Below are 53,425 nucleotides of genomic sequence, written 5' to 3'. Positions count from 1 at the left end.
AGCCCGCGCGCAGGCGGATGGAATCGAGGAAACCGCCGCCGGTCGACACTTCGCCGCGCAGGTCGGCGCGGGTCTGCTTCATCGAGAGCGTCACATCCTCATGGGTGTGGCCCGGCTCGTCGTCATGATCATGGTCGTGATCATGATCTTCGGCCACGTCGATCCGCGACGGCACGCCATAGCGATTTTCGCTGTGCGACACCGACACGCCCAGATTGCCACCGGTGCCGACATAGGCGAAGCCGCCGGCCACTTCCCATGTTTCGGCAGCGGTGTTGGGCAGTTTACCCTTCCACTGACCGTCCTCGCGGATTTCCGCATCGTCCGACTGGGCGGCCAGTGCCCGCATCGGCTTGGACAATATATAGCCGCCGGTGCGCAGGTCGTCGGTCTTGGTCCAGCTGCCATCGACATGGACGACGAAATTCTCCGCGATCGGTGCTTCGACTTCGCCGCTCAGCGTGCGCTCATTGGCGGCGCTGCCATAGGTGGCGATGCCATCGACATGGATCGCCTCGTCCGGCACGCGGCGCGGAATGCGGCTGTCGATCACATTGACCACGCCGCCGATCGCCGACGATCCGTACAGCAAAGCGGCAGGGCCACGCAGCACTTCGATCCGGTCGGCGGTCAGCGGGTTGATCGCGACGGCATGGTCTACCGATGTGTTGGACACGTCGAAGCTGCCGATGCCGTCGGTCAGGATGCGCACGCGCTCACCTTGGAAGCCGCGCAGGATCGGCCGCGACGCGTTGGGACCAAAGCTGGTGGACGACACGCCCGGCTGGCGCGCCAGCGTCTCGCCGATGCTGGGGCGCAGGTCGCGGGTCAGCTTGTCGCCGGTCAGGACCGACGTACCCGAAAGAATGTCGCCCTGCCGGCGGGGGATCAGCGCGGTGACGACGATGTCGGACTTGGCACCGTCATGATAGGCCTGGTCGGGGGCGTCGGCCTCCTCGGCAAGGGCGGGGAGGGCAAGGCACAGCGCGGACAAAGCGCAGCCGGCGCGCAGCAGGGGAAAGCGGGACATGAAGATCAACCCTTTTGGTTCTGGTCTGATGTGACCCTGTATCTAGGATGATACATCATATCAAGTTCAACCTGCCGTATTTTCGCTGCGGCGCGGCATTAAATCTTCGTCATGTTTCAGAGGAATAGAAATTCCGCCAAGGCCTCGACCGCCGGCTTGTCGGTCGATCGCGGCGCGATCGCCTGGCGAATCTCGATCGAGGGCAGGGGCATGTCGAGCGCCAGCCGTTGCACGCCGCTCATCCGCCCGATGTCGCGCGCCAGCGGACCGAACGCCGCGAAACAGCCTGCGCCCTCGCGCAGCGCGGCGATGATCTCGAACATATTGTCGCTTTCCAGCAGCGGCATCATGTTGCGGAACCGCCCCTTGGCCAGCGCTGCCTCGATAATGTCGCGCATGCCGCTGCGCGTCTCCAGCGCCAGCATCGGCGTCAGCGCCAGATCGTCGCGGCTGACGCTGTCGGCGCGCGCCAACGCATGGTCGCTGCCGGCGTAGAGGTTCAACTGCTCCGACCAGCCATAGCGCGAACCGAAACCGCCCGGCTCCTCCAGCGCATAGAAATAGGCGATGTCCGCCCGCCCATTGGCCAGCGCGCTCGCGGCGTCCTGCGCCGTATGGACATGCAGGTCCAGCGTGATGGCGATATCCTCGTTCGCGGCCTCGAACGCGGTCAGGCCATCCTGAATCTGGCCGAACACCGGCGCCGGGGCGGCCAGCGTGATGACCTGTCGCGGTGGGCCGGCCGGGGCAACCGGCACTGGCGAAACGAGCGGGACGAACACCGGCGCGACGGGCTGGACTGGCGCTGCTTCCGGCACAGGCTCGGGGGCGGGGGCGGGCGGCGCTTCCTCCACCGGCGCGGGCGCGTCCTGCGTCAGCAGCGTCATCGCCTGCGCCGTCTTGCGCCCTGCCGGCGTCAGCCGCGCCATGCCATCCAGATTGTCGAACAATCGATAGCCCAGCCGCATCTCCAGCGACGCCAGATCCTGCAAGACCTGTTCGACGCCGACGCCCAGATCGGCGGCGCAGCGCGTCACGCTCCCCACCGCCACCATCTGCGCGAATATATCCAACTGGCGCAGGGAAGGACTGTTCATGTCCGGGATGTAGAACAAATGATGCAGGGGGTTAAGGGGCGATCTGCGCTTTATGGCGCAATCATGGTTGACGAGCGCCATCCGATAATGGCAGGGCGCTCTCCTGCCGGGCGGGTATAGCTCAATGGTAGAGCACTAGCCTTCCAAGCTTGTGATGCGGGTTCGATCCCCGCTACCCGCTCCACGGTTTTCGGCCATTTTCTGGTTGAGGAAGCTCCCGGCCGGATTTTCGGATAAGCACTGGATAAGCACACCGTTTGCGCCGTTTTCGGCGCGAATCTGTGGTATTGTGATCCCATGCTTCGGGGGGAATAGGCATGAGAATCAGCGTCGTCGTAATTCTGGCGGCAGGTATTGCCTTCGGCTCTGGCCTGACTGCGGCGCCGCTGATGGGGCCAAAGGGCGGATTTTCCACACTGTTATTCCGGCTGGAATACGACCCATCGAAAAATTGCTCCAAGCCTATACGGCCGTATGGCAACGATCGATACGCGTGGGACAGCTATAAGTCTGACGCGGCCCATTATATCCGTTGCATGCAAGAAGCGGCTGAGGCCGACATGAGCTACGCGTCCGAAGTGATCGCCGATGGCTACAAGGAAAAGGTGGCCGAATTCCGCCGCGAGGTAGAAAGAGGCTATTAAGCCTGGCGACGCACACCTTCTCCGCCAGCCGCAGTGTTTTCGCCAGCCGCAATGAATATTAGCCCCGCTTCCTCCAGCGCGGCCCTGATGGCGCCGACGCTGGTATCTCGCACGCTGTCACCTGCCTCGAACCGTTTCACCGTCGCCTGACCGACACTGGCGGCTTCGGCTAGCTGCGCCGACGTCCAGCCGAGGAGGGCGCGGGCGGCGCTGCATTGCTTTCCTGAAATAGACATTGATCCATTTAGTATCAATTTCAGGTTGATGCCAATCCCATGAATTGATACCAATTGGATCAGTTCCATAATGGAACAGCCGAGGCGGAAGCTCGCAACAACCGCCCCGGCCTGACCAATATCGTCATGAGGAGACGATCATGGCTGAAGCCACGATACCCCACCGCAAAATTACCGCCAATCCTTCACAGCTCGTTGACTGTCCTCCGGCAAGTGAGCGCACCCGCCTAGCGGCACCTCACAAAATTGAAGAAGGGCAGTCAGATATGCAGATGATGCAACCCAGCCAATTCCAGCCGGCATATGAGGTTGATGCAGCAGACGCGCTGTCACTGATCGTTCCAAAACGTCGGCTGGCACCGACTCAGGCATGGGATGATGCAGTCGAAGCATGGCGGCAGACGGACGCGGCGCGCAGGGCTTACGGCGATGAGATTTTCGATCCGGCGTGGGATGCAGCGCAACAGCAGCGCCAATTGGAGGAGCGCGAACTGCAGCGTCAGATTGACGAGATCCCGCACTACACCACCCAGCTATCTTATGAAGCCGATTCTGGCATACGGCACATGACGACTAGCAGTTCGGTGGATGTGCAGGCTGCTATGGTGTTTCATGTATATGACGACGAAGAGGATTTCACTCTGTGCTGTCGTGAGCTGGTGCGCGGCATCGGGCATAGGTTCGCAGCAGAGCAGGAAATTCGCGACAGTTTCGAATTCAGCTATGACGGCCCATATGATCCCGCGATTGAAGCTGAAATGAAGCGGCTGGAGCAACTCGATCAACCGGCCTGGGATGCAGTCATGAGATTTCCAGCTGCCACCCTCGGGGATTTGGTCGCGAAGGTCGAATTCTTGCGATCGCAGGAATGCGACGTTGACCATGCTGAACTGCTGACCGATCTCACGCGCATTTGGAATGTCAGCCAACCTGTCAAAGACATCAACGATGTAGCAAATTGGCAGGAAGCAATGGGGGCCTACGCGGCCGCAAAAGAGGCCTATGAACGAGATCGTTCGGATGAGCTTTGTAACGCGATGATCGATTCCGAATATCGCCTTCGCCGATTGCGGGCGCCTGACCTTGGCGCAATCGAATGGAAAATCCTTTCGCTGCAGTCGGAGGCGGAAGACGCCACGCTCGGCCAAGCTGAATTTGATGTCATTTTGGGTGACCTGCGGAAACTTCGCAAGGCCGAAGCGCTTGGCGCTGCCGCGTCGGAGATTTCGGTGGCGGCGTTGGACGATACGCCATTCATGTCCGCCTGCCGGCAGTTCATGGCAGCGTACGAGGAGCTCAATGCGGCTGATGGCGATGATGAAGACCGTCTTGGAGAGGCGTACCGTGCAGTCTTTCGCGGACTGATAGAAACCCGGCCGTCAAACGATCGAGAATTTCGGTTGAAATTTCTCGCCCTTTGGGGGGACGGCGGTGCGCCAAGTGAGGAAATCGCCGCAAGAATGGTCAGGGAAGCTAGTGAGATTTCCATACCATAATGAATATCGCCCCGGCCGCGGGTCGGGGCTTTATTCTGATGGCTGGACGATCTCTTCGGCGCTCTTCATCTGTTCATCCAGAAGGCGAGAAACCAACCCGTGTAGTAGCGATAGATCGAGCTCGCCTTGTTGGAGTGAGGCGTCTGCAGCTTTTAGTGCAGCCACATATTCCGGTCGAACTTCAACTATCCGTTCTGGTAACAGTTTTTGGCCTGGCAACCAGCCTCCAGACCTAAGACAAAGAACAAAGTAAGCCGAAACGCGCGCAGTTCTACCGTTGCCATTGACGAAGGGATGTATGTGGTTGAGCCGCCACAAGACATACGTTGCCAAGGTAACAGCATCATTTTCTTGCCAACTGCGATTCACGAGATTCGTGAACATTTGCATCATTGCAGGAACTTGGAAATGCGCAGGGGGCGAATACGCTGTCTCGCCTTGGCCTACGTACACAGGGCAGGGACGAAACTCTCCTGCGCTCACATGCAGGCACGATATGGCGTGATAGTTCAGCGCCTTTATGACCTCGATCGACAGCATAGGCTGACCGAGCGCCAGAGAGGCGTCCACCACCGATTGCAAAAAGCTGTATTGGCGATCGAGATTTTCGAGTGCCAATTTCTGATAGACTGGATTGTGCTCGCTTCCGACGAGCTCGAAAACGAACATGCAGGCTTAGCTGCGGCCGTCCTGGGAATCTAACCGGTCGAGCGCCTTCTCCACCTCGTGGCGGCTCATGTCGCTACCCTTGGGCATATTCCCGTAGACAAAGGAAACGCGTTGCTGGCGGCGTTCAGCCACAGAAACACCGCGCTGAGCCGCAGCGGACAAGCGATCGAGCAGGCTACGGTCGGTCATCAAGTTCGTCGGCATATCAAACTCCCATAGCGGCATAATCAGATCGAAATCTGATGATCCCGTTAACGCCATTCCCGCTGTTATGTTGCGCCCCTCTCGGCGATACGCCGTGTGACACAACGGTACACAGGGTGGAGCGATCGATCAACGAAATATAGAGATCAAACCAGCCGTTCCAAGCATGAAGCAGGAAAAATGCGACGAACTACGGAGCGGGCTCTCCTGGCCGCCACCAATATTCCTGATCCATCTCGCGCCTGGCGCGCGCCTCCATCGTCCTGAAGCGCTCCTGGTAATCCGGATCGACTTCCTTTTGCAGCTGGTCGAGAAGGATGCGTTCATAAGCCAGCCGCGCATACCAAAGAGATCCGCCAGGCGTGTAGCTGCGCGCGAACTGGACTGCCTCCCTGCCGACCTTAGTGTCTTTCGTCGGCCTTCCGCGCGCAGCTTCCCATGCATTGGACGCTCCCTCTATCGCGTTGCCGATCGTCAGCTTCCGCACGTCGTTGGCTGCTGCGACAGTTGGGCCGGCGAGCGTTTCCGCCATTCCGCGATCATAGCGGTTGACGTCGGAGAAGAGGAAATCGCCATAAATGCCAAGGCCGCCGCCCTGGAGGATCGCTGCGCCCCAAAATTCGCCAGCATGTTCGCCCGTCATGCCGATCGGTTCTTTGCCTTTAGCGATCTGCTTCAGCTGGTAGGCGAGGGCACCCATTGCCGTTGCGCCTATGAATAGATTCGCAGCGTATCCGGCCTTGGCCATTTTTCCCTTTTGCATAAGCGTCCGCTGCCCATGGGTGAACATCATCGTCACGCCGAAATTCTTATATTGCGCCACCGACCGGACCAGCTCGCCAACGAACGTGCCGGGCGGCGCGTCGGAGAAAAGCAGGGCCCGGCCGCGGACGCTCGCACCAGGCACGGCAAATTCGGTTTCGGTCTGGACCATTTCGAGCAGCCGCGTGGCCAGATCGTTCGCTATGCCTTCGGGAATGTCCCGGCGGCTGGCCAAGTCTTCGGGCCGGAGGAATGTTGCCCGCTGATGAGAATAGACGGGTGTCTTACGGACAATGTCCCATTCTTCCGCGCTAATGCCGTATCGGCTCAGCGTGTTTCGCAGCGGCTTGGGCAATGCCGCGAAACCGTTTGCGCGGTTATCAGCCATGAAGCCCATGAACTCCATGCCGAACGCCCATCGCCCTGCCTGCGTCCAGGGTGAAAGCATCGATGCGCGCATGGTGAAGTCGGAAAGCCGGCGCGCTATCTCCGGGCCTGCCACTTCGTCGGTGTAGCGCTGCTGGGCAGAGGCGATCGTCGACCAGTTTTCGGCGATCAGGCCCAGCCGTACTGCAAGCTTTTGATCTTCGGTGACCGTTGGGCGGAACAGCTTCACATAATTGCGAAGGATGCCGGTGAGTGGCAACCCACTGAACTTCGCTGCCATACGCTGAAAAGCAATGTCAGATACCGCAGTTAGAGACGCGCTCCCCAGCTGCGCAGATACGAGGAGTGACCGAGCGCCAGCGAGGGCGTTACCCCAGTTGCTATTGATCGGGGCATTGGCGCGTCCCGATAGGCCGGCCCACATATCGCGCATTTGCTTCACAGCCGATCGAGCTTTCTGGCTGCGCGTTCCCTTTCCTGTTTTCGCGTCTGCCTCCGCGGCCTGCTTCGTGATCATCTGTTCCATCCAGCGCATCGTCGCGCTGGGGTTTGGGCCGAGCACCTCCAGCGCCGCGACGTCGCGCGTCATGCCATCGATGTAGCCGAGCATGACGTCGAAGGGCGTGCCTTTGGAGAACCGGCCCTGATATTCGAGCCAGCCGTCGGCGTCTTTGAAGGCAAGATATCGCGGGTCGGCGCGCCGGTTACCCATCTTGCCGTTGATTGGCACCCCTGACGGCTCGACGCTGTTCCACCCTTGGGTCGATATGGTGTCGAACACTTGCCGCATCGTGCGCTCCACCTGCGCCGGCGTCATGGGCCGGCCGGTGAGCTCGTCATACATGCGGGACGGGTCGAGGCGTGGTGATACGAACGCGCGCCACTCGTCGAAACCGGCCTTGCGCACGGCAACCATGTCATGGGTTTGCGGCAGCCCCCAGTCCGCACGCTTGGCGACATGCCCGCCGGCCTGGTTAAACCGCTGGCGCAGATATTCCGCCGTTTCGCCCCATGCCTTGGCCAGCTCGCGCGCGCTGGCATTGTCCACCTTCTGGCCGAAAGACGCGCGGACGAGATCATCCATCTCAGCGTCGTTTCTGACCCGGCCGAGGAGATCGCGCCGGAAAGTGGCGAGCACCTCCGTCATGCGTCCATGGGCTTGGCCGAGGATCGATTTGCGACGGGCTTCCATATTCGAGAAGGTGGCCGCTTCGTCGCGATCGAAATGCGCAGTCGCAGCGGCTGCCCAGTCCTCCCGGCCCTTGGCGTCGCGATAGCTGCGGAGATTGCCCATGATCTCTCGCTGGCGGGACGCTTGCAGAAGGGTCTGCCTCCGCTTTTCCGCCGCCTCCCGCTTCATGCGCTCCAGCGCCCGATGCGTGGCCTGTGCCGCTGCCTCGTCGGCGCCCAGCTCATCGCCGATCGCGGCCCGGATCTCCTCGAAAATCTTGCGGGCTTGCTCTTCCCGGCCGGGATCGATCGCGCCGGTGGCCGCGAGGGTCGATAGGCATTTGTCGAGGCTCATAGCAGACAGGCTTCCACGGCTGAAATAAAGGCGTCGTCCGCATCATGCTCGGCGAACAGTTCCTGGAGCGGGCGCATGACCGGCACGGCCTGGCCGTCGGTCACGGCTTCCTCAATGGCGATCGCAGGCATGTCGTCCGCCACGACGCCGGCGCGCTCCAGCACGCTCGGCACATATTCGCGGGTTTCTTTGATCGGGATGCGTCGTGCCCATTCGGCATCGGTAATAGCCCCGGTGCGCGGGTCGCCGATCTTTTTGACCCACTGGTCTACACGGCCTGGTCCGGCGTTGTAGGCCGCGAGTGCCATCGAGACGTTGCCGTCATAGCGGGTCATCATGGCGTCGAGATAATCACGGCCGACGCGCGCGCGCTCCGCCTCGCTGCTATCGGCCGCCGGCCGGACGCCGAAACCGGGATCGGCATTCGTGCCCGGCATTACCTGCATTCGGCCCCGCGCGCCTTTGGGGCTGACCGCATTGGGATTGCCACGAGATTCCTGTCCTATCACGGCGCTGATGAGCCGGTCGCGGGGAATCGCTTGCGCCGGCGCGGCGCCAGCCTGCGGAGCAGCGGAAGCTGGGAGCCCGGGCGGCGGCGCTGCCATCGCTGCGCGGATGTCGTGGGTCAAGGCCGCAATCTGTTCCGCCTGACCAGGTCCGGCCGGGTCCGAGAAGGTGGCGAGCCGCTCCTGCACCGAAGGAGTCACAGGCGGGAGCGGCTCGCGGCCGGTAAACCCGTCATCAAGAGCTTGAGCCGTGGCAGCCTCAAGCGCTTCACGATGGCGGATCTGCCCGGATGGCGTATCTTCAAATGGATTCAGGCGATCGATCTCCAGATTTTCGGCCACAACATCGCGTGCAGCCTGAATTTCGGGATCGGGCATATCCTTGGTGGCAGCCAACAATTCCTCGTCGGAAAGGGTGCGGACGCGGCCGGGACGAAATTCTTGCCCCAGCCGCCGAAACCCTTCCACGCTGCCACCGACCACGCCCCCCAATACCCCCGCGGCTGTTACCGAAATGGCGGCCTCCTTTGCTGTCATGGGCACACCGATCTCTTCCCGACGCTGCGCTATGATGGGAAGCGTGACGGCTTCGGTTGCGGCATTTATCCCGGCCTCACGAAGGGCGGTGTTCAGGATTGAGCGAGAAGGCCCCCCGCCAAGCACCAGCGTCGCAAGGTTGACCGGGTCGGAGAAGCCGCCAGACAATGCGCCGGCGAACCCCCCGATGGTCCCCATTGTCGTGGCGCGGTCGCCGACGTCACCCTCTCGCTCCAGCTGCGCTTTCGCCCGCGCATTGATTTGCTGGATGAAAGCCGCGCGATCGGCGCCCAGTTCGGCGAGAAACTTCGGGTCGGAGCGGCGACGGCGCCCGATCTCGTCCCAGATCCGTTGCTCCTGGGCCGGGATCCCTCTGTCCCCTACGACCCATGCGCTGTTGCTCTCCCCGCGATAGGGGTTGGTGAACATCCGGTCGCGATCGGGGGAAACCAGCGTCCAGCCGCCAGCTTTGCGGAAGCCCTGATTCAGGCTTTCGATAACCGGCTCGTAAGCATCGGCCAATGTGAGATCCCGGCTGTCGGTGCGTCCAGCAACGCGGGTGGATCGATACGCCTCCCGAAAGTTGTCAAGGAAACCGGTGGCGGGACCGCTGGCGAAATCGGCTGGAGCTTGGCCTGTCTCGCCATCCTCCCCGAAGAAATAATCCTGCGGCATCTCAGAACCCCAGCCAATCGCCGACCTGTTGAAGGACGCCCTGCGGTGCCCGGCCGCGAAGGCGTGGGACCAAGGCATTCATATCAAGAATGAATTGCCCCTTTGGACCGCGCAGAAATTGCGTCCCGCGCTTGTCGAGCGCCACGGAGTAGCGGCCGCTGCCGGCATCAAAGAGGTAGCCGGAGCGCAGTGTTTCCAAATCTACAGGCTTGCCATTGCCGTACGTCGGCTTCGCGCCGATCGCCTTCAAATCATCGCCATTGATCCTGCCCATGAGGGTGCCGAATTCTTCAGGCGCGACGCCGGGCGGGAGGATGATATTGTTTCCACGGTAGCTGCCTAGGCCGCCGACGCGGCTTCCATCCCGTCCATAGGTTGCCCCAGCCGCGCGATTGAGCGCCTTACCCCATGTGTCGGGATCTACGAATTTGGGGTCGAGGCCGGCAGCGACTGCTTCGCTCGCATATATGGCCTGCGCAGATTTGAAGAGCGCTCCCCGCGTTTTGGGCGTGAATGCGAGTGCCGAGCCAAGCCCGGGCGCCGCCTGGAAAGCGTCCAGTGAAGGGATGGCGACGGCCTTATCTTTCCACGCCTGCTGCCCCGCGAAGATCCGTTCGGCAGTATCCTTGCCCCCCGGCACGGTCGCCGCCAGTCCGCCGGCATGGGCGAAGATCGGATCTGCACCGGAAATGCTGCCCAGCACGTCCCGGCCATAGCGACCGAAGCCCGTGACAATGTTCTCGGCGATCTTGCTCTTCTGCTGAGGGTTGGCCTTGGCAATCTGCCCCGCCATCAGCGTCGCTTCTTCGTCAGTCAGGAAAGTCGGTTGCGTTCCATATCGCTCCGACACAGCCAGGCTCGTCTTGATCCGGGCCTGCATACTGCGCGCATCCCGATAATCCACCGGCGCCAGCTGAGCCACACCGGCTTCCGCCGCCCACGATAGCGGATCAGATTTCAACCGCGCGCGCATCTTGCCTAGCAGCTGCTCACCTGCGTCGATGCGGGCGGCCTGCACCGGCGTCCGCTGGCCTTTTTCTCCACGCTGCTGGTTGAGCCAGCCCTGCAATTGATCCGGTCGCCACTGGCGGGCCTCGCTGGTAAAGGTCTGGACCTCTCCCGCCGAACGAAGACGCAATGCCAGGACCGGCTTGTCCAGCTGGTCTAGGCGAGAGGCGAGCTTGCCCAGTGAGGTGGCGTCGACTTCATGGCCGTTATCGATCATGTCGAGCACATCGCGGGCTTGCTCGGACACAAGCGCGGCCTCTTCTCGCTGTTCCTGCCGTGCCTGTGCCTGCATCCGGCGAGTTTCGGCAGCTTCAGCTGTCCGGCGGGTACGTATCTGATCCTGCACCGCGTCGACGTCTCCCGGCTCCATGCGTGCGCCGTAGACCTTCAGATACTGCTCACCTAGATCAGGGGCGACGTCCGAGAGGCGATTACCCGCCAGCCGCCGGGCGGCCGATTCGGTCTTCAGGCTCTCGATCGCTACCATCTCGGGCGACCATCCCTTGCGCTCACCCATCTTCCGGATTTCGCCCAAAGCCGTTGCGATATGCTTGTCGGCAACAGCCATGTCATCATACGCAGTGCCCGCGTCCGACACCGATAGGGCGATGCGCGCCGCCTGGGTATCGTCCTGCCAGCTATCGAACTCCTGTGCGACGTGGCGCGACACGAGAGACTGGGCTGATAGCATCCGCTGGTCGGCCACGCTGTCGAAGGCACGCTGCGCGATCGGCGTGCCGAGCGTGCCGCGCAGTTCGGACCGCCGACGGTCGATTTCCTTCATCGTTGGCTCAAATGCGTCCTTGGCATCCTTGCCTCGCTTGTTTCGCAGCCCGGTTTCCGGATCATCCATCGCACTTTGGATGAACGAGGCCAGTTGGTTGTCGGCCTCCTTAGCGCTGGTTTCCTCTTCCTCCGCGACGATGCGCGCACGCACCTGGGCATAGTCGCCGATCGCTGCCCCGGTTTTAATGAGCCCGGTGGCGACGGCGCCGAACAGGCCGCCGCTATTGTCGGCTGGACGGAAGCGAGCCTGCACCGGTTGGGCCGGGCCGACGGTGGGGCTGCCATATTGAGGAATGCGGGGCATCAGTGTTTCCCGTATTTGATTTTCAGTTCCCGATGCTGTTGCGCACCTCCGAGCGCGGTGGTGGCAACGCCGAAGACGCCGTCAACCAGTGCTCCGGATGCTGCCTGCCGGGATGCTTGGGCCTGAGAGCGATAATTGCTGCCCTCGATGTCAAACCCCTTCACGGCATTGGCGCCTTGGTCGATGATCCGCTGGGCATCTTCGCGGCCGAGCATCGCCGTATCCGCGGATAGATCCGCAGCGTTGCCGAATCCCAAATCGAGCCCGCCGGCCGCCATGGCGACACGCTGCTGCCCCTGGAGTTGAGCCTGCCGTCGCCAATGTGTCTGCAATTCCTGGCGTGTAGCGTCCTGCTGCGTGCGTGCGGCTTCGGCCGACAAGCGGGCGTTCTGATCTGCGACGTTTGCAGCGTAGCGGGATTGCGCGCTGGATTGAACGGCAGCGAAGCCGGTCCCAGCCGCAGAAATCGCGGTTCCGATTAGCGCGAGGGTTGCGACTGGGGCGCACATGGTCAGCGGGTCCACTTCATATCAGGTGTCCATCCGCTGGTCGGACGACGGATCGCCTCCGGTGGCGTGTAGACCCCAGCCGGTGGCGGCACGTCGGGCAACTGGCCAGTTCGCCGACATTCATTTGCAACACGCTCATCGTCGCGATGGCCCGTATTCCATGCCGCCCACTCTATCGGGTCGATCGGCTCAAACTTCCAGTCCAGCCCCTCTCGCTCGACGGCCTCGCCAACTTCGGCAATTCGATCTTCGGGCTGTGGCAGCTGGACGCGAACAAGGGCGCGCTGCTGGCTCATGATAGCTTCTCCCCGTGAGGGCAGAGGGAAACTGCGCGGGTTCGTATCTTCGCATTGACGTTTGCGACGAACGACGGGAGCCCGCCAACCCGATCATACTCAGCGCGCGCATTGGCGCTCGGCACAGTGGAGAAGGTGACGCCTTCCTTCGCGAGCAGGCCGGAAATCAACGCCACATCGCGGCCGTCGAATAGATCTTCCTGCAACGAAGCCAGAGATTGCAGGTGCCGCGCCTTGTCACCAGGCGCCACCGATGCCATCGAGTATAGTTGCTTGGCGCTGTCTTTGATGGTGGCCCCTGCTGCGTCATATTCCAAGACCAGACGGGCAAGCAGCTTGGCGGCATCCTGGATTTTTGCGATTATCGCCAGCCGGTTAACAAGCTGTCGGTCAATTTCGGCGATACAGGCAGCCTGCCCAGCCTGCGACCGGCTCGCTGCATCGCCAGCCGCACGCCGCCGTGCTTCCTGCCATGCAGCCTCCAGGCTGCGACGCCGGTTCTTCAGCGCGTCAAGTGCCACCAGCGCTTTGTCGACGTCATCCTGTGTCGTCTCGCCAAGAACCTGCTGATAGCCGGCACGGTGATGATAATCCTCGGCGACACGGATCTGCTGATCCAGCGCATCCCGCTGCGAGATATAGTCCTGCTCGGTGAAAGTCGTTTTGTCTGCCACGGTCGAAACTCCTCCTTGTCGATCGTCGCAGCGACGATAGGGTAGGGCTCAAACCTGTTGAATCGACGGAGGGAATTTGAAACGGATATTAGGAAAGCTGTGGCGCCTGACACATAGCGAGGACCAAGCAATACAGAGCGGGTTTCCAGAGCTACCCAAATCTGCGTACAGGCGTGGACCAGATGGGGATGGGATAGTCTACCGCATAGAGTCGGATAACGAAGCGATGATCCTGAAAGCGTCATTCCCGCTCGACCTGTGACGAGTTGCGCGGCGGCGTCTTACCTCCATGCAAGTGGCACCGGCCGTTTTGCATAGGTAGCTTCCGGCAAGCTTCCCCATTTCGCCTTTTGGCAGCGCAGATCGGCCGATCAGGCGACATTGCTACTGATCGCGCCGATGCTGTTGCGGAAATGCTCGAATGTACGGCCGTCGCCTCGCCGGGCTAATTCTGCTTCTATCAGCGTTCGATGATCCATCCCGTCAGCCCGTAAAGCATCAGAAGCTGCTTCGACTCGCCTGTTCCCTGCCTCGATCGCTGAGGCAATTGTCCGTTGCTCAGGCGTTTCCATCTGGCTGCGCGTCATGGAGATAAAGGCTTTCCACTTGGCGTCCCGCGGCTGGTCGGCCAGCTCAAGCAAAAGGTTTCCCAGGTCGCGACACTGTTCTTGCGTTGTCGTTTCTACCATGCCCACCAAGTCCCACGAATTCATTGGATCACTCCTTGTTTTGTGATGCCGCCAAGGCAGCAAGCCGTATTGCGATCTCGGTTGGAGAGAGCTCCTTGCGCGGCGCGCTGTCCAGCTCACCAATTTTCAGCATCGAGGAATCGCCGTATCTCTTCGGTGACAGACGGGCGGCTAGCCATTTGCGACTATCCACCCGGAGCCTCGAACGCTGGACATGTTCGTAATCGAGAACACGATCGTTCGTGCCGTCTTCACGCTGGCGGTCCATCCAGTCGTTCGTCGCGTCGTCGCTGATTTCGATGATCTCATCGGCAAGCGTCTCGGCATACAGCGCTTTCGACGCGATATAACCGGCCCGGAAATCAGGATCGGAAGCCAGCCAGCGCATAACTGTGGACTTGCTCGGCATTCCCTCCCGCGCGCAGATGCTGCGGACGCTTTCACCCTCCATGATGAGAATGAAAATCTCCTGTTTTGCGGCGGCGGGACGCTTCGCGCGCGTGCGCGTGCGTGCTGGTCCCAATGTTGGGGGCGGGGCGTCGCCATCAGGCATTAGTCGAGCTCGTCATATCGGTCGGATGAAAGAACAGGCGGCGCGGCAGGCGGGCAAAAGATAGGAGCCTCCCTCCCATAGGCCTTTGTGAGCAACCCATAATTGCGGCGTACCCAGTCCCAGTCTGGTTCCTGTCCGCCGTTGCGATATTTGAGCCAGGCCCGAAACTCGGCAGCCTCAATGTTCATCTGCGCGTGCTGGGCACTCATGATAGCTGCGGGTCTTTCCACGTATCGGCCTTTTCCATCGCCATGATTTCCGCAATTTTCGCGATACCCTTGGGCGTGAGCAGAACCTGTTCAACAAACTTCGCCGGTTGGCTCGGTCGCTCGATCCGCGTGACTTTGTGGGTAATAAGGCCAGCGGAGATCTTTGCTTGGTAGCCCAGCCACCGCGAACCACCCGATCGACGGTAGATCCACAGTCGTTGCCCCATCCAGCCGAACAGCGCGCGCGGGCCGGTATTAAGAGCTTTCGCTGCATCGGTAATGGATAGCGCGCCCTCTGCATGAGTTAGCTGTGCGAGTGCCGCCGCCTGGGTGGCCAACTCGTTGTTGCGATTTTCAAGCGCAAGGGCCCGGCCGGTATGTTCGAGCAATAGTCGCTGAAGGACAGCCGGGTCGCTTAGGTTTAATGGCGCGGCTGCACCGCCGTAATGCCCGGAGCGCCGGATCGATGGTAGAACTTCCGACGTCACCCACTTCGTGAAGCGCTTCGCGGCTGGCTTCCTGCTCCTCAACATGAGTTTGAACAGCCCGCTTTCATTGACGACGAGCAGGTCCGGGTTGCCGCGTCCACGATTAACATCCGGATTGCGGATGCTATCGCGCTCGTCGTCATCCAGCCGGGCAGCGGCATTGCCGACGTTCTGGATGTCCAGGACAGAGCAGACGTCCGCGAGAGCGAACCACGGCTGGCCATCCCGATCGCTGATCCGAACAGGGCGGCTCTCGAAATTGAAAGGGGTGAGGTCAGACATGAGCACCTCCAGTCTCAGCGCATGCCAGCCGCATGGAGGCGCGGATCGCCGCCACATCTTCCGGCGTGGCGAATTCATTGGCCGGAGCCCGCCACTCACGCTCATGTTTAAGAATTAGCGATTTGGCGCGGTTCACCCGCACCATCCGCTTGGCCCGGATCGGCGCGATCAATGCTTCGATCTCCGCGATCGTCGGGAAAAAGCGGCAGCTGCGCAGGATGGCATCAAACACAGCGTGAAGGTCCGGCAGCGCGTGGTGACGCAAAGCTTGTCGAAACGTCGCCATCCGCTCCTCGCTCTCGTCATCCGTGATGTCTCGGGGGGAGGGCATCATATTGGCAACGCGGGTTATCATGCGATTGATCTGCACGGGCGTTGCTGATGGCGGGATGCAAGCGTCGACATAGTCTCGAAACGCCCTGGCGCTTTTCGGGCCGACGATAGGCAGATCATTGAAGGTCAGCTTCTGATCGAGCAGCCTGCTCAGCCTCGAAGGCAAGGCCGGCTCTGACCAGCGGATTACTTGGCCCTCGGTTTGCGGAGTGATGGCGGTTATTGCGTTCATTGTCGCGTCGTCCGTATCGTCTGCTGTTGAGCACCCAAGTCGACCAGGCATCCTGCCAGTCTTTGAACCGCGAGCCCTTGGCCCGATGGTGCGCCGTGAAATGTTCAAGCTGGGCTTCGAGTTCGCCAGGCGGCCAGCCGTTCACTACATCGAGGCTCTTGGTGCCGACGCCAAACGTGACTGGGTGCCAATTATCAGGAAGCTCGCGCGCAGCCTGTGTTTGTCTACTTGGATGGTTCAAGGAGGGTTTGGGTCCAGCAGGTTGACCGGTCCCCCGGACCTCCTTGACCGGTCCAGTAGGTTGACCGGTCAGCCCTCTTGACCGGCGTGCGGCATGGCACGCCACCAATGGCAAAGCTTCCAGCGCACTCAGATTGATCCCATATTCAACCGTGTATCCGCGCAGATTGCCGCGCCGGCCGACCTCGCTGACCAATCCCTCCTCCAAAAAGCTCTTAATGGTGTCGATTACCGTCTGCTTGGAGCAGCACAGTTCATCCGCCATTGTCTGCTTCGAGGCGTAGACGCCGGAGCCATCGTCACTCGCTTTGTCGGCGAGCAGCACCATCACCGATTTGCGCATGGCGGTGCGAAGGTCGCGTTTATAGGCCATCGATATGATGTGATTGCTCATGGCTCCAGCCCTGACCGATCGACAATCCGCCAGCCGCGCGTCTGGCGAAGACCATCTGCCCAAGCGCGCGCCCTGCGATAGCCCGGAAACTCGGCGTCGAGCGGCTCGTCCGGCACCGGCGGCTGGACTATCACGTTGTAGCCATCGCAACCGGGCAGGGGCGTGATCTCAATACTGCGCGCAATCATGCGGCCCCTCCGAGAACCGTCGCCAAAGGATTGACGATTATCGGCAAGCCCATACGCACGTCATGCTCGCGCATGATCGACATGATGCAGTCGAGGGCGACTAAGGCGTCAGCTGGCGGATACGCTGCTGCTTCCTCGCCAAAGCCGATCTTCCGAGCGCCCCACAATTCTCCATCCGGGAACACGAGCCAGCCACGGAGCGGTTTGCTGGGAAATGCGATTACCTCACCCATGGCTTGGCTCAGCGCTTGCGATGGCGATTCGGCTGGGGTAGGATCTGGCGTTGTCGAAAATCATGATGGAGATGGCCCCTTGCTTGCCGGCGGGGGCCATTTCTTTTGGCGAGGCCCGCGCGATCACTGGGGCGCCTCTTGAAAGGTCGACAGGCGCGCCCGTTCGACCATCCAATCGTCGATATCGCTGCGCCGGTACCGGACTACTCGCGCTGAGATTTTGAAGTAACGGGGGCCGCCTCCGTCGCAACGCAGTTTGTTCCAGAAGTCAGGCGTGAGCGAGGTGTACGCCGCCACGTCTTGCACAGACATGTATTCAGCGAGGCTTGATGTATCCATCAGGCATCTCCCCGATCCGCAATCCGCCCTTCCACCCAGGCGTCGATCTCTCGATTGATCCAGCCGGTGGCCCGTTCGCCGATCTTGACAGGCTGCGGGAACTTGCCTGCGGAAATCATTCGGTACAGGGTGGGACGCGAAATGCCGGCGCGGTCGAGAACCTCCGGCATCCGCAATAGCTTAACAACATTTCCGTCCATGCTTTGACCACTCCGTCTCAAGGGTGCTCATGCTGTCTAGCAATGCCTCATAGACGGTTGAATCGACGTAAATAATCTTATTATATCAATGAGTTAAATGACAAAAATATTCACTTCCTAGCGTGTCAACAAATAAATTCAGACGCCACGGAAGCCTCGGTTATGGAATCTGGCGTAGCCTGAATTCCACCTTGCGCACCTGGTCGACGTACCTCGGGTCATCGTCCAGCACACCGCAAAGATATTCACCGTAGCGTTCTGCGGCTTCGCACTTCTCTTCGAAGAAATCCCAGTGCTGATAGTGGAGCGCCGTTTTCGACAAGTCCCTGTCTCTGTGGTCCTGAAGCCGGTCAATGATGCTGGATGCAATGCCCAGTGCCTGCATCACAGTCGCCATCGTCCGACGGAAATCATGGCTGGTCCAATGGGGCAGGGGCGAACCGTGAACTTCCTCGACCATGGCATCCAAATCGGCCTTTGCCGCGCTAAACCCGGCGACAGGCTTAACGCCTTTCGATGTGAACATCGGCCGATCATCTTCCGCGATCACGGTGCCGGCGGGAGGGGCGATACGGGGAAGGATTTCCACGACCCTCATTGCATACTCATTCAAAGGAACGAGAAAATCGCCGCGCTTGTCTGACTTCGGCCGCTTCATCTCGGCAGCGGGAATAAGGATCGCCTCGTTGTCTAGCTGAAACTGGCCCCACTTGCGGTTGGCCACGTCGCGAATTCGCAATCCAGTAGCGAGCTGCAGCTGAAACATGGTGCCGAAGGGGTAGCCCATTGCCAGTGCGGCTCGCCAGATGATTTTCAACTCTGGCCCGCTCAGGACCCGGTCGCGTACAGTCGTCTCCGCCGGGGCGGGCATGTCCTTCATTGGGTTCCAGGTGAAAATCGTCTCAGCGTTGGCCCAGTTGTACAGCTTCCGGAGCGCCTTATGGGCTGCGATCCCCGCCGATGGACTTCGCTCTACAAGTTTGGCGAGCGCAATGCGGATCTCATCGCGCTTCAGCTCGTCGATACGGCGATTGCTAAACAACCTACCAATGTCGCGTAGCGCTCTCTCAGTTCCTTCCCAACTGCGCGGCTGGTGCGGTTTCGCATATTCCGCGATGAATCGCTCTGAAAACTGATTGTAGGCTCGATCGTTTGCGATCTTCTTGGCGACGCCAGCTTCATCTTGCGCTTGCTGTTCTGCCAGCCTTTGCCTGGCGCGTTCCTCGAAGGGATCTATGCCCTTGCGCCGCATCCGAAGGATTTCCGCCGCCTCCTCGCGCGCCGCTTTTGGTTGCCATTCTGGACCATGCCGTCCAATTGTGACCCGTCTCGTTTTCGCGCTACCACCGGGTCGATACTGGACTATATAAGACTTCACTCCACCGCCTCGGACGCCGGGTGGAGTAACGGTGACACCGAAGCCCGCGAGCTCGGTATCCCAGACGGTAAGGCGCTTCTTGGGGTCCGGATCAGGCTCCAGCCTGTCAACGAATTCCTTGGTCAACTTCGCTTTCATCACACCTTCCAGATAAGCACTGGATAAGCACGCCATGGCCTATACCGTCATTTCCATTCCAACCATAGGCGGTGAAGGCATCGTAAAACAAACGGATTTCTCAAGCTTGTAGAATTATGGCCGATCATGCAGGGGGAATATTTCAAACCTTCCAAGCTTGTGATGCGGGTTCGATCCCCGCTACCCGCTCCAGCACTCTTCAAACCCCTGAAAATCAACGAAAACCTGCTCAAAAGCGGGTCACTTCGCGTGTTTGGGACACACAGGTGGGTTACATTGACCCGTCGAAAATCGATTTAACATCATAAAAAACGAGATATTCCTCGCAGCCGTGGGTCACAAACGATGGCCGCGCGGACTGTCGCTACGAGGATCGACCTTCCAGTTTTGGGTGCGCGTCCCGGTGGATCTAAGGGAGGATTTTGGGTGCAGCCATGTGAAGAGATCGCTGCGCAAGGACAGTCCCTCTATAGCGATCAGGCAGAGTCGACGCGTCGCGGCTGAGATCGATGTAATGTTTGAAGAACGACGTCGCGTAGCCGGGTTGCGATACGAGAAGAGTCTGCTCGCTTCGAATGATAATACCTGCTTCGTGGCACAGACGGGGCTGTCATCCATTGCATCCGTGAGTAGTGAGCCTGCGATGTCGTCATCGAGAGAGGAATAGCGTCCTGCTGCGCCTAAATTTTCTGCTATTTACCAGCGATATATCGATGATCCGACGCGCCGAAGGTACGCGCGAACAATGCTGGCTCATCAAACAAAGTGCCGGTTCGTCGAGGATGTCATCGGTGCCTCAACCTCGATCTCTGATATTATTCGGGAAACTTGTCGTGATCCGTTCGAAACGCTTCGTTGGCTGCCCGTGAAATTTAGCAAAATTTATGGCCATCTCGCCGAACGGGAAACAGCGGCGCTTGGGAAATCCGACGCGAAAGTCAAAACGATTAACCCAACGAATATCAATGGCTACATGGCTCGCTTCGCCAGGATGCTCAACTGGGCTGTTGCCGAAGAATATCTAAGCTGAAATCCGTCCAAAGGCTTGCGACTGGCACATGTCGTTCATCCTCAAGATCGGCGGCGGCCGCTTTCTCTCCAGCAACTTCAATGGATTTCCTCAGCCCCGGTATATTCCGGCTGCAAGGATGAGCAGGCCGGTTGTGCGGTATCGGGTTCGACCATCGCGACCGGCGCACGATATTGGATAGCGCTGTTGGGGCTGCTATCTGGCGCGCGATTGAATGAAATATGTCAACTCGACGTAGCTGATTCAGGCTTTATCGGCAACAGCCCTCTAGAATGCTCTACTCCGCTTCTATAAGATCGCCCCCGCTCAAGCCACCCTCCGAAAAGCAGTCTTGAATCGATGCTTTCGTGCCGCGCCAATCGTATTCTGTGCGCGGTTCCCAATATTGACTAACAATTCAAGATGTAGTTAGATTGCAACCCTTCAATCTATATTCTCAATACGTTAAACGAGGGTGCGTACTCGTTTTTCTAACTCAGCTAAATAGTGCCGCGCTATGACTGAAGGATGTTAATCAAAAGCTTGCTATTTATCACCGAGAGTCAACTCAACGAACTTTCGACAGGAAGCGACTCCTTGATCCCCATTCCCAAGAACAGATGGCTACAACCGTTGTGCAATGTATTCGGCACCAAGGACGCCGGGCCATCGCTTATTACGGACATAGCCATTTACCTCACCGAGAATGGTGAGAATGTCTCGCACCTCCTTGGCATTGGGAATCTCTAGTGAATTTGCCCACGCCACCTAATGCTAGGATTTTTTATCGCCTGCCTGTTGATTTTTCGGAGGCCAATCTGCGGAATGAATACACATGCAACGTGGCAATTCCAGATATTTTACCGTTGTTGCACAACGTATTTTAAATGGAACTGGTTAAAATTTACTACAAGTGCCAACTTTCATCCGATCGCCGTCGCAGATGCGAAATGATCAGCACGCCAATGAGATATGGGGTCGGCTGGGTTGATTACGGAGAGCACCCCACTGACCATCAGAGGCAATGATATTCGAGATCATCGCTGTGCCAGGTGTTTCGGCCCATAAAAATTCTGATAGTAATGGCCAGGAAAAAGCCGATCACCGCAATGGTAACACGATCCCACCAACCAAGCCGCTGACGCAAATCAGTCATCCAATCTCTCCTGCCGTTATATATTATCAATCTTTCTTGATTCCATTAAGTTCCCAATATGAGGCCAAAAAGTCAACGATGAATGAACGGGCTTTGCTCAACCGGACTGAACCGCGCCGGGTTTGCCGGAGGCTCCAACTCTTGAGAAGGTGGAGCCTGTATGAACAAGACGACGAACAAATTTGCGCCTGAGGTCCGCGAGCGGGGGGGCGGATGGTGTTGGACCACGAAGCTGATCATTTCTTACGCTGGGCTGCCATCGTTTCGATCTCAGAGAAGATCGGCTGTGTTCCGCAGACGTTATTTGAGTGGGTGAAAAAGGCCGAGGTCGATAGCGGCAAGCGTGCTGGTGTCCCGACCGAAGTTGCGGACAAGGTGAAGGCGCTGGAGCGCGAAGTCCGCGAGTTGCGGCAGGCCAACGAGATTCTCTGCAAGGCGTCGGCATATTTTGCGCAGGCGGAGCTCGACCGCCCGTTCCGGCGATGGTCGCCTTCATCGACGATCACCGCGATGCCTATGGGGTCGAGCCGATCTGCCGTGTTCTGCCGATCGCCCCATCCACCTACCACGAGCGCGTCGCGAAGCAGCAGGATCCAACACGCCTGTCGACGCAGGCACGACAGGATGCGGCTCTCAAGCCCGAGATTGCACGCGTGTTCGCCGAGAACTTCGCGGTCTACGGCGTACGCAAGGTCTGACGGCAGATGATGCGGGAGGGCTTTACGGTCGCCTGCTGTACGGTCGCGCGGTTGATGCGCGAGATGGGCTTGGCGGGTGTAATCCGGGGCAAGCCGGTTCGCACGACGGTCAGCGACAAGGCTGCGCCGTGCCCGCTCGATCACGTCAATCGCAGGTTCTATGCGCCAGCGCCGAACATGCTGTGGGTGTCGGACTTCACCTACGTCGCGACCTGGGCGGGGTTCGTCTACGTCGCCTTCGTCATCGACACTTACGCAAGGCGGATCGTGGGGTGGCGGGCGAGCAGAACGGCCCATGCCAGCTTCGTCCTCGATGCTCTCGAACAGGCGCTGCATGATCGCCGGCCGGCCCATCGTGGCGACCTCATCCATCATAGCGACCGTGGGTCTCAATACGTGTCCATCAAGTACACCGAGCGCCTCGCCGAAGCCGGGATCGAGCCGTCGGTCGGCAGCGTCGGAGATAGCTACGACAACGCTTTGGCCGAGACGATCAACGGCCTTCACAAGGCCGAGGTGATCCAGAGGCGCGGGCCGTGGCGCAGCTTTGAGGCCGTCGAATACGCCACGCTCGAATGGGTCGACTGGTTCAACCATCGCCGGCTGCTGGAGCCTATCAGCAACATCCCGCCTGCCGAAGCTGAAGATCAATATTATGCTGCCGCAAACGACCTCGATATGGCAGCGTGACTCACAACCCAACGCCTCCGGCAGACCCCGCGAGGTTCAGTTGGCGTTGCTCCACTCATCGACGGTGACGGGTTTGGCGCACTGCTCGCTGACAAGGCTTTCGACGACACGATATTTCACCGATCTCAACAAGTGGGATCCAAAAGTCGCCATCTCACAGTACCCGCGATGCGCCAAACCCATTCCAATCGATGTTGACACGTACAGGCGGCGCCACCTCATCAAGAGTTTCTTCTGCGATCCCAAGGAATTCAAACGCATCGCTTTGCGCGCCTGCCAAATAAACCGAAGCTTCGAGGCCGTGTTTTACCTCGCCCGCACCCGTCATCAATTCTCGATGAGCCCCCACACGCCTTAAAGCTTCACCAGAAATAATGTCCATGTTTGAAGGCAGCGCAAAACGCTGTCGGTGGTAAGAATGATTAAAGCCCTTGACCTGATTTCAGTCGCAATAGACTATTGTGTAATGATACCAATCGAACGCGCCGCTCGCGCTCTAAGCAAACTCGACAGCAACTCCGAGGACGGATGGCAAGATTGTATACCGCAGACTCTCGCAGTGCTAGAGGCTTTTCACGAGCCGAGCCAGCCAATGCGAGAGGCCGGAGCCGAAATCTTCCGCGTAGTGCAACCCGATCATTCCGAAGCTGCTGCGGAAGACGATGCCGCCACAGTGTGGCGACTAATGATTGATGCGATGCGTACTGGCGTCGACAAAGATTAGATTGTCCTGTCACCACCCATGCAATGATGCAGATTGCTGCCACAGGCGTGGCCCAATTTCTCCACTGATCCAGCTTGGGCTAAGCGCGCAGATCAAGCGCAACCCCTAATTAAGGCTATTCCCGCGTCGGACCGCGCCGTAGCGCTCGAATCTAGCGACATTCGGCGTGCGCGATTTCAGATAGGATGATCCTACAGTGTAGGCCATCCACCAACTAGCAGGCAGTCAGGCGACATGAGTCTAGGCGAAGAGCGTCATGATAGCGTGCTAAAATACTTCACGCCTAACGCATGTTTTGCGAAGGTGAGTTATGCAAGGCCTTAATAGGCAGGAGGCGACAATTGAAGATGACGATATTAAGCGGATCAGACCATATCCGATTTCCGACCATGATAAATCATAAGGCCTATGCAGATAGGCACGGATATCGATATTTCTTCGATGTCTCGCCTCGTCGTGACAGGATTAATATATATTATCACAAGTTGGCGGCGGTTGCGGATGCTCTACCATATACAGAATGGCTATTCTGGATCGACGACGATGCCGCCTTTACACAGCTAGATATTTCCTTATGTACGATCGTTCCTGAATTGATGTGTCAAGACCTAAGTGCGATATTTTGCGCAAGTCCGGTGAATCCTGCTGGTGGCTGGACATTCCTTTCTTCGGGTAACTTCTTCATCAGAAATGACGCGCATGGCCGTAGGCTCATCCAACTTGCGTTGCAGACAGACCTTCATGAAGTCCAATCTTGGTGGGATCAAGAAACCTTGGGAATTTTCACGCATGGTGATCAAGATGCGCTTGTATATAACATCAATGAAAATGAAGAGATAGGGTCACGCGTAGCCATTTTAGATTATCAAAGGTTTAACACAAGGCCTTACCATTTCGATAGCGCGTCGCAGCACTTTCTCGTGCATTTTACGAATCTCCCGAAAACAACCAAAGAGGCTCAGATGGCGGATTTTTGTTTCAGGTACAATCTAACTCCGCATCTCTTGACGAACGAAGATTTTGCACCTTACGCATCTTATGATGACGCGCAGAGGAAGTCCGTGCCCTGGCTTGGGTAAAAGCGGATCATCTCGCCTAATACCATTCGACGCGCGAGTGGTAGTAGGGGTTACGGCCATGAGTAATCCCAACAAATCGGACCTGTAATTACTCCTTTTATCTGCGCTGGTCGGATCATTTATCACGTTTATAGCCATGTTTGCTTATTGAACGACCGCTAGACGGTATAGTCAAATTTGAGGCAGTACTGGCTATGGGAATATGGACCATTCCGATAAAGCTGTTGGCCAATTGATCTTAGCGGGTGGCAACGGCCCGATTGATTTTGAGGTAGCCGAACTTGCGCTCGATGCGGCTCCGCTGCTCGTAGAGCCCCGGCCATACTCGATCTTCAAGCCGCGGTTTGATCTGCCGGGTATGACGGGTTCAATCTTTCGCTCTGCGAGATCGGCGTGAATGGTACCGGGTTCGTAGCCCTTTTCAGTGCGCTGCCCAAGCATGTGCGCCGATTGAGGTGCCGTAGATGCTATATTGCCGCTGTCGGCCGCGACCTCGTCGAGCGTCAATCGCCACGGCCTCCCATCCCGCCTTTTTCCCAGCGGAGGAATCGCCGATTAATAGTCTTACAACTGCCGTATGTGGGCGGAACGTCACACCACGGAGCCCGCATCGAAGCTGCCAGAGGATGCCGTTGATGATATAGCGGTTCTGCTCGGGATGTCTGCCTCGGCCTCGGCCACGGTTCTCGGGCTCGATTGGCAGCAAGCCCTTCAGAATGCGCCATTCCACCATCGGTGAGATCGCCTCTGCTCAAGCTTGCCTCCAAAAAGCAGCCTTGAATGAAGCCATATGTTCCACGTCAATCATCTCAACGCAAGTGGTTGTCGAAGCCGGCTGACATTGCAATCATGTTCGCCTGGAGGATTCGATGGCGTTAGTCGAAGTATTTGAGGGCTAGGATTTGGAAAAGCTGCTGTTCGTGGCTGAGTTCGACTTCCTGCAGCGTGTTGGCGAACATCTGGTCCGAGATATAGATGGCTATTTTCGCTATTGTCACATCGTCAAAATCTGGCACCGGCAAAACGCACCGGACGGTGAGTTTCGGGCGTGTCTACTCGTCACGATCGACGATTGATGATCCCGAATTTGTCCACGCCGCCTAGACTTCATGAGAATCTGTGTCACGTGGGTAAAATCACGCGGGATATCTCAACCCCCTGGGATCTCCCTATCAATAGACCCTGATTTCATTTTCAGACCCGGCCCCATGGTAACGGTCTAGGATCAAACGAGACTAGAGGCCCCATGATCATCGGATATGCCCGCGTCAGTTCGACGTCGCAGTCGCTCGATATCCAGCATGAAGCGCTGGCCGCCGCCGGGGCCGAGAAGATTTTCTTCGAGAAGGTGTCGGCACGATCGACCACCGATCGTGAGCAACTTATGCTGGCTATGTCCTTCGCACGTGAAGGCGACGCCCTGATCGTGACCCGCCTTGATCGTCTGGCCTGCAGCGTCGGCGACCTTCACCGGATCATTGAAGTGCTGACCAAGAAGGGCGTGGGCTTCAAATGTCTGAACCAGCCCGGCGTCGATACCGACACCAGCACCAGTCACCTTATGCTCGCTATGCTTGCCGCCGTGTCCAGCTTTGAGGCAGGCATCTGGCGTGAGCGCGAGGTGGAGGGCGTTTGGATGGCGCGGGCCGCCGGAAAATATCGCGGGCGCCCTGCCAGTATTGATCCCATGAAGATCAAGGAACTCAAGGCTGGTGGCATGGGTGCCGCCGCGATCGCCAAGCAGATGAGGATCTGCCGAGCATCGGTCTATCGGGCACTGGCTGCCTGATAGGTGTTCAATCGGGACTCCACCTCCACACCCACGGTTATCACCAGCATCGGGCCGGTACCATGGCGCCAATCGTCGGCTCGGTATCGTCCAGCCACGTCGTGATCAACCATGGCCGCTCATGCTTCGGGGGACCGTCGATCCACATCACGGAGAACAGCATATGACATCACGCTCGAAGAGGCCGAAGGCCGTCTTGGTACCCAATGCTTGCCCAATGATCAGGGGGAGAGCGTTGCCGGTATCGTCAATCATATCGGCTGCAAAGCTGGTTACGATGCTGAGGAAATGATGGGGGAGGACGCTGGTTCAGGAAAGCCCGCCAAAGCCACCCAACAGTTCCCCGCTACCCGCTCCAGCCTTAACCGACATCCCCCGCAGGCGGTCCCGAACTGCCTCGCTCGACCAGCGTGAACAGGAATTCCGGTGCGTCGCTCGGGCCGTTGGCCAGCGCGTCGATGACGGATCGGCCCATATCCTCCAACGGTTGGCGCACGGTGGTCAGCGGCGGCCAGGATGTCAGGCTCGCCGTCGTGTCGTCGAAACCCGTCACCGACAGATCCTCCGGCACGCGCAGGCCGATGCGATGCGCCAGCGTCAGCACGCCCAGCGCCATTTCGTCATTGGTGGCAAAGACTGCACTGGGCGGCCGGGGCAGGGCCAGCAACGCTTCGCCTGCCTCGATGCCCGACGCGAAATCGAACCGCCCCTCCACGAACAGGCTTTCATCGACGGCGATGCCCGCCGCCGCCAGCCCGTCGCGAAATCCCTCGACCCGGCGCAGCGCCGCGCGGTGGCTGGGGGGCGGGGTGATGACGCCGATGCGGCGATGGCCCAGGCCAATCAGATGGTCGGCCACCATCCGCCCCGCCGCGCGCTCGGGCGTGTGGATGGTGAAGCTGGCCGCCGTCACCGACCCCGCGATCCGGGCGCAGGGCAGCTTCATCTCCGCCAGTCGCGCCAGCAGCCCTTCATCGTCCGATAGCGGCGGGACCAGCAGCACGCCGTCCGGGCGCAGTGCCCCGACCAGCCGCTCCAGCACCTCATAGCGCTCCTCGCCACCGATCGAGATCGGCTCCACCACCAGATGATAGCCCAACTCGCGGCAGCGCCAGGCCGCGCCGATCTGGATGCGGCTGACATAGCCGGGGGCGGGGTTGTTGTAGAGGAAGGCGATCATGAACGATTTGCCCCCGGCCAGCCGCCGCGCCGACTGGTTGGGGCGATAGCCCAGTTGCGCGATCGCCGCGTCCACACGCGCTTGCAAGGCGGGGCTGACATTGGGCGCCTTGTTGACGACGCGCGATACCGTCTTGATCGAAACCTGGGCGAGCGCGGCGACGTCGTGGATGCTGGTCATGGATAAACCATGGCGACAGCCGATGGCGGTTGGCAAGAGGCGGGGCGGAAGTTTATGGTCGCGCCGCGATGGCCAAGGGATGGCACGCGACGAAGGACCAGCCATGACCAACATCGTCAACCTCCGCCAGGCGCGCAAGGCCAAGGCGCGAGTGGACAAGGCGAAGACCGCCGAGGAAAATCGCGCCCGCTTCGGTCGGACCAAGGCGCAGCGGCAGGCGGACAGTGCGGAAGAACACCGCCGCGCAGCTTTACTGGATGGCGTAAAGCTGGATCGAGACGGTGCGAAGTAAATATCCATCTATAGTATATGGGTGCAAAGTTATAATGCATGTCGTTCTGTAAATGTGCCGTTCATATTGAAATGAACATCTGTTCATATGGATCGTCCTGACGCTGAACTATAACAATTCATCGCGATTCCGTTGGATGTCTTGTGTTGAATCGCGTGGTCAGTCGTTGACCTCCTGCTATGACTAGAAATATTCGCACCACCCGCCCCGCCAGGGCCGCGATTGCCGCTGTTCTGGCTTTGACTGCCACCCCGTTGCTGGCCCAGACCGTCGACGTGCCTGCCGCCGCGCCGGCCGCGCCGCTCACGGTACCGGAAGCGGCGCCGGCGGCCGCGCCAGCCATGACGGCGCCCGCCGCACCGGCCGCTACGCCGGAATTCACGCCTAGCCAGCCGGTGGTTCAGGCTACCCCGCCGATCGACGAGCGCATCGCCGCCGCGACTGCCGCTGTCGAAGCGGAAAAGGCTGCGGCGCCTGCCGTTGCGCCCCGCACCGCACAACGTGCTGCGCCGGCCCGCGCCGTCGAACGCCAGACTGCTGCCACGCTGGCCACGCCAGCCCCGGTCGCGCCTGCCGTTGCGCCTGAGCCAACTCCTGCAGCGCCGCCAGTAACGCCGATGGCGCAGCAAGAGCCGCAGGCCGCGCCGACCCCGGCGGCTGCCCCGGCTGAGCCGACCACCGCGCGCACCGATCAGGCGCTGCTTTGGGCGCTGGGTGGCGGCGCGCTGCTCCTTCTGGGGCTGGGCGGTGCCGCGCTGGTCCGCCGTCGTCGCCCGGATGAGGAAGACGCGATCGCGCCGACTTATGCGCCGGAGCCTGTCCCTGTGGCCCCGATGCCGGCTACGGTCGCACCGGTCGCCTCGCGTCCCGCCATGGCCAGCCCGCGTCTTGCCGAAGACGCCAAGCTGGAAGCAATGGTCGCTGCTGCACCTAGTGCGGAAAACCCTTTCCGCACCCGCACCAAGCGTGTGCGTCGTGCGCAATATCTGATCGCGCAGCGTGAAGCCGCTTCGGTCACCGCGCCCGCGCCGCAGACGACGCACGCGGAACCCACGCCGGTTGCGGCTGCCGATCGCAGCCAGACCGTCTATCGTTTCGGCGGCCAGCAGGCCTCTTCGGGCTTCCTGCGTCCGCGCCCCGCCAAGTAAGGCATACCCCCATCTGAAAAAAGGGACGGAGGACCAATCGGTCTTCCGTCCCTTTTCCTGTGCGGCTTATGTTGCGCTTTTGGCGATCGGCTGTTACCGGCGCGCCGGTCTTTACCGCGCCTTTTTAACGGAAGAATCGCCAGCCCATGTCCGACAAGATCAACCGCATCGTCCTCGCCTTTTCCGGTGGTCTCGACACCAGCGTGATCCTGAAATGGCTGCAACAAACCTATCAGTGCGAAGTCGTCACCTTCACCGCCGATCTCGGTCAGGGTGAAGAGCTGGAACCGGCTCGCGCCAAGGCCCGCCTGATGGGCGTGAAGGAAGAGCATATCTTCATCGACGACCTGCGCGAGGAATTCGTGAAGGACTATGTCTTCCCGATGATGCGCTCCAACGCGCTCTATGAAGGCCTCTACCTGCTCGGCACCTCGATCGCCCGTCCGCTGATCGCCAAGCGCCAGATCGAAATCGCCAAGCAGCTGGGCGCCGATGCGGTGTCGCATGGCGCGACCGGCAAGGGCAACGACCAGGTCCGCTTCGAACTGGGCTATTATGGCTTGGCCCCCGACATCAAGGTGATCGCCCCGTGGCGCGAATGGGATCTGACCAGCCGCACCAAGCTGATCGAATTCGCCGAAAAGCATCAGATCCCGATCCCGCGCGACAAGCGTGGTGAAAGCCCCTTCTCGACCGACGCGAACATGCTGCACACCTCGTCGGAAGGTAAGGTTCTGGAAGATCCGTGGGAAGAAACCCCGGACTATGTCTATTCGCGCACGGTAAATCCGGAAGACGCGCCCGACGCGCCCGAATATATCACCATCGATTTCGAACGGGGCGATGGCGTCGCGATCAACGGCGTGGGCATGTCGCCCGCGACCCTGCTCGAAACGCTGAACGAATATGGCCGCAAGCATGGCATCGGCCGGCTCGACCTCGTCGAAAACCGCTTCGTCGGCATGAAGTCGCGCGGCATGTATGAAACGCCGGGCGGCACCATCTATCACCTCGCCCATCGCGGCATCGAGCAGCTGACGCTCGACCGTGGCGCCGCGCATCTGAAGGATGAACTTGCGCCCAAATATGCCGAGCTGATCTATAACGGCTTCTGGTTCTCGCCGGAGCGTGAAATGCTTCAGGCCGCAATCGACTATAGCCAGGAAAAGGTGACCGGCACCGTTCGCCTCAAGCTCTACAAGGGCGGCGTCTATGTCGTGGGCCGCAAGTCGCCTTATTCGCTCTACAGCGAGAAGGTCGTGACGTTCGAGGATGATGCGGGCGCCTATGACCAGCGCGACGCGGCCGGCTTCATCAAGCTGAACGCCCTGCGTTTGCGTCTGCTGGGCCGCCGCGACCGCTGATTGCTATCGGCGTTGCCGGCCATTGGGTTAGCAACGCCTTAACCTTTGCACGGCATATGGTTCAGAATGGAGATATGCTGTGCACGGGCTTGATCTTGAAGCCGCTTCTGTCTGGCGCGCGATCGATCGCTCGACGGCGATCATAACCTTCGATCGCGATTGCCGGGTCACTGGTGCCAACGACAATTTTCTTGCCCTGTTCGGCTATCGCTTCGATCAGGTGGAGGGGCGGCATCACAGCATCTTCTGCGATGCCGACTATGCCCGGTCGCGCGACTATGCGCTCTTCTGGCAGCATCTCCTGTCCGGCCATTTCGACACCGGCGCCTATTGCCGCCTCGATGCGCGCGGCCAGCATGTCTGGATTCGTGGCAGCTACAACCCCATCATCGGCCCGGACGGCACCCAGACGGGCGTCATCAAATTCGCCAACGACATCAGCGCCGAACATCGCGCCATCGCCGCACGCGAAGAGGCGGAACAGCGGATGCGACAGCAGGAAAGGGATCGCCGCAGCGTGGTCGAACATGTGCTGGGCGAAGTCAGCAGCATCGTCGATGCGATCGACGGCATCGCCCGCCAGACCAATCTTCTCGCCCTCAACGCCTCGATCGAGGCGGCCCGCGCGGGTGACGCAGGCCGTGGCTTCTCCGTCGTCGCGTCGGAAGTGAAGAAACTCGCGGTCGATACCCAGGCCGCGACCGGCCGTGCCCGCGCGATTATAGCGGGCTAAAACGATACAAATTGCGACACTTCACCCGCTGACCTGACATATCTTCGGGACAACTGGCCTTCATAAACGGTTTCAAGGACGGCGAACCGCCGTTCAGCAAGACCCTTTAAGAAGGAAGACACAGATGCTTCGCAAATTCTTCACCACGGTCGCGGTCGGATCGCTGTTCGTCGGCGGCCTTGCGGCTACCCATGTCGTTTACGCCCAGCCCGGCGCCGATGGTGGCCCCGGTCCGCGCGGCGGCCTGATGGCGATGGCCGACACCAACAAGGACGGCAAGATCAGCAAGGCGGAACTGACCGCCGCGCTCGAAGCCCGCTTCGCAAAAATGGACGTCGACCGTGACGGCCAGCTGACGCAGAAGGATCGCGATCTGCGCCGCCAGCAGCGTACGGACGAACGCTTCGCCGCGCTCGATACCGACAAGAATGGCCAGATCAGCAAGGCCGAATTTACCGCCGGGCATCGGGCCCGCGCCGACAAGCGGGAAGACCGCCGTGAGCAAGCCGGCAAGCCCGACGGACGCGGCTGGGGCAAGGGCGGGCATCGCGGTCCGGGCCGTCGCGGTCCGCACGGCTTTGGCCCCGGTGGCCCCGGCTTCGGCGACGCGAACAAGGACGGCACCGTGACCAAGGCGGAATTCATGGCTGGCCCGCTCGCCATGTTCGACAAGGCTGACACCAACAAGGACGGCTTCGTCACCGCCGACGAACTGAAGGCAGCCCGCCCGCAGATGCGCGGTCCCATGGGGCACCGTGGTCCGGGTGAGGGCGGTCCGGGTCATGACGCCCCGCCGCCGCCGCCGGCCAACTGACATGCTGCATATCGGTACGGCGTTCCTCCCCTGGCGCCGTGCCGATGACCGGGAAGGGCGGGGGCTTTTTCCCCTGCCTTCGCCCTTCCAACCATCCTCCACCCATGACAGACAGGCAAGATGAGCGAACGACCCCATCTCCTGCTCGTCGATGACGAGCGTTCGATCCGCGAACCGCTGGCGCAATATTTGTCGCGCAACGGGTTTCGCGTCACCGCCGTGGAAAGCGCGTCCGAAGCGCGCGTGCGGCTCAACGCCAACGCCATCGACCTCGTCATCCTCGACATCATGATGCCGGGGGAGGACGGCCTGTCGCTCTGCCGCCATATCCGCGAGACGAGCGAGATTCCCGTCATCCTGCTGACCGCCCGGACCGAAGAGACGGACCGCATCGTCGGCCTGGAAATGGGCGCCGACGATTATGTGCTAAAGCCCTTCTCGCCGCGCGAACTGGTCGCCCGTATCAAGGTGATCTTCCGCCGCGTCGCCACCGGTGGTCAGCGTGTCACCGCGCCCGATGGCGCCAATTACAGCTTCGCCGGCTGGTTGCTGAAAACGCAGGAACGCACGCTGGTGGACAGCGAAGGCGTGTCGCTGCCGCTTTCCACCGCCGAATATAATCTGATGCTGGCTTTCGCCACACGTCCCAACAGCGTGCTCAGCCGCGACCAGTTGCTCGACATCACCCAGGGCCGCGAAGCCAATGCCTTCGACCGCGCGATCGACAATCAGATCAGCCGCCTGCGCAAGAAGATCGAGCCGGATCCCAAAAACCCTACGCTGATCAAGACCGTATGGGGCGGGGGCTACACCCTCTCGGCGGAGGTCCGCAAACTGTGAAGCGGCTTCGTTTGTGGCCGCAAAGCCTGGTCGGCCAGATCATCATCCTGGTGGCGATCGCGCTGTTCGTGGCGCAGGCGATCAATTTTGGCCTGCTGCTGCGCGAACGCAACCGCGTCGATCTGACCAGCCAGACCGCGCCGGTCGTCTATCGCGTCATCAACGCGCTGGATGTGCGGCCGGATCGTCGCCCCGATCGCCCGGATCTGCCGCCCAACCCGGACCGGCGCGAGGAGGGTCGCGAGCGCCCAGACCGGCGCAACGTCGAATTTTCCACGACCCGCCCCGTGCTGGAGGGCAGACCGCGCCCGGATGTGCAGGCTCGGGCGGAGGCGATGTTCGACGATATCGGCCTTACCGTGCACTCGGTCGTCGCGGCGGAGGACAGCCGCATCATGCCGATGCGCCGTTGGGAACAGATACGCAGTCGCGCCACCGGCGAAACGCCGCGCGACCGGCGCGTCGGTCGGTTGCGCCTGGCGGTCGAATATGAACCGGGCAAATGGGTGACGACCGAAGCGCGCATCGGCAATCGCCCGGCGCGCTTTGGCGGCTGGCTGATCGGGCAGACGCTGATCCTCTACGTCATCGTCCTGCTGCCTCTGCTCTGGATCGGCAGCCGTCTCGCCCGGCCGCTCAAGCAACTCACCGGCTCCGCGCAGCAATTCGCCCGCACCGGCCTCGCCGATGCGGTGGACGAGCGCGGCCCCGGCGACGTGCGCGACCTTACCATGGCGTTCAACGCCATGCGGTCGCGCATCATCGCCATGCTGGATGAAAAGGACCGGATGCTGGGCGCGATCGGCCATGATCTGCGCACGCCGCTGGCATCGTTACGGGTTCGTACCGAGTCGGTGGAGGATGAAGGCGAGCGCGCCCGCATGTCCGAAACGATCGATGAAATGAACCGCATGCTGGAAGATATTCTGTCCCTTGCCCGCGCCGGCCGCAGTACGGAGGCCGCGCAGAAGGTCGATCTTGCCGCACTGGCCGACGCCGTGGTGGAGGATTTCATCGAACTGGGATCGCCCGTCGACATGGCCGACAGCGACCGTGCCGTCGCCTTCGTGCGCCCGCAGCAAATCCGCCGCGCGGTGCGCAACCTCATCGAAAATGCGATCGTCTATGGCGACCGCGCCCATGTGACGGTGCTGCACGAAGCGGGCATGATCCGCATCGCCGTCGCCGACGAAGGGCCGGGCATCGCGCAGGACCGCATGGCCGAAATGCTGGAGCCGTTCACCCGTCTGGAAGGATCGCGCAACCGCGAAACCGGCGGCGCCGGCCTCGGCCTCGCCCTCGTCCGCGCGATCATGGCCGAACATCAGGGCGAACTGCGCCTGGAAAACAGGCCGGAAGGCGGTCTGGAAGCAAGTTTGGTGCTGCCGGCCTGAAGGCCGGGTTTCGAACGGAAGCAGGTGTTCCTTCTCCCTCGGAGGGAGAAGGATATGAAGCCTTGGCGACGAAGAAGCCTAGGCGAAGTTGGATGAGGGGGGCTGGCGCAAGATTGGCGTACTGCCATGAGGTTGACACCCCCTCACCCAGCTTCGACTAGGCAGCAAGCTGCCAAGTCTGCGCAGACCTCTCCCTCAAGGGAGAGGGATAAGGCAAATCTGTCCTATCCACCCACCCTCAGCTATGCTGCACCACGCCTCTCGCAACATAATGTCCGTCCTGCGACCGAAAATTACGCATTTGGCGGGAAAAGTGCGAAGTTAAGGCGGCGATGTCGCCATCGCCGCCTTGGTAGGATCAATGCTTGCCCGGCTTGTTCGACGTGCCCGGCGCAGCGGGGTTGATCAGCGCCGCGCCGCTGGGCAGGCCGGTGCCGCCCATGTCCAGCTTCTGCGCCTGTTCCTTCGCCACGCGCATCGGATTGTCGCGTTCCTTGATCGCTGCCTGGGTTTCGGGATCCTGCGTCTCGGCATCGTCGTCCTTGCCGCCGCCACGGGTCCACCCCAGGATGATCGACATGCGCCGGTTGCGCGGGTCATAGGCATCATTCTTGATGAACGGCTCGCGGTCGGCCACGCCTTCGATCCGGGCGAAGCGGTCGTTGCCGATGCCCGACTGGTTGAGCACCTGACGTGTGGATTCCGCGCGGCTGGACGACAGCATCCAATTGTTCATCGTCCGGCCCGACGCATAGGGCAGGCCATCGGTATGGCCGCGCACGATCACCGGGTTGGGCATGGTCTTCAATACGCTCGCCACTTCGCCGATCAGCGAACGGGCCTGCGGCACCAGCCGGTCGGTCCCCATGGCGAACATCGCAAAATCGGCCTCGTCGATCAGGTCGATGCGCAAACCTTCGCGCGTTTCAGTGAAACGCACATTCTTGCGCAGCTTGCCCAGCCCGTTGCGCATCATGCGCTCTTCCAGGCTCTTCTTGATCGATTCGAATTTCTGCCGGTCCTGCGCGCGCGTCGCCTTGCCACCCTGATCCTTGGTGCCGCTGGCGTCGCGCGGGATGGTGATGGCCAGATTGCCCTGACCACCGGTGGTCGGGTAATTTTCCTTCGCCATCATGCTGTCGCCGCCGAACAGGCCGTTCGATCCGGCCGAATTTTCCTTCATCTGCACCAAAGTCGGCGTGAAATAGTCGGCCAGCCCCTTGCGCTGCTTTTCGGTGGTCGCGCCCAGCAGCCACATCAGCAGGAAGAAGGCCATCATCGCCGTCACGAAGTCGGCATAGGCCACTTTCCAGGCGCCGCCATGATGGCCGCCATGTCCTTCGACGATGATTTTCTTGACGATGATTGGCCGGGGTTCCGGCTCGTTCGCCCCGCGCTTCTTTTCCGCCATGGCTTATTTGCCCCGCATACCGTCGAACACCTCGGCAAAGCCGGGCTGGTTGGCATGGGTCAGGCCCGAACGGGCGGCTTCGATCACCAGCGGCTGCGGATGACCGTGGAGCGATGCGATGATGATCTGCTTGACGACATGGTAAATGGCGCCGTCCGCTTCGATCACGCTGCGGCAGCGGTTGGCGAACGGATTGACCATGCCATAGGCGAGCAAAATACCCAGGAACGTGCCGACCAGTGCCGAACCGATCATCGCGCCCAGGATGGCAGGCGGCTGGTCGATCGACCCCATGGTCTTCACCACGCCCAGAACCGCCGCGACGATGCCCAGCGCGGGCAGGGCGTCCGCCAGCCCTTGCAGATTGTCGGCCGGCTTGATCGCTTCATGATGATGGGTCTTGAGCGCGTTATCCATCACATCCTCGACCGCATGCGGGTCGAGCGTGCCGGACGAAATGACGACCAGACGCAGCGTATCGCTGATCAGGTGGACCAGCGCCTTGTCCTTCATCAGCTTGGGATATTCGGTGAAGATGGTGGAGCTGGACGGATCTTCGATATGCGGTTCCAGCGCGACGGGCCCTTCGACCCGCAGCGTCTTCATCAGCTTGCTGACGAGAAAGATGCAGTCCAGAAAGTCCTGCTTCTTGTACTTGGCGCCCTTGAACACCTTGCCCAGGCCACCGCCGAGCGCCTTCAGGTCCGCGCCGCTATTGCCGATGACGAGCGCGCCGACGGCCGCGCCGCCGATGATCAGCATTTCGTGGGGCAGGGCATGGAGCACCGGGCCAAGGTCGCCACCGGTGAAGGCGAATCCGCCGAACACCATGACGAGCAGAATGACAAGGCCGATGGCTGCGAACATGATTATCCCCGATTGAAACGCCCCACAGGCGGTCGTCCGATGGCGTCTTTGGTGGTGACGCCGTTCTTAAGGTTAATACGGACTGGTTATCATCCGGTTTAGGACCATCGCGCCTTTTTGCGGCGGATCACTTGATCAGGTCGAACAGCGTCTGCTGGTTGATCCGCGCAAAGGTCGTTTGCGCCGCATCGAGCTGCAACAGGCCTGCCTTCACCCTGGCGATGACATCTTCCAATTTGGTCGATTCCAGGTTGGTGCGCTTCTCGGTGAGGCTCAGATCCACGTCGGTCAGGCGCGTGCCCACCACTTCCAATCGGTCGCTGCGCACACCCTGTTTGGCTTGCTCGACCGTGATGTGGCCTTGCGCGGACTGAACGGCCGTGACCGAAGACGCCATGGCCGTATCGTCGCCGCTCTGCACGGCGGCGATACCCTGCGCCAATATGTCGTCGATCGACATCGACGTGCCACCGACGTTGACCGTCGATACATCCTGCCTCGTCCCCACCACCTCCAGATTGAGGCCACGGCTGACGGGCACCAGCACGCTCTGTCCATCGTCGAAGACGGATATGCCCTGATAATCCTTCTGGTTCAGCAGTTCACTGATGGTGGTGCGGATGGTCGACATCTGCTCCACGATCGCGGTGCGGTTCGTCTCGCTCAGCGATCCGTTCCGGGCCGACGTCACCAATTCCTGCGCTCGCGTCAGCAGATTGTCGATTTCCGACAGATTCGCTTCGGCGCTGCCGGAACGGGCCGTGCCATAGCTGACATTGGTTTTCCAGGCGGCTTGCTGCGCCTGCGCGCGGCCGACGTCCGATACCTGTACCCAGGCAAGCGCATCGTCGGACGGCTTGTTCAGCGTGATCCCGGTGGAGATCGCGGTTTGCCCGTCGACCAGTTCCTGGGACAGTTTCTGTTGCCGGCGGACCTCGGCCAGCATGATCTTGTTGGTGATGCCTACCATGACTCAGTCCTTCCGCGTCAGATGATGTTCATGATGGAATCGAGCGTTTCCTTGGCGACCTGCAAGATCTTCGCGGACGCCGAATAGGCTTGCTGGATGCGCAACAGGTCGGCAGCTTCCAGGTCCAGGTCGACGCCGCTCACCGCTTCGCGCGCGGCGACCGCCTGATCGTTGCGGCTGGTGGCGGTGTCGAACTCGGCCTTGGTGGACGACAGCAATGTCGCCTGTTGCGCGATGATCGACGTCCAATTCTGTTCGACGCTGCCATTGCCGCGCAGAACGGAACTGACCGTCAACAGATTGCCGTTGAGCGTGCCGTCCGAAGATCGGGTTGCCAATTGTGCCGGATCGGTCACCAGCGCGGCCAGGCTGGCTGCCGTCGTGCCGGACAACAGCGCCGCGCCGGCGGTGCCGCCATCGGTCACGCCCTGCGCATGCCAGGCATTGACGTCTGTGGCGAATTGCGCGGCCAGCGTGTCCAGGCTGGTGCGCCGCTGCGTCACGGTGTTCGCTGCGGAAAATAATCCGCCCAGCGTCCCGTTCGCCGGCGCGCCCAGCGCCGTACCATCGGCCAGCCCGAACGAGAGCGTGCCATTGCTGTTGGCGGTTAGCGCCACATTGGTCGCCGCGTTGCCGCTCACCAGCGTCTGGTCGCCGAAGCTGACGATGGCGCTGTCATTGGTGCCAAAGCTGACGGTGATGTTCATATTCTGCGACAGCGTCTGCAACGCGGAATCGCGGCTGTCGAGCAACTGGGCATAAGCGGACGTGCCCGGCTGCGCACGCAGCAGGCTATTGTTGATGTCGGCCAGCGCGTCGAGCGACTGGTTGATGGTCGCGACCGATGCCTTGGCTTCGGTAGCGATCCCTTCGGACACGGTCTTGAGGTCGGTGGCAGTCTGGTTGAACGCCTGCGCAACCCGGCTGATGCTGTCCAGCGTGGTGACGCGCAGCGACGTGTCGGTCGGGCTGGCCGCCAGCTTTTCCATATTCTGGAACATGCCGATCATCAGCTGGCCGACGCCGGTGCTGCTGTCGTTCATGGCATTTTCGGCATCGGACAGCCAGCGCAGCCGCGATGTCGCGCTGCCCAGCGCCATGCCGGTATTGCGGACCGATGCGTCCAGATAGGGATCGGACGCGCGATTGACGCCGGCCACCTGCGTGCCGCCGAAATTGGCGCGTGAAATATAGAGCGACATGGTCGCAGTCGACGCACCGGATTCGATGGTCGTCACCGATCGACGGGCATAGCCCTCGGTGCTGGCGTTGGAGATATTTTCCGCGATTGCGGCCATCGCCGACCGATAGGCGCGGGTGCCCGATGCGCCGATGATGAACAGATCGCTCATGCGCCGGTCGCCTTGCCGGCGGCCGTTGCATCAGGCGCGACCGGGGTATCGCTCACGCGGGCGCCAAATTGCTTCATCAGCAATTCGGCGATGCCCATCGCGCCCTTGCCCGCCATCGCGTCTGCGGTGCGGGCATCGGCCATGTCCTGAAACTGCTGGGTCGCGCTGGAATCGCTGATGCCCTCGGCCAGGCTGGCCGATCGCATCGCGCCGATCATCTGGCGCAGGAAAACCGCCTCGAACTGCTGAGCAGCCTTTTGCAGCTGCGCCTTTTGCGAAGGCGTTGCGCCGGTCGCGGCGGTACTGTTCGTCGTCGTTACCTGCATCACAGCACCACCAGTTCCGCTTTCATCGCGCCCGCCTGTTTCAAGGCTTCGAGGATCGCGACCATATCCGCCGGGGAAGCCCCGATCGCATTGACCGCCTTCACTATATCGGCCAGCGACGCTCCACCTTTAAAATTAATCATCGGTTTCTTTTCCTGGTCGATGCTGATGCTGCTCGATTGCTCGACCGCGGTCTGGCCCTGGCTGAAGGGGGCGGGCTGCGAAATGCGCGGGCTTTCATTGACGCTGACGGTCAATTTGCCGTGCGCCACGGCGGCTGGATGGATCTTCACCGCGCCGTTGATGACGACCGTGCCGGTGCGGGCGTTGACGATCACCTTGGCCGGCGCATCGGCAGGCGAAATCTCGATATTCTCGATCATGCCCATCATCAGGATGCGGTCTTCGGCGCCCGGCGTGGCGTCGATCGATACCGAAACGGCATCGGTCGCGCGGGCGCGGCGATCGCCAAAGGCATGGTTGATTCCGTCCGCCACGCGCAGCGCCGTGGTCAGGTCTGCTTCGGCCAGGTTGAACGTCAGAGAAGGCGCGGTGTCGAACCCGGTCGCGACCGCCCGTTCCACCGTCGCGCCGCCGGGAATGCGGCCGGCCGACGGTACGTTGACCGACACCTGGCTGCCATCCGCGCCGGTCACGCCCAGGCCGCCGACGGCCAGGTTGCCCTGCGCCATGCCGTAAATCTCGTTATCCGCACCACGCAGGGGCGTCATGATCAGCGTGCCGCCGCGCAGCGACTTGGCCTTGCCCAGCGCGGACACGGTCACGTCCAGCCGCTGGCCGGGCTTGGCGAAAGCGGGCAGGTCGGCAGTCACCAGCACGGCCGCCGCATTCTTCAGCGCGGGGTTCACACCCTGCGGCAAAGTCAGGCCAAAGCGCGAGACGACGCCCTTCATGCCCTCGGTCGCATATTGGATGCTGTCGTCGCCGGTGCCGGCCAGACCCACCACGATGCCATATCCGGTCAACTGGTTGGGACGGACGCCCTGGAACGTGCCCAGATCCTTGATTCGTTCGGCATGGGCCGGCACGGCAAGGAGCGCGAAGATCGGCAGGATCAGGCGAAGCAGGCGGATCATGGCTGTTCCGGTTTCCATCAGAAGGGGCTGATCGCGGAGAAGAAGCGCTGGAACCAGCCCTGACGGCTGGCATTGGCGATCTCGCCCTTGCCTTTGTAAATGATCTTTGCGTCGGCGACGCGGGTCGATGCGATGCGATTGTCCGGCGCGATATCGGCCTGGCGGACGAGGCCGCTGATCTGGATGAATTCGTCGCCGCGATTGAGCGTCAGCGCCTTCTCACCCTTCACCAGCATCGTGCCGTTGGGGTAGACCGCCGCGATCGTCACGGTGATCTCACCGGTCAGCGCGTTCGACTGGCTGGCATTGCCCTTGCCCGTGAAGGTGTTCTGGCCGCTGGCGCCGATGTCGCTGGGCGAAATCAGCTTGGACAGGATGCCGGTGGTCGGCGGCGTCAGCCCGACATTGCCGTTGCGGGCGGTGTCCGCGCTGGTCGTCTTGCTCGCCTGCGTCCGTTCGACCAGTACGATGGTGATGATGTCGCCGACCGTGGTGGCGCGCGCGCCGCTGGTCAGCGGCGTATAGCCCACCGACGCCTGGAATATGGAGCCGTTCGCCGCCGGAGCGACCGGCTGGGCGATGGTCGGCATGTAATAGTCGCGCTCGACCTCGCGCTTCTTCTTGGCGGCTTCCAGCGGGGAAGCGGTCAGAGCGATCAGCGAGACGGCTGCGATGGCGGCGTAGGACAGGCGCATCATTCAGCCTTAGATATTCTGGTTGACGTACTGGAGCATCTCGTCGGTCGCCTTGATCATCTTGCTGTTGACCTCATAGGCGCGCTGCGTCTCGATCATGTCGACCAGCTCCTCGACGATGTTGACGTTCGACGTTTCCAGATAGCCCGACCGCATCAGGCCACGGCCTTCAAGGCCCGCAACGCCGACCTGCGGCACGCCGCTGGCGGCGCTTTCGGTCAGCAAATTGCCGCCGATCGACGTCAGGCCCGACGGATTCATGAAGCTGGCGATTTCGATCTGGCCAAGGTTGCTCGGTTCGCTTTCACCCTGCAACGTGGCGGTGACGGTACCGTCATTGCCGATCGCGACCGACGTCGCGCCCTGCGGCACGGTAATCTGCGGGATCAGGGGCAGGCCGTCGCTTGTGACCACGGTGCCTTCGGCGGTAACGCTGAAATTGCCGGCGCGGGTATAGGCGATGGAACCATCAGGCTGCTGCACCTGGAAATAGCCCGAACCCTCGATTGCGATGTCCAGCACATTGTTGGTCTGGTTCAGCGTGCCCTGGGTGTTGATCTTGCTGGTGCCCTGGAGCGCCACACCGGAGCCGAGGTTCAACCCGTTGGCGAATTTGTTCTCGCTGTCCGAATTGGAACCGGCCTGAATGATCTGCTGATAGGCCAGCGTTTCGAAATCGGCGCGGTCCTTCTTAAAACCGGTCGTGTTGACGTTCGCCAGGTTGTTGGCGATCACGCGCATCTTCGTGTTCTGCGCGTCAAGGCCGGTGCGGGCGACATGAAGGGCTGCGTTCGTCATCGTTGTATCTCCGTGGCGGCATCCCAAAGGATGCTCATGCAGTCATCAAAGCAAGATGCGTGCCAATATTAACCAACTATTTTAGCTGTCGAGGCGCATCAGCGAAGCGCCGCCATCGTCCAGCTGTTTGGCGGTATCGATCATCTTCACCTGGGTTTCCCAGGCACGGCTGGCCTCGATCATCTGAATAAGGGCCTGGGTCGCATTGACGTTGGACCCTTCCAGCGCGCCCGATGTCACGCTCGCCAGCGGATCGCCGGGCAGGGTGCCGCCATTCACTTCGCGGAACAGCCCGTCGGTGCCCTTGGCGATGCTGGATCCGGCGGCATTGACCAGCTTCAACTTGTCGACCTGCGCCGGGTTGGCGGGATCGCCGCCCTGCGGCACGCCCCAGATGCTGCCATCCTTGGCGATCGACACGCTGTCCATCTGGGGCAGGGTGATCGGTCCGCCTTCGCCCATGACGGCCAGGCCGTCGCCGGTGGTCAGCAGGCCGCTGTCCGTGACTTTCAGGTCGCCGCGGCGCGTATAGGCCTCACTACCGTCCGCGGCCTGAACGGCGAGCAAGGCATCGCCGTTCATGGCCACGTCCAGGTTGTTGCCGGTTTCGGTCATCGCGCCTTGCGCCATGTCGGCGGCGACGACCTGTTCCGACGCTTGGGCACGGGTGTCGAACGTGTCGCCCTTGATCCAGCGTGTCTCGGCATTGGCGATTTCGGCGCGAAAGCCGACGGTGTTGACGTTCGCGAGGTTGTTCGCGACCGACGCCTGCCGCGCCATCGCGCCGCGCATCGCCGTAAGTGCCGTGTTGACGAGCCGATCCATGGGCTAAACCTTCTATCCCGTGCCTTTAAGCGTCTTAGGTGCGCAGGTTGACGATGGTGGTGGTCAGCGTGTTCGCCGCCTCGATCGCCTTGCTGTTCGCCTGGAAGTTGCGCTGCGCCGCGATCAGGTTGACCAGTTCGTCGGTGATGTCGACGTTGGAGCGTTCCAGAAAGCCCGAGTTCACGGCGCCGAACAGGCCCTGATTGGCGGTGCCCAGCGTGGGCTGGCCGCTGGCGACGGTCGACGTCCAGTGGGCATCGCCCTCCTGACGCAGGCCTTCCTGGCTGTTGAACGAAGCCATGGCGACCTGACCCAGATAGACGGTGGTGCCATCGGCATAGACGGCCGAAACCAGGCCTTCCTTCGACACGCCGACGCTGTTGAGCTGCGCGCCGTTGGCGTCGCCGTTCAGCGTCGTGGGGATCTGCAGGTCGCTCAGGTCGGCCGGGGTGGCATTGGCGGTCGCACCCGTGCGGTTGCCGGTCTGGGGATCGACGGCGAACACCTGGATGCGCGATCCGGTGGTGTCGACGGCAAAGCGGTCCTCATTGACCGAGAAAGCGCCGTTGCGGGTATAGCTGACGGTGCCGTCCTCGCCCTTCACGGTGAAGAAGCCTTCGCCGGTGATGGCAAGGTCCAGCGTCTTGTCGGTGCCTTCGATCGTGCCCTGCGTGAATTGCTGGGCCACGTCCTGCACGCGCACGCCCTGGCCGGCGACCTGGTTGGTGGTCTGCATCGGCGCGGCGGCGAAGATGTCGCCAAACTGCGCCTTGCTCTTCTTGAACGCGGTCGAACTGACGTTGGCGACGTTGTTGGACGTGGTGGCGAGGTCGATCTGGGCCGCTTTCAGGCCCGACAGGGAGATGTAGAAGGACATGGCGTTGCTCCTTGGGTGAAAAGGATGTGGGGAGTGAGGGTGAGAAAGATTACATCAGGCTGATCGCGTCCGACGGGCTGTAGCTGCCGAGCGCGGTGATGAGTTTGGAGGATGATCCGTCGGCGGGCGATTGAACGGCGGCGATGGTGGCCCAGGTCGCGACCTTGCTGGTGGTCGCGCCGCTGACCTTCACCTGAAGGGCGGAGGTGGACACCGTCTCGCCCGCGTCATTCTTGCCGTCCCAATAGAAGGTCAGGTTGCCGGCCGGCTGCGCGCCGGTTTCGATCGTCTTGACCACATTGCCGGCGGAATCGACCAGATTGATGGTGGCGCCTTCGGTGGCGGCGGACAGCGTGACCTGCCCCGCATAGGTGCCGGTCGCGTCGGGCGCGGCGATATTGCTCTGCACCAGCATCGACTTGCCGATCCAGCTGGCCGCATCGCCCAGCCGCGTGCCGGTCAGCTCGCTCGCCAGATTCTTCAGCGTCTGGTTCATTTCGGCAATGCCGGACGAATTGGTGATGGTCGCCATCTGCGACACCATCTGCGCATTATCGACCGGTTCGAACGGATCCTGATACTGCATCTGCGCGGTCAGCAGCGTCAGAAAGCTGGCCTGACCCATCTCCGCGCTGCCGGTGCCGACATTCTTGGTCGGGTTGTAGACCGAAAGGCCCGCGCTATCGGTGACCGTGGATGTGGTCGTCATTTGCCGATCCTTATGGTTTCCATCATCAGGGACTTGGCCGTGTTCAAGACCTGGACGTTGTTCTGATACATGCGGGCCGTCTCGATCATGTCGATCAGCTCGGCATTGCCGTCCACGGCGGCTTCCCACACATCGCCATTGGCATCGGCCAGCGGATGATTGGGATCGTGGCGCTTGGTCGGCTCCGCATTGGTGGTGACGACATTCTTGACCTTCACCGTCGACACGCCGGGCGTATCGGTGACGCTTTCGAACACCGGCTTGATCGCGCGATACGCTTCGCCCGCGCTGCCGGTGACGTTGCCGGCATTGGCCATGTTGGACGCGGTGGCGTTCAGGCGCACCAGCTGGGCGCTCATGGCGCGGCCGGCAATGTCGAAGATGTTCATGGGCGCATTGTTGCTCATGCTCATTCTCCCTTCAGGGCGCGGTTGATGGTGTTGATGCGGCCCTCAAGGAAGGAGAGGGTCGTGCGATATTTGACCGCATTTTCGGCGAACAGCGTCTGTTCGGTGCTCAGTTCGACCGTATTGCCGTCCAGGCTGGGTTGCAGCGGGACGCGATAGCCCATGCTGTCATCGACGGCCTTGGACACGTCGGTCGCGCTGTTGCCGGCCTGCGTCGTGGCTTCCTTCAGCGCGGACTCGAAATCGATGTCGCGCGCCTTGTAACCGGGCGTGGAGGCATTGGCGATGTTGGACGCGAGCAAGGACAGGCGCTGCGAACGAAGCGCCAGCGCCTTTCCGTGTATCCCGAACAGATTGTCATCCACCGACATGGTCAAATTCGCTCTAAAAGTTTTGCGTCCCCCGTCGTTCTGACACCTGATGGCGTCTCCTTACGGGTGATCCTGTCGGAGATCAGCAAGAGCCGTGCCAATTTGCGTGGGTGACGCATCGGCAGCACGATAATCCCCGGCAAACGGGGGGCTTGCTGGGGGAGGCGGCAAGGGCGGCAATTTTTTGCCGGCCAGCGGCAGGGCGTTGCCGTTGGTCGATAGGATGATGGGAAGCAGGCGTTCATGATCGCGATAATCAGCCATTTGTTCGATCCGCTGACGCTGGCAGCGATGCTGGTCGGGATCGCGGCGGTGGCGCTGTTTCAAAATGGCGTGAGTGCCATGGGCGGAGCGATGGCGGCGCTGCGGCTGTTGCTGACCGCCGATCCGGCCCGCGACCGGGATGCCGCCCGCGCGGCCATGCTCAAGATCGATCAGGTGGCGCAGCTGCGCGGCCTGTCCTGCACCGACCGGGTCAAGACCGCCAATATCTTCCTGACCGAAGCCGCCCGCAAGCTCGCCAATAGCGAGCGGACCGACATGTTCGAATTGTGGGCGGCGCAGTCGCTCGCCGACCGGGCGCAACGCCATGGCGCGGTGCACAAGGCTTGGCTGTCGATCGCCGACGCCGCGCCGGCACTGGGCATGGCGGGCACGATCATCGGCCTGGTCGGCATGTTCGCCGCCATGGACGATCCGGCGAAGCTTGGCCCGTCCATGGCCTTGGCCTTGCTCACCACCTTCTACGGCGTCGTCATCGCCAACATCATCGCCGCGCCTGTCGCCGCCCGCCTTGCCGACCTGTCGGAGCGGGAACTGGCCTGGCAGCGTGAAGTGGCCGACCGGATGCTGGCGATCGCCCGGCGTGAAAATGCGCCGCTGCGCCGCGCCGCGATCCGCGAAGTCGCATGACCGCGCCTTACTCCACGACATCGGCCGTCACGGCATCGGCCTCCTCCGCCCGGCGCAATCGCTGGGCGGTCAGCTTTGCCGATCTGCTGCTCCTTCTGCTTGCCTTCTTCGTGCTGTTGCAGGCCAGCGGATCGCGCCGCGACGCCATGCTTTCGCAGGTCAGCCAGCAATTTGGCGGTCGGGCGATGCAGCAGGGTGTGGAACTGCGCGCTGCCGACCTTTTTCAGCCTGGCGAAGCGCTGCTCAGCGATGCTGGCCGCGCCCGCCTGTCCGCCGTGGCGAAGCGTTTCGAGCATAAGCCTGGCGGGCTGGAAATCCGCAGCGACGGGTCCGATCGGGGCCGTCAGCGTTTCGACGACTGGGATCTGGCGGCGGCCCGTTTGGGCGCCGTCGCCCGCGCCCTGCGGATGGACGGCATTGCGCAGGATCGCCTGCTGATCCGTGGACTGGATCAGGGCGACGGCAAAGGCGGGAAGGGGCAGGTCATCCACATCGCGCCGGGCCGTTAATCATATTTGGCACGGAAATTGCTGAAATCCTGACAAGACCGTTCTTCCGTCAGGAGACATGCCGTGTTTCGATTTTCCGCCCTTCTCGCCGCCGCCGCGCTGACCAGCATGTCGCCTGCGCTGGCCCAGGCCCAAGGGAATCAGGCACAGGGAAACCAGAAATTCGAAAATCTCGATCGTATCGACAGTCTGGTGGCGATGACCGTCGGCGCCAATCTGGGTGAGCCGGGCGGCCCTGCCGCGCCGGTCGATCGCCGTTTGCGCCTGGCCGCCTGTCCCACCACACCCAGCGTCGAAGGTCCGATCTTCGGTGCCGCGATGGTGAAGTGCGAAGCTCTGGGCTGGCGCATCCGCGTGCCGCTGATGACCGGATCGGCCGCTGCCGCTTCGGGGCCGCTACCGCGCACCGCATCGGCCTATGGCGCCGCCAATCGCTATGTTCGCCCGGCACCCGCCGCCGCGAAGGAGGCGGTTGTGCGCAAGGGCGATCCGGTGCAATTGATGGCCGGCAACTCGGTTTTCAGCGTATCGCGCATGATGGTCGCGGATGAAGATGGCGCCATGGGTGAAACGATCCGTGTGCGCGAAGACAAGAAAAGCGCACCGATTTTCGCTCAAGTCGTAGAAATGGGCGTAGTGCGCATTCCTGGATTTAATAATTTTTGAACTTGTCCGTTATAGTCAGTAGGGACGAGTGAAGGATTTTCCAATGATCAAGTCAGTGGGCCAGAATATCAGCGCCGCCATTGAGGCCTCCCGCCTGCGGGAAGGGGCCAAGACGCGCGCGACGGCCACCACCGGATCGACCACGGCCGCCAGCGCCGCCACGTCGAGCAGCCCTGCCGCGCGCATGGCCGCCGAAGGTGCGCCGGTCGACATGGACCGGATCGCCGCCATCAAATCGGCCATCGCATCGGGCAATTACCCGGTGAACCCGTCCGCCATTGCCGAACGCATGATCGCGCTCGACCTGTCGGCCGCCTGATAGAGGATTGACGTCATGCCGCTGGGTCTTGCCGCGCTGGATGATCTGTTCGACGCGTTCGAGGATCTTCGTGCTGTGCTCGACGGCAATGATGCCGCCGCGATCGAACTCGCCAGCAATCGTGTCAGCCGCGCGGCCTCGTCCGTCCGCGCGATCGGCGCCTGGAGATCCGACCCCGCGGTAGTGGAACGGCTGAGCATCATGATGCCGCTGCTCGACAGCGCCCGGATCCGGGTGAAGCTGCTCGCCGATCACGCGCAACAGCGTCTTGCCATTCTTGCGGCCCATGGCGCGCAGACGGCCCCGCTGACCTACGGCCGCTGAAAGCCTTCGTAAAAAATATTTCGACTTTCGGCTAAAGCGGCGCCTTCGGGCGCCGTTTTTCGTTGTGGGGCGCGAAATCCTTACCCGCGTTAACCAAATCTTGGCACAAACATTGCTCTAATGTCCTCGCTAGCTAGTGAGGATTTTAGTCGTGTCCGCTTTCGCAGACATATCAGCAACCGGAAGTTCGACGGGTAATCGCGTGACCAACGCGATTGCCATGGCGAGCCGCCGTACTGGTGTCGACTTCTCCTACCTGCTGGGTCAGGCCAAGATCGAATCGAGCCTGAACCCCACGGCCCGCGCGGCGACATCGTCCGCCACCGGCCTCTATCAATTCATCGACCAGAGCTGGCTCGCCGTCATCGACAAGCATGGCAGCGAATATGGGCTGGGTTGGGCCTCGAACGCGATCCAGCAGAGCGGCGGCCGCTATTATGTGGCGGACCCCCAACTGCGCCAGCAGATCCTCGACCTGCGCAAGCATCCCGAAACCGCTTCGGTCATGGCGGCGGAACATGCCGCCGACAACAAGGCCTTTCTGGAATCGAAGCTGGGCCGCGAAGCCGAGCCGGTCGATCTCTACCTCGCCCATTTCCTGGGCGTCGGCGGCGCCTCCAAATTCCTGTCGGTTCACGATCGCGCGCCCGATGCGAGCGCCGCGTCGCTCTTCCCGTCGGCTGCGCGCGCGAACCACTCGATCTTCTACGACAAGCAGGGCAATGCCCGCAGTTTCGCCGAAATCCGGGATCGCTTCGCGTCCAAGCTGCAAAAGGGCGTCGATAGCCTGGGCGGCGACATCCAATATGCCTCCGCCGCGCTGCCCACCGGCGCGAAGACGGTGCAGCCCGCCGATTATGTGCGGATCGAAACCCAGCGCCTGAGCGAGCAGCCTGACATCATGGTCAAGCCGCAACCGCAGACGGCGCGCCTCGCCTATCTCATGCTCGCCACCCTCGGAAGGTAATCGGCCGCAATGTCTCCTGCTCAAGTCAAAGCGAAGATCTGGATGAGCGCCGCCAAGGGCGCCGTGCTGCCGTTCGCGACGTTGATGGTCGTATTGTTCATGATGGTGCCGGTTCCGGCCGTCATGCTCGACATCGGCTTCATCACCAACATCATGATCAGCCTTGCCGTGCTGATGGTGGCGCTGAATGCGGCCAAGCCGCTCGATTTCTCCAGCTTCCCGACGGTGCTGCTGTTCGCGACCCTGCTGCGCCTCGCGCTCAACGTCGCTTCCACCCGCGTCGTGCTGGTGTCGGGCCATGAAGGATCGGACGCGGCGGGTCAGGTGATCGAGGCTTTCGGCCACTTCCTGATCGGCGGCGACTATGTCGTGGGCATCTTCGTCTTCGCCATCCTGATGATCATCAACCTGGTCGTCATCACCAAGGGTGCGGGCCGCGTGTCCGAAGTGTCGGCCCGCTTCACCCTGGACGCCTTGCCGGGCAAGCAGATGGCGATCGACGCCGATTTGAACGCCGGCCTGATGACGCCCGAAGAAGCCAAGATCCGCCGCGCCGAAGTCGCGACAGAGGCCGACTTCTACGGTTCGATGGACGGTGCCAGCAAGTTCGTGAAGGGTGACGCGGTTGCGGGCATCCTGATCCTGGTCATCAACATCGTCGGCGGCATCATCCTGGGCGTCGTCAGCCATAAGCTGGCGATCGGCGAAGCCGCGCAAACCTATATCATCCTGGCCATCGGCGACGCGCTGGTCGCACAGATCCCCGCGCTGCTGCTCTCGATCGCCGCCGCCTCCATCGTGACCCGCGTGAAGAGCGAGCAGGATCTGGGCAGCCAGGTCGCCGGCCAGTTCGGTTCGGGCAAGTCCTGGGTGCCGGTCGCCGCGATCCTGGGTTTCCTCGGCATCCTGCCCGGCATGCCGCACATCATCATCTTGACCGCTGCGGCGATCGCCGGCGGTATCGCCTGGCAGCTGCGCAAAGCGAGCCAGAAGAAGGCGGCCGAACCTGCGCCGACACCACCCGCGCCCAACCCGGCCGTCATCGAATGGGACGATGTGTCGGACGGCGCGATCCTCGGCCTAGAAATCGGTTATGGCCTCATCGGCCTGGTCGACGAACGCAAGGGCGCGCCGCTCATGGCCCGCATCACCGGCATCCGTCGCCAGCTGTCGAAGGAACTGGGCTTCGTCGTGCCGATGGTCCGCGTGAAGGATAATCTGGCGCTGGAGCCGAACCAATATCGCATCACCATCGCCGGCGTCGTCGTGGGTGAGGATGAAATCTGGCCCGATGACCTGCTGGCGCTCGACAGCGGCGCACTGGAGGGCACGGTGGCCGGTCGCGCGGCGAAAGATCCGACCTTCGGCCTCGACGCCGTGTGGATTCCGCAGGGCAAGCGCAGCGAAGCCGTGGTCGCGGGCTATACCGTGGTCGATCCGCCGACGGTCGTCGCCACCCACCTCAATCAGCTGATCGCGATGAATGCCGCCGAAATGTTCGGCTTGGACGAAGCGCGCAAGCTGCTCGACAATCTGAAGGACGCCGCGCCGCAGCTGGTCGATGGCCTGACGCCTGGCACGCTCACCCTGACGCAGATCAGCGCGCTGTGCCGCGCGCTCCTTTCCGAAGGCATCGCGCTCAAGGATTTCCGCCGCATCTGCGAAGCCATGGTCGACGCCGCCCGCCCCGACATGAACCACGAACAGCTGGTCGAAGCGGTGCGCCAGCGCATCGGCGCCCTCATCATCCAGGGTCTGGTCCCGGTGAAGATGCCGCTGCCGGTCATCACGCTGGACGGCGATCTGGAAGGGCTGCTGGCCCAGGCCATGCGCGTCGCGGGCGATGCCAAACATCCGATCGAACCCGCGCTGGCCAACCGCATCGTCGAAGCGGTGATACATGCCGCCCGTCCGCTGATGGGTCAGGCGCGCGCCTTCGCCATCGTCACATCGCCGGTGGCGCGCCGCGCGCTCGCCCGCCTGTTCAAGCCGCATCTGCCCGAAACGCCGGTGCTGTCCTTCCTCGAAATTCCCGACGGCAAGGGTGTCGAGGTGGTCGCCGTCGTCGGCAACGAACCGCGTCCCACGCCCCGCCACGACCCCGCGCCTCAGCGTGAACGGGTCGCCTGAAAGGAGGGTTGAGCCATGTATATGAACAAGATTTCGGCTGGCGCTCATACATATGCCAAGCCCGGTGAAAACAGCCCGGAGCGGCTCGCCCGCCAATATATGCCGCTGGTGCGCAAGATCGCCTGGCATGTCCATGGCCGCGTCTCGACCGCGATCGAGGTGGAGGATCTGCTTCAGATCGGCATGGTCGCGCTGGTGGAGGCGGCCAACAGTTTCGAGGATCGCGGCCTTGGCTTTGCCGCCTATGCCCAGTTGCGCGTACGCGGCGCGATGATCGACCATCTGCGGCGGCAGGCAACAATTTGCCGGTCGGCAATGGCCAAGCGGAAAGAACTTGCCAAGGTACGCAACCGGCTGGAGCAGAAGCTCGGCCGCCTACCGACCGAAGCGGAAATGTCCAGCGACATGGGGCTGGAACCGGCCGCCTATCGCGAGATCGCCGACAGCGTCGAGATGGTCCAGCACACCAGCATGGACGAAGTCTATTCGGACCAGTCCATGTGGTTCGCCGATGTGGAGGACCGTGCCGACGACATCATGGAGCGAGAGTCGCTCAAAAAGGCGTTGGCCGGCTGCATCGGCGAATTGCCCCAGCGTGAGGCGATGGTCCTGCAACTCTATTTCGTCGAGGAAATGAACCTGGAGGAAATCGGTCATACGCTGGACATCGGCGCCGCGCGCGTCTGCCAGATCAAGAAGGCCGCGCTCGACAAGCTGCGTGAGAAACTGCGCGACTGGGACGACTGATCCAACATCTTTCTGTTCCCCGGCGAAGGCCGGGGGCCAGTCCAACCCTATCGACCGAACCGTCCTACGCCACGAAACGCGATTTTATTCGTCGTTCGCCGGCAGCGGCCCGACCGGCCGGCCATCGGTGGTCGGCCAGCGAAAGCGGAGCGGGCGATAGCTTTGCGTCCGCCACCATGGATCGGCGACTTCGAACAGGCCGCTTTCTTCCGCCCGTCGGCCCAGATCCTTGCGCGCCGTCACCGCCGCCAGCACCGGCGCGGCGAACAGGCCGGCGACCACCGGCGACATCCAGCCCAGGCTGCCGGCCTTCACCGCCATCGCGGTCAGTACCGCACCCAGCAACAAATGCCATTTGAACAGCCAGATCGCGCTGGTGATGGCCATGCCGTCGCGGTCGCGGGTCTGCCCGTTCCAGCTCGCCTTCTTACCCATCAATATGCCGAACAGGTTGATCGTCTGGGTCAGCATCGCCACCGGCGCCATCAGGATCGACAGGATGATGTCGACGATCACGCCGCGCGTCATCCGCGCCGCGCCGCCAAAGCCGATGCGCCGGGCCGGGTCGGCCATGGCCCACAATATCGCCAATATCTTTGGTCCGAACAGCAGCACCACGGTCAGTGCCAGCAACCCGCCCGAAGGCAGCACGGCCGTCGGCGGCCACAGCCCGCTGATCGCGCCACCCAGCACGACCAGCATCAGCAACAGCCACAATGGCGACGTGCAATAGGCCGATGCGCCGACCAGCAATTGGAACCGGCTGACCGGGTGCAACCCCTTGATCTTCACCAGCAACGGCACATGCTGGATATTGCCCTGGCACCAGCGGCGGTCGCGGGTGAACAGGTCGGGCATGGACGGCGGGAATTCTTCGAAACTGTCGTCGGCCGTGACCATATGCACGTCCCAGCCGCGCCGACGCAGCAGTGCGGCCTCCAGCATATCGTGGCTCAAAATATGCCCGCCAAACGGCGCGCGGCCCGGCAGTTCGGGCAAGCCGCAACTCTCGGCAAAGGCGCTCACGCGCACGATGGCATTATGGCCCCAGAACATGCCTTCGGACCCGGCCCACCAGATCATGCCGGCGGCCGATGTAGGGCCGAACAGCCGGCTGGCAAATTGCTGCCAGCGCGCGAACAAAGTGGCCGCGCCCATCACCGTAGGAACTGTCTGGATCAGGCCGACATGCGGATGCCGCTCCATGTCGGCGGCCAGGCGGGCCATGGTCTGGCCGCTGACCACGCTGTCCGCGTCCAGCACGACCATATAATCATAGCCACCGCCGAAGCGTTGCACCCACTCGGCGATATTGCCGGGCTTGCGGCCGATATTGAGCGCCCGGCGACGATAATGAACCGGTCGGGAGAAGGAGTCGCGCATTTCCTGATAGGCGCGCCGTTCCACTTCACCGCTTTCCACGTTGGAATCGGACAGGATGAAAAATTCGAACCGTTCGCCGCCCATCACCTGCGCCAAGGACCGTTCCATGATCGACAGCCGGCCCAGCACGCCCAGAAAATCCTCGTTGCACACCGGCAGCAGGATGGCGGTCTTGCCCTTGAGCGGGGTTGCGGGATTGAGCGGGCGCGGGGTGACGCTGCGCCCCTTGCCCACGGTCAGCAACAGGAAGCCGATCATCGCCGTCGCAAAGCCGAAGGCGATCCAGGCGAAGAGGGGGATGAACAGGGCAAGATAGAGGCCCTCCATCCAATCGATGCCGTCCAGGCCGATCGACTGGCGCATCTCATGTCCGGCCATCGCGGCGGGGAGCAATGCCAGTAGTACGACCAGCAATCGCCGTGCCCAGATGTC

The 53,425-nt window shown here is 61.5% G+C and carries 64 protein-coding genes, 1 tRNA gene, 1 pseudogene and 1 other annotated feature (2 of these 67 only partly in view); of the genes and pseudogenes, 27 read left to right on the top strand and 39 right to left on the bottom strand.

Going from position 1 to position 53,425, the window contains the following annotated elements:
- Together F4U95_RS06350 and F4U95_RS06345 are read right to left on the bottom strand one after the other, a co-directional pair.
- Positions 1-1,030 carry the 5' portion of a TonB-dependent receptor gene (locus F4U95_RS06350; protein WP_150425003.1) on the bottom strand. It extends 1,118 nt beyond the left edge of the window, so 1,030 of the gene's 2,148 nt are visible here — the first part of the coding sequence; its start codon is at positions 1,028-1,030; its stop codon lies beyond the left edge, outside the window.
- A 116-nt stretch (positions 1,031-1,146) separates the two neighbouring features.
- A complete protein-coding gene (locus F4U95_RS06345; protein WP_150425002.1) occupies positions 1,147-2,127 on the bottom strand; it encodes a LysR family transcriptional regulator in 981 nt (326 codons plus the stop codon).
- A gap of 110 nt (positions 2,128-2,237) precedes the next feature.
- Between F4U95_RS06345 and F4U95_RS06340 the strand changes: the two genes are divergently transcribed.
- Both F4U95_RS06340 and F4U95_RS06335 read left to right on the top strand, forming a co-directional pair.
- Positions 2,238-2,311, top strand: a tRNA-Gly gene (locus F4U95_RS06340).
- 133 nt (positions 2,312-2,444) lie between these two features.
- Complete coding sequence (locus F4U95_RS06335) at positions 2,445-2,771, top strand: hypothetical protein (RefSeq protein WP_150425001.1); 327 nt, start codon at positions 2,445-2,447, stop codon at positions 2,769-2,771.
- On the opposite strand, the gene F4U95_RS06330 is transcribed toward F4U95_RS06335, so the two are convergent.
- On the bottom strand, positions 2,768-3,076 hold the full coding sequence (locus tag F4U95_RS06330; protein WP_246171508.1) for a helix-turn-helix domain-containing protein: 309 nt from the start codon (positions 3,074-3,076) through the stop codon (positions 2,768-2,770). The genes F4U95_RS06335 and F4U95_RS06330 overlap by 4 nt on opposite strands.
- A 71-nt stretch (positions 3,077-3,147) precedes the next feature.
- Here F4U95_RS06330 and F4U95_RS06325 point away from each other — a divergent pair, with 71 nt between their 5' ends.
- Complete coding sequence (locus F4U95_RS06325; protein ID WP_150425000.1) at positions 3,148-4,503, top strand: hypothetical protein; 1,356 nt, start codon at positions 3,148-3,150, stop codon at positions 4,501-4,503.
- 30 nt (positions 4,504-4,533) lie between these two features.
- On the opposite strand, the gene F4U95_RS06320 is transcribed toward F4U95_RS06325, so the two are convergent.
- The 3 genes from F4U95_RS06320 to F4U95_RS06310 form a co-directional block, all read right to left on the bottom strand.
- The gene (locus tag F4U95_RS06320; RefSeq protein ID WP_150424999.1) at positions 4,534-5,172 is read right to left on the bottom strand and encodes a Fic family protein; all 639 of its coding nucleotides are present in this window, start codon (positions 5,170-5,172) and stop codon (positions 4,534-4,536) included.
- 6 nt (positions 5,173-5,178) lie between these two features.
- Positions 5,179-5,361, bottom strand: a complete 183-nt coding sequence (locus F4U95_RS06315; protein WP_150443120.1) for a hypothetical protein — start codon at positions 5,359-5,361, stop codon at positions 5,179-5,181.
- 205 nt (positions 5,362-5,566) lie between these two features.
- A complete protein-coding gene (locus F4U95_RS06310; protein ID WP_150424997.1) occupies positions 5,567-7,441 on the bottom strand; it encodes a hypothetical protein in 1,875 nt (624 codons plus the stop codon).
- A gap of 3 nt (positions 7,442-7,444) precedes the next feature.
- Here F4U95_RS06310 and F4U95_RS06305 point away from each other — a divergent pair, with 3 nt between their 5' ends.
- Positions 7,445-8,032 carry a hypothetical protein gene (locus tag F4U95_RS06305; RefSeq protein ID WP_150424996.1) on the top strand — a complete coding sequence of 196 codons (588 nt, stop codon included), beginning with the start codon at positions 7,445-7,447 and terminating at the stop codon, positions 8,030-8,032.
- Between the two features lie 14 nt (positions 8,033-8,046).
- Here F4U95_RS06305 and F4U95_RS06300 read toward each other — a convergent pair whose 3' ends face one another.
- The 3 genes from F4U95_RS06300 to F4U95_RS06290 are packed head-to-tail and all read right to left on the bottom strand — an operon-like array spanning position 8,047 to position 12,390.
- On the bottom strand, positions 8,047-9,768 hold the full coding sequence (locus tag F4U95_RS06300; RefSeq protein WP_161600379.1) for a lytic transglycosylase domain-containing protein: 1,722 nt from the start codon (positions 9,766-9,768) through the stop codon (positions 8,047-8,049).
- A gap of 1 nt (position 9,769) precedes the next feature.
- The gene (locus tag F4U95_RS06295) at positions 9,770-11,866 is read right to left on the bottom strand and encodes a hypothetical protein (protein WP_150424994.1); all 2,097 of its coding nucleotides are present in this window, start codon (positions 11,864-11,866) and stop codon (positions 9,770-9,772) included.
- A complete protein-coding gene (locus F4U95_RS06290; RefSeq protein ID WP_246171507.1) occupies positions 11,866-12,390 on the bottom strand; it encodes a virion core protein, T7 gp14 family in 525 nt (174 codons plus the stop codon). The genes F4U95_RS06295 and F4U95_RS06290 overlap by 1 nt, the downstream gene beginning before the upstream one ends.
- Before the next feature lie 131 nt (positions 12,391-12,521).
- On the opposite strand from F4U95_RS06290, the gene F4U95_RS24895 reads away from it, so the two are divergent.
- Positions 12,522-12,689, top strand: coding sequence for a hypothetical protein (locus F4U95_RS24895; protein WP_211363950.1), 168 nt, complete (start codon positions 12,522-12,524; stop codon positions 12,687-12,689).
- On the opposite strand, the gene F4U95_RS06280 is transcribed toward F4U95_RS24895, so the two are convergent.
- The 12 genes from F4U95_RS06280 to F4U95_RS06230 form a co-directional block, all read right to left on the bottom strand.
- Positions 12,668-13,345 (bottom strand): hypothetical protein, encoded by a 678-nt coding sequence (locus F4U95_RS06280; RefSeq protein ID WP_150424992.1) that lies wholly within the window; start codon positions 13,343-13,345, stop codon positions 12,668-12,670. The genes F4U95_RS24895 and F4U95_RS06280 overlap by 22 nt on opposite strands.
- Positions 13,346-13,586: 241 nt before the next feature.
- A complete protein-coding gene (locus F4U95_RS25525) occupies positions 13,587-13,727 on the bottom strand; it encodes an HGGxSTG domain-containing protein (RefSeq protein ID WP_425505036.1) in 141 nt (46 codons plus the stop codon).
- Entirely contained in the window at positions 13,717-14,058 is a 342-nt protein-coding gene (locus F4U95_RS06275) for a hypothetical protein (protein ID WP_150424991.1), read from the bottom strand. The genes F4U95_RS25525 and F4U95_RS06275 overlap by 11 nt, the downstream gene beginning before the upstream one ends.
- A 4-nt stretch (positions 14,059-14,062) precedes the next feature.
- On the bottom strand, positions 14,063-14,587 hold the full coding sequence (locus F4U95_RS06270) for a terminase small subunit-like protein (protein WP_150424990.1): 525 nt from the start codon (positions 14,585-14,587) through the stop codon (positions 14,063-14,065).
- 205 nt (positions 14,588-14,792) lie between these two features.
- Complete coding sequence (locus F4U95_RS06265) at positions 14,793-15,566, bottom strand: phage antirepressor (RefSeq protein ID WP_161600378.1); 774 nt, start codon at positions 15,564-15,566, stop codon at positions 14,793-14,795.
- A complete protein-coding gene (locus F4U95_RS06260) occupies positions 15,559-15,936 on the bottom strand; it encodes a hypothetical protein (RefSeq protein WP_150424988.1) in 378 nt (125 codons plus the stop codon). Before F4U95_RS06260 ends, F4U95_RS06265 begins: the two co-directional genes overlap by 8 nt.
- Before the next feature lie 79 nt (positions 15,937-16,015).
- Positions 16,016-16,765 carry a helix-turn-helix domain-containing protein gene (locus tag F4U95_RS06255; protein ID WP_150424987.1) on the bottom strand — a complete coding sequence of 250 codons (750 nt, stop codon included), beginning with the start codon at positions 16,763-16,765 and terminating at the stop codon, positions 16,016-16,018.
- A complete protein-coding gene (locus F4U95_RS06250; RefSeq protein WP_150424986.1) occupies positions 16,762-16,953 on the bottom strand; it encodes a hypothetical protein in 192 nt (63 codons plus the stop codon). Before F4U95_RS06250 ends, F4U95_RS06255 begins: the two co-directional genes overlap by 4 nt.
- A complete protein-coding gene (locus tag F4U95_RS06245) occupies positions 16,950-17,186 on the bottom strand; it encodes a hypothetical protein (protein ID WP_150424985.1) in 237 nt (78 codons plus the stop codon). The genes F4U95_RS06250 and F4U95_RS06245 overlap by 4 nt, the downstream gene beginning before the upstream one ends.
- 123 nt (positions 17,187-17,309) lie before the next feature.
- On the bottom strand, positions 17,310-17,525 hold the full coding sequence (locus F4U95_RS06240) for a helix-turn-helix transcriptional regulator (RefSeq protein ID WP_211363949.1): 216 nt from the start codon (positions 17,523-17,525) through the stop codon (positions 17,310-17,312).
- Positions 17,525-17,695: a helix-turn-helix transcriptional regulator gene (locus F4U95_RS06235; RefSeq protein ID WP_246171506.1), complete on the bottom strand. Its 171-nt coding sequence runs from the start codon at positions 17,693-17,695 to the stop codon at positions 17,525-17,527. The genes F4U95_RS06240 and F4U95_RS06235 overlap by 1 nt, the downstream gene beginning before the upstream one ends.
- Positions 17,696-17,885: 190 nt before the next feature.
- Positions 17,886-19,241 (bottom strand): tyrosine-type recombinase/integrase, encoded by a 1,356-nt coding sequence (locus F4U95_RS06230; protein ID WP_161600377.1) that lies wholly within the window; start codon positions 19,239-19,241, stop codon positions 17,886-17,888.
- Positions 19,242-19,572: 331 nt separating this feature from the next.
- Here F4U95_RS06230 and F4U95_RS25520 point away from each other — a divergent pair, with 331 nt between their 5' ends.
- Entirely contained in the window at positions 19,573-19,908 is a 336-nt protein-coding gene (locus tag F4U95_RS25520) for a DUF6538 domain-containing protein (RefSeq protein ID WP_425505035.1), read from the top strand.
- Between the two features lie 78 nt (positions 19,909-19,986).
- Positions 19,987-20,271 (top strand): hypothetical protein, encoded by a 285-nt coding sequence (locus F4U95_RS06225; RefSeq protein WP_150424982.1) that lies wholly within the window; start codon positions 19,987-19,989, stop codon positions 20,269-20,271.
- A gap of 994 nt (positions 20,272-21,265) precedes the next feature.
- Here F4U95_RS06225 and F4U95_RS24570 read toward each other — a convergent pair.
- Positions 21,266-21,406: a hypothetical protein gene (locus F4U95_RS24570; protein ID WP_161600376.1), complete on the bottom strand. Its 141-nt coding sequence runs from the start codon at positions 21,404-21,406 to the stop codon at positions 21,266-21,268.
- A gap of 160 nt (positions 21,407-21,566) precedes the next feature.
- Between F4U95_RS24570 and F4U95_RS06220 the strand changes: the two are divergent.
- Positions 21,567-22,794: pseudogene (locus F4U95_RS06220) on the top strand (IS3 family transposase).
- Positions 21,847-21,963 (top strand) — a sequence feature (AL1L pseudoknot). It overlaps the preceding pseudogene by 117 nt.
- 154 nt (positions 22,795-22,948) lie before the next feature.
- Here the strand turns inward: F4U95_RS06220 and F4U95_RS06215 are convergent.
- Positions 22,949-23,176, bottom strand: a complete 228-nt coding sequence (locus F4U95_RS06215; protein WP_150424981.1) for a hypothetical protein — start codon at positions 23,174-23,176, stop codon at positions 22,949-22,951.
- A gap of 689 nt (positions 23,177-23,865) precedes the next feature.
- Here F4U95_RS06215 and F4U95_RS06205 point away from each other — a divergent pair.
- From F4U95_RS06205 to F4U95_RS06190, 4 genes are all read left to right on the top strand, one after another.
- Positions 23,866-24,597 (top strand): glycosyltransferase family protein, encoded by a 732-nt coding sequence (locus tag F4U95_RS06205; RefSeq protein WP_246171512.1) that lies wholly within the window; start codon positions 23,866-23,868, stop codon positions 24,595-24,597.
- Between the two features lie 202 nt (positions 24,598-24,799).
- Entirely contained in the window at positions 24,800-24,994 is a 195-nt protein-coding gene (locus F4U95_RS06200; protein ID WP_150424979.1) for a hypothetical protein, read from the top strand.
- A 505-nt stretch (positions 24,995-25,499) separates the two neighbouring features.
- On the top strand, positions 25,500-25,673 hold the full coding sequence (locus F4U95_RS24565; protein ID WP_161600374.1) for a hypothetical protein: 174 nt from the start codon (positions 25,500-25,502) through the stop codon (positions 25,671-25,673).
- A 170-nt stretch (positions 25,674-25,843) separates the two neighbouring features.
- Entirely contained in the window at positions 25,844-26,386 is a 543-nt protein-coding gene (locus F4U95_RS06190) for a recombinase family protein (RefSeq protein WP_150424977.1), read from the top strand.
- 361 nt (positions 26,387-26,747) lie between these two features.
- Here F4U95_RS06190 and F4U95_RS06185 read toward each other — a convergent pair whose 3' ends face one another.
- Positions 26,748-27,746 (bottom strand): LacI family DNA-binding transcriptional regulator, encoded by a 999-nt coding sequence (locus tag F4U95_RS06185; RefSeq protein WP_150424976.1) that lies wholly within the window; start codon positions 27,744-27,746, stop codon positions 26,748-26,750.
- Positions 27,747-27,849: 103 nt separating this feature from the next.
- Here F4U95_RS06185 and F4U95_RS06180 point away from each other — a divergent pair, with 103 nt between their 5' ends.
- From F4U95_RS06180 to F4U95_RS06150, 7 genes are all read left to right on the top strand, one after another.
- A complete protein-coding gene (locus F4U95_RS06180) occupies positions 27,850-28,038 on the top strand; it encodes a DUF4169 family protein (RefSeq protein ID WP_150424975.1) in 189 nt (62 codons plus the stop codon).
- A 179-nt stretch (positions 28,039-28,217) separates the two neighbouring features.
- Positions 28,218-29,186 (top strand): hypothetical protein, encoded by a 969-nt coding sequence (locus F4U95_RS06175; protein WP_150424974.1) that lies wholly within the window; start codon positions 28,218-28,220, stop codon positions 29,184-29,186.
- A 146-nt stretch (positions 29,187-29,332) separates the two neighbouring features.
- On the top strand, positions 29,333-30,550 hold the full coding sequence (locus F4U95_RS06170; protein WP_093086307.1) for an argininosuccinate synthase: 1,218 nt from the start codon (positions 29,333-29,335) through the stop codon (positions 30,548-30,550).
- A 79-nt stretch (positions 30,551-30,629) separates the two neighbouring features.
- On the top strand, positions 30,630-31,283 hold the full coding sequence (locus F4U95_RS25350) for a methyl-accepting chemotaxis protein (protein ID WP_150424973.1): 654 nt from the start codon (positions 30,630-30,632) through the stop codon (positions 31,281-31,283).
- A gap of 124 nt (positions 31,284-31,407) precedes the next feature.
- Positions 31,408-32,097 carry an EF-hand domain-containing protein gene (locus F4U95_RS06160; protein ID WP_150424972.1) on the top strand — a complete coding sequence of 230 codons (690 nt, stop codon included), beginning with the start codon at positions 31,408-31,410 and terminating at the stop codon, positions 32,095-32,097.
- A 120-nt stretch (positions 32,098-32,217) separates the two neighbouring features.
- Positions 32,218-32,937: a response regulator gene (locus F4U95_RS06155; protein WP_120251830.1), complete on the top strand. Its 720-nt coding sequence runs from the start codon at positions 32,218-32,220 to the stop codon at positions 32,935-32,937.
- Positions 32,934-34,331 carry a sensor histidine kinase gene (locus tag F4U95_RS06150; protein WP_150424971.1) on the top strand — a complete coding sequence of 466 codons (1,398 nt, stop codon included), beginning with the start codon at positions 32,934-32,936 and terminating at the stop codon, positions 34,329-34,331. Before F4U95_RS06155 ends, F4U95_RS06150 begins: the two co-directional genes overlap by 4 nt.
- Before the next feature lie 358 nt (positions 34,332-34,689).
- Here the strand turns inward: F4U95_RS06150 and F4U95_RS06145 are convergent, their stop codons facing one another.
- From F4U95_RS06145 to F4U95_RS06080, 14 genes are all read right to left on the bottom strand, one after another.
- A complete protein-coding gene (locus tag F4U95_RS06145) occupies positions 34,690-35,742 on the bottom strand; it encodes a flagellar motor protein MotB (RefSeq protein ID WP_150424970.1) in 1,053 nt (350 codons plus the stop codon).
- Positions 35,743-35,745: 3 nt separating this feature from the next.
- Positions 35,746-36,609 carry a flagellar motor stator protein MotA gene (gene motA / locus F4U95_RS06140; protein ID WP_150424969.1) on the bottom strand — a complete coding sequence of 288 codons (864 nt, stop codon included), beginning with the start codon at positions 36,607-36,609 and terminating at the stop codon, positions 35,746-35,748.
- Positions 36,610-36,736: 127 nt separating this feature from the next.
- Positions 36,737-37,579 (bottom strand): flagellin, encoded by an 843-nt coding sequence (locus F4U95_RS06135; protein ID WP_120251834.1) that lies wholly within the window; start codon positions 37,577-37,579, stop codon positions 36,737-36,739.
- A 17-nt stretch (positions 37,580-37,596) separates the two neighbouring features.
- Positions 37,597-38,931 (bottom strand): flagellar hook-associated protein FlgK, encoded by a 1,335-nt coding sequence (flgK, locus tag F4U95_RS06130; RefSeq protein WP_150424968.1) that lies wholly within the window; start codon positions 38,929-38,931, stop codon positions 37,597-37,599.
- Entirely contained in the window at positions 38,928-39,257 is a 330-nt protein-coding gene (locus F4U95_RS06125; protein ID WP_120251836.1) for a rod-binding protein, read from the bottom strand. The genes flgK and F4U95_RS06125 overlap by 4 nt, the downstream gene beginning before the upstream one ends.
- A complete protein-coding gene (locus F4U95_RS06120; RefSeq protein ID WP_120251837.1) occupies positions 39,257-40,372 on the bottom strand; it encodes a flagellar basal body P-ring protein FlgI in 1,116 nt (371 codons plus the stop codon). Before F4U95_RS06120 ends, F4U95_RS06125 begins: the two co-directional genes overlap by 1 nt.
- Positions 40,372-41,049, bottom strand: coding sequence for a flagellar basal body L-ring protein FlgH (locus F4U95_RS06115; protein ID WP_425505039.1), 678 nt, complete (start codon positions 41,047-41,049; stop codon positions 40,372-40,374). Before F4U95_RS06115 ends, F4U95_RS06120 begins: the two co-directional genes overlap by 1 nt.
- 9 nt (positions 41,050-41,058) lie before the next feature.
- The gene (gene flgG / locus F4U95_RS06110) at positions 41,059-41,847 is read right to left on the bottom strand and encodes a flagellar basal-body rod protein FlgG (RefSeq protein WP_120251839.1); all 789 of its coding nucleotides are present in this window, start codon (positions 41,845-41,847) and stop codon (positions 41,059-41,061) included.
- An 81-nt stretch (positions 41,848-41,928) separates the two neighbouring features.
- Complete coding sequence (locus F4U95_RS06105) at positions 41,929-42,672, bottom strand: flagellar basal body rod protein FlgF (RefSeq protein ID WP_120251840.1); 744 nt, start codon at positions 42,670-42,672, stop codon at positions 41,929-41,931.
- 34 nt (positions 42,673-42,706) lie between these two features.
- Positions 42,707-43,549 (bottom strand): flagellar hook-basal body complex protein, encoded by an 843-nt coding sequence (locus F4U95_RS06100; protein ID WP_120251841.1) that lies wholly within the window; start codon positions 43,547-43,549, stop codon positions 42,707-42,709.
- Between the two features lie 49 nt (positions 43,550-43,598).
- Positions 43,599-44,258, bottom strand: a complete 660-nt coding sequence (locus tag F4U95_RS06095; protein WP_150424966.1) for a flagellar hook assembly protein FlgD — start codon at positions 44,256-44,258, stop codon at positions 43,599-43,601.
- Entirely contained in the window at positions 44,255-44,665 is a 411-nt protein-coding gene (gene flgC, locus F4U95_RS06090; protein ID WP_120251843.1) for a flagellar basal body rod protein FlgC, read from the bottom strand. Before flgC ends, F4U95_RS06095 begins: the two co-directional genes overlap by 4 nt.
- Positions 44,666-44,667: 2 nt before the next feature.
- The gene (gene flgB, locus F4U95_RS06085; RefSeq protein WP_120251844.1) at positions 44,668-45,036 is read right to left on the bottom strand and encodes a flagellar basal body rod protein FlgB; all 369 of its coding nucleotides are present in this window, start codon (positions 45,034-45,036) and stop codon (positions 44,668-44,670) included.
- A 60-nt stretch (positions 45,037-45,096) separates the two neighbouring features.
- Complete coding sequence (locus F4U95_RS06080) at positions 45,097-45,300, bottom strand: hypothetical protein (RefSeq protein WP_150411841.1); 204 nt, start codon at positions 45,298-45,300, stop codon at positions 45,097-45,099.
- On the opposite strand from F4U95_RS06080, the gene F4U95_RS06075 reads away from it, so the two are divergent.
- The 8 genes from F4U95_RS06075 to F4U95_RS06040 all read left to right on the top strand — a co-directional run bounded on the left by F4U95_RS06075 (position 45,280) and on the right by F4U95_RS06040 (position 51,610).
- Positions 45,280-45,948: a MotA/TolQ/ExbB proton channel family protein gene (locus tag F4U95_RS06075; protein ID WP_150424965.1), complete on the top strand. Its 669-nt coding sequence runs from the start codon at positions 45,280-45,282 to the stop codon at positions 45,946-45,948. The two genes, F4U95_RS06080 and F4U95_RS06075, sit on opposite strands and share 21 nt — an antisense overlap.
- Positions 45,945-46,457 carry a flagellar motor protein MotB gene (locus F4U95_RS06070; RefSeq protein WP_150424964.1) on the top strand — a complete coding sequence of 171 codons (513 nt, stop codon included), beginning with the start codon at positions 45,945-45,947 and terminating at the stop codon, positions 46,455-46,457. Before F4U95_RS06075 ends, F4U95_RS06070 begins: the two co-directional genes overlap by 4 nt.
- A 108-nt stretch (positions 46,458-46,565) precedes the next feature.
- Entirely contained in the window at positions 46,566-47,123 is a 558-nt protein-coding gene (locus tag F4U95_RS06065; protein ID WP_150425046.1) for a flagella basal body P-ring formation protein FlgA, read from the top strand.
- 43 nt (positions 47,124-47,166) lie between these two features.
- Complete coding sequence (gene flgM / locus F4U95_RS06060) at positions 47,167-47,442, top strand: flagellar biosynthesis anti-sigma factor FlgM (RefSeq protein WP_150424963.1); 276 nt, start codon at positions 47,167-47,169, stop codon at positions 47,440-47,442.
- A gap of 15 nt (positions 47,443-47,457) precedes the next feature.
- Positions 47,458-47,766 (top strand): hypothetical protein, encoded by a 309-nt coding sequence (locus F4U95_RS06055; protein ID WP_120251849.1) that lies wholly within the window; start codon positions 47,458-47,460, stop codon positions 47,764-47,766.
- 151 nt (positions 47,767-47,917) lie between these two features.
- On the top strand, positions 47,918-48,733 hold the full coding sequence (locus F4U95_RS06050) for a lysozyme family protein (RefSeq protein ID WP_150424962.1): 816 nt from the start codon (positions 47,918-47,920) through the stop codon (positions 48,731-48,733).
- 9 nt (positions 48,734-48,742) lie between these two features.
- Positions 48,743-50,863 (top strand): flagellar biosynthesis protein FlhA, encoded by a 2,121-nt coding sequence (flhA, locus tag F4U95_RS06045; protein WP_150424961.1) that lies wholly within the window; start codon positions 48,743-48,745, stop codon positions 50,861-50,863.
- Positions 50,864-50,878: 15 nt separating this feature from the next.
- Positions 50,879-51,610, top strand: coding sequence for a sigma-70 family RNA polymerase sigma factor (locus F4U95_RS06040; protein ID WP_150424960.1), 732 nt, complete (start codon positions 50,879-50,881; stop codon positions 51,608-51,610).
- A gap of 84 nt (positions 51,611-51,694) precedes the next feature.
- Here F4U95_RS06040 and mdoH read toward each other — a convergent pair whose 3' ends face one another.
- Positions 51,695-53,425, bottom strand: the 3' portion of a protein-coding gene (gene mdoH, locus F4U95_RS06035; RefSeq protein WP_150424959.1) for a glucans biosynthesis glucosyltransferase MdoH. It continues 159 nt past the right edge of the window; 1,731 of the gene's 1,890 nt are visible here — the last part of the coding sequence; the start codon falls outside the window, past its right edge; it ends in the stop codon at positions 51,695-51,697.

It is taken from the genome of Sphingobium limneticum, assembly GCF_008710165.1.
In the GTDB taxonomy this organism is placed as follows: domain Bacteria; phylum Pseudomonadota; class Alphaproteobacteria; order Sphingomonadales; family Sphingomonadaceae; genus Sphingobium; species Sphingobium limneticum.
Note: the sequence above shows the minus strand (reverse complement) of the source record. Positions and strands in the feature narration are given on the sequence as shown.

Bases quoted from the DNA above. Each gene is read 5' to 3' on its own strand.
- F4U95_RS06205 (WP_246171512.1), top strand. From the start codon at position 23,866: ATGACGATATTAAGCGGATCAGACCATATCCGATTTCCGACCATGATA.
- F4U95_RS06065 (WP_150425046.1), top strand. From the start codon at position 46,566: ATGTCGCCTGCGCTGGCCCAGGCCCAAGGGAATCAGGCACAGGGAAAC.
- motA (WP_150424969.1), bottom strand. From the start codon at position 36,609: ATGTTCGCAGCCATCGGCCTTGTCATTCTGCTCGTCATGGTGTTCGGC.
- flgG (WP_120251839.1), bottom strand. From the start codon at position 41,847: ATGACGAACGCAGCCCTTCATGTCGCCCGCACCGGCCTTGACGCGCAG.
- F4U95_RS06125 (WP_120251836.1), bottom strand. From the start codon at position 39,257: ATGCAGGTAACGACGACGAACAGTACCGCCGCGACCGGCGCAACGCCT.
- F4U95_RS06215 (WP_150424981.1), bottom strand. From the start codon at position 23,176: ATGGACATTATTTCTGGTGAAGCTTTAAGGCGTGTGGGGGCTCATCGA.
- F4U95_RS06145 (WP_150424970.1), bottom strand. From the start codon at position 35,742: ATGGCGGAAAAGAAGCGCGGGGCGAACGAGCCGGAACCCCGGCCAATC.
- F4U95_RS06095 (WP_150424966.1), bottom strand. From the start codon at position 44,258: ATGACGACCACATCCACGGTCACCGATAGCGCGGGCCTTTCGGTCTAC.
- flgB (WP_120251844.1), bottom strand. From the start codon at position 45,036: ATGTCGGTGGATGACAATCTGTTCGGGATACACGGAAAGGCGCTGGCG.
- F4U95_RS06155 (WP_120251830.1), top strand. From the start codon at position 32,218: ATGAGCGAACGACCCCATCTCCTGCTCGTCGATGACGAGCGTTCGATC.
- F4U95_RS06345 (WP_150425002.1), bottom strand. From the start codon at position 2,127: ATGAACAGTCCTTCCCTGCGCCAGTTGGATATATTCGCGCAGATGGTG.
- F4U95_RS06225 (WP_150424982.1), top strand. From the start codon at position 19,987: ATGCTGGCTCATCAAACAAAGTGCCGGTTCGTCGAGGATGTCATCGGT.
- F4U95_RS06180 (WP_150424975.1), top strand. From the start codon at position 27,850: ATGACCAACATCGTCAACCTCCGCCAGGCGCGCAAGGCCAAGGCGCGA.
- F4U95_RS06315 (WP_150443120.1), bottom strand. From the start codon at position 5,361: ATGACCGACCGTAGCCTGCTCGATCGCTTGTCCGCTGCGGCTCAGCGC.
- F4U95_RS06265 (WP_161600378.1), bottom strand. From the start codon at position 15,566: ATGTCTGACCTCACCCCTTTCAATTTCGAGAGCCGCCCTGTTCGGATC.
- F4U95_RS06255 (WP_150424987.1), bottom strand. From the start codon at position 16,765: ATGAGCAATCACATCATATCGATGGCCTATAAACGCGACCTTCGCACC.
- F4U95_RS06335 (WP_150425001.1), top strand. From the start codon at position 2,445: ATGAGAATCAGCGTCGTCGTAATTCTGGCGGCAGGTATTGCCTTCGGC.
- F4U95_RS06270 (WP_150424990.1), bottom strand. From the start codon at position 14,587: ATGCCTGATGGCGACGCCCCGCCCCCAACATTGGGACCAGCACGCACG.
- F4U95_RS24895 (WP_211363950.1), top strand. From the start codon at position 12,522: ATGGCCCGTATTCCATGCCGCCCACTCTATCGGGTCGATCGGCTCAAA.
- F4U95_RS06115 (WP_425505039.1), bottom strand. From the start codon at position 41,049: ATGCGCCTGTCCTACGCCGCCATCGCAGCCGTCTCGCTGATCGCTCTG.
- flgC (WP_120251843.1), bottom strand. From the start codon at position 44,665: ATGAGCAACAATGCGCCCATGAACATCTTCGACATTGCCGGCCGCGCC.
- F4U95_RS06310 (WP_150424997.1), bottom strand. From the start codon at position 7,441: ATGGTTGCCGTGCGCAAGGCCGGTTTCGACGAGTGGCGCGCGTTCGTA.
- F4U95_RS06235 (WP_246171506.1), bottom strand. From the start codon at position 17,695: ATGCCGGAGGTTCTCGACCGCGCCGGCATTTCGCGTCCCACCCTGTAC.
- F4U95_RS06295 (WP_150424994.1), bottom strand. From the start codon at position 11,866: ATGCCCCGCATTCCTCAATATGGCAGCCCCACCGTCGGCCCGGCCCAA.
- F4U95_RS06275 (WP_150424991.1), bottom strand. From the start codon at position 14,058: ATGAATTCGTGGGACTTGGTGGGCATGGTAGAAACGACAACGCAAGAA.
- F4U95_RS06135 (WP_120251834.1), bottom strand. From the start codon at position 37,579: ATGGTAGGCATCACCAACAAGATCATGCTGGCCGAGGTCCGCCGGCAA.
- F4U95_RS06200 (WP_150424979.1), top strand. From the start codon at position 24,800: ATGGACCATTCCGATAAAGCTGTTGGCCAATTGATCTTAGCGGGTGGC.
- F4U95_RS06075 (WP_150424965.1), top strand. From the start codon at position 45,280: ATGATCGCGATAATCAGCCATTTGTTCGATCCGCTGACGCTGGCAGCG.
- F4U95_RS06070 (WP_150424964.1), top strand. From the start codon at position 45,945: ATGACCGCGCCTTACTCCACGACATCGGCCGTCACGGCATCGGCCTCC.
- F4U95_RS06105 (WP_120251840.1), bottom strand. From the start codon at position 42,672: ATGGATCGGCTCGTCAACACGGCACTTACGGCGATGCGCGGCGCGATG.
- F4U95_RS06100 (WP_120251841.1), bottom strand. From the start codon at position 43,549: ATGTCCTTCTACATCTCCCTGTCGGGCCTGAAAGCGGCCCAGATCGAC.
- F4U95_RS06175 (WP_150424974.1), top strand. From the start codon at position 28,218: ATGACTAGAAATATTCGCACCACCCGCCCCGCCAGGGCCGCGATTGCC.
- F4U95_RS06120 (WP_120251837.1), bottom strand. From the start codon at position 40,372: ATGGAAACCGGAACAGCCATGATCCGCCTGCTTCGCCTGATCCTGCCG.
- flhA (WP_150424961.1), top strand. From the start codon at position 48,743: ATGTCTCCTGCTCAAGTCAAAGCGAAGATCTGGATGAGCGCCGCCAAG.
- F4U95_RS06305 (WP_150424996.1), top strand. From the start codon at position 7,445: ATGGGTTTGCGGCAGCCCCCAGTCCGCACGCTTGGCGACATGCCCGCC.
- F4U95_RS06055 (WP_120251849.1), top strand. From the start codon at position 47,458: ATGCCGCTGGGTCTTGCCGCGCTGGATGATCTGTTCGACGCGTTCGAG.
- flgM (WP_150424963.1), top strand. From the start codon at position 47,167: ATGATCAAGTCAGTGGGCCAGAATATCAGCGCCGCCATTGAGGCCTCC.
- F4U95_RS06080 (WP_150411841.1), bottom strand. From the start codon at position 45,300: ATGGCTGATTATCGCGATCATGAACGCCTGCTTCCCATCATCCTATCG.
- F4U95_RS06320 (WP_150424999.1), bottom strand. From the start codon at position 5,172: ATGTTCGTTTTCGAGCTCGTCGGAAGCGAGCACAATCCAGTCTATCAG.
- F4U95_RS06250 (WP_150424986.1), bottom strand. From the start codon at position 16,953: ATGATTGCGCGCAGTATTGAGATCACGCCCCTGCCCGGTTGCGATGGC.
- F4U95_RS24570 (WP_161600376.1), bottom strand. From the start codon at position 21,406: ATGACTGATTTGCGTCAGCGGCTTGGTTGGTGGGATCGTGTTACCATT.
- F4U95_RS06330 (WP_246171508.1), bottom strand. From the start codon at position 3,076: ATGGAACTGATCCAATTGGTATCAATTCATGGGATTGGCATCAACCTG.
- F4U95_RS06325 (WP_150425000.1), top strand. From the start codon at position 3,148: ATGGCTGAAGCCACGATACCCCACCGCAAAATTACCGCCAATCCTTCA.
- F4U95_RS06300 (WP_161600379.1), bottom strand. From the start codon at position 9,768: ATGCCGCAGGATTATTTCTTCGGGGAGGATGGCGAGACAGGCCAAGCT.
- F4U95_RS06170 (WP_093086307.1), top strand. From the start codon at position 29,333: ATGTCCGACAAGATCAACCGCATCGTCCTCGCCTTTTCCGGTGGTCTC.
- F4U95_RS06185 (WP_150424976.1), bottom strand. From the start codon at position 27,746: ATGACCAGCATCCACGACGTCGCCGCGCTCGCCCAGGTTTCGATCAAG.
- F4U95_RS06190 (WP_150424977.1), top strand. From the start codon at position 25,844: ATGATCATCGGATATGCCCGCGTCAGTTCGACGTCGCAGTCGCTCGAT.
- F4U95_RS06230 (WP_161600377.1), bottom strand. From the start codon at position 19,241: ATGAAAGCGAAGTTGACCAAGGAATTCGTTGACAGGCTGGAGCCTGAT.
- F4U95_RS06040 (WP_150424960.1), top strand. From the start codon at position 50,879: ATGTATATGAACAAGATTTCGGCTGGCGCTCATACATATGCCAAGCCC.
- F4U95_RS06245 (WP_150424985.1), bottom strand. From the start codon at position 17,186: ATGGGTGAGGTAATCGCATTTCCCAGCAAACCGCTCCGTGGCTGGCTC.
- F4U95_RS06160 (WP_150424972.1), top strand. From the start codon at position 31,408: ATGCTTCGCAAATTCTTCACCACGGTCGCGGTCGGATCGCTGTTCGTC.
- F4U95_RS25525 (WP_425505036.1), bottom strand. From the start codon at position 13,727: ATGTCGCCTGATCGGCCGATCTGCGCTGCCAAAAGGCGAAATGGGGAA.
- flgK (WP_150424968.1), bottom strand. From the start codon at position 38,931: ATGAGCGATCTGTTCATCATCGGCGCATCGGGCACCCGCGCCTATCGG.
- F4U95_RS06240 (WP_211363949.1), bottom strand. From the start codon at position 17,525: ATGGATACATCAAGCCTCGCTGAATACATGTCTGTGCAAGACGTGGCG.